Origin of the sequence: Rhodococcus sp. Chr-9 (assembly GCF_000801125.1) — a bacterium.
Taxonomy (GTDB): Bacteria; Actinomycetota; Actinomycetes; order Mycobacteriales; family Mycobacteriaceae; genus Rhodococcus; species Rhodococcus pyridinivorans.
Window position 1 is genome coordinate 1 of the sequence record NZ_JTIZ01000012.1, and the last position, 52,428, is coordinate 52,428.

At 66.4% G+C, this 52,428-nt stretch carries 52 protein-coding genes and 2 pseudogenes; 26 read left to right on the forward strand and 28 right to left on the reverse strand.

Annotated features, from left to right (window positions below; all coding sequences use genetic code 11):
* Positions 1-227 (reverse strand): hypothetical protein (locus QR64_RS27430; protein ID WP_039583699.1); only part of this gene is annotated, 227 nt, incomplete at its 3' end.
* A gap of 81 nt (positions 228-308) precedes the next feature.
* Positions 309-1,889 carry a long-chain-fatty-acid--CoA ligase gene (locus tag QR64_RS01415; protein ID WP_006554680.1) on the reverse strand — a complete coding sequence of 527 codons (1,581 nt, stop codon included), beginning with the start codon at positions 1,887-1,889 and terminating at the stop codon, positions 309-311.
* A 232-nt stretch (positions 1,890-2,121) separates the two neighbouring features.
* Here QR64_RS01415 and QR64_RS01420 point away from each other — a divergent pair, with 232 nt between their 5' ends.
* The 4 genes and pseudogenes from QR64_RS01420 to QR64_RS26385 form a co-directional block, all read left to right on the forward strand.
* Entirely contained in the window at positions 2,122-3,021 is a 900-nt protein-coding gene (locus QR64_RS01420) for an SMP-30/gluconolactonase/LRE family protein (RefSeq protein ID WP_039583700.1), read from the forward strand.
* A 2-nt stretch (positions 3,022-3,023) separates the two neighbouring features.
* On the forward strand, positions 3,024-3,998 hold the full coding sequence (locus tag QR64_RS01425) for an NAD(P)H-dependent flavin oxidoreductase (RefSeq protein ID WP_170318582.1): 975 nt from the start codon (positions 3,024-3,026) through the stop codon (positions 3,996-3,998).
* A 19-nt stretch (positions 3,999-4,017) separates the two neighbouring features.
* Positions 4,018-4,902 carry a crotonase/enoyl-CoA hydratase family protein gene (locus QR64_RS01430; RefSeq protein ID WP_039583701.1) on the forward strand — a complete coding sequence of 295 codons (885 nt, stop codon included), beginning with the start codon at positions 4,018-4,020 and terminating at the stop codon, positions 4,900-4,902.
* A 632-nt stretch (positions 4,903-5,534) separates the two neighbouring features.
* Positions 5,535-5,750: pseudogene (locus tag QR64_RS26385) on the forward strand (IS3 family transposase); the annotation flags it as partial.
* 217 nt (positions 5,751-5,967) lie between these two features.
* On the opposite strand, the gene QR64_RS01435 reads toward QR64_RS26385, so the two are convergent.
* A complete protein-coding gene (locus QR64_RS01435; protein ID WP_006554675.1) occupies positions 5,968-6,603 on the reverse strand; it encodes an RES family NAD+ phosphorylase in 636 nt (211 codons plus the stop codon).
* Between the two features lie 9 nt (positions 6,604-6,612).
* Positions 6,613-7,230: a hypothetical protein gene (locus QR64_RS01440; protein WP_230826474.1), complete on the reverse strand. Its 618-nt coding sequence runs from the start codon at positions 7,228-7,230 to the stop codon at positions 6,613-6,615.
* Between the two features lie 1,370 nt (positions 7,231-8,600).
* On the opposite strand from QR64_RS01440, the gene QR64_RS01445 reads away from it, so the two are divergent.
* Entirely contained in the window at positions 8,601-9,329 is a 729-nt protein-coding gene (locus QR64_RS01445) for an MOSC domain-containing protein (protein ID WP_006554673.1), read from the forward strand.
* A gap of 6 nt (positions 9,330-9,335) precedes the next feature.
* Here QR64_RS01445 and QR64_RS01450 read toward each other — a convergent pair whose 3' ends face one another.
* A complete protein-coding gene (locus QR64_RS01450) occupies positions 9,336-10,769 on the reverse strand; it encodes an acyl-CoA synthetase (protein WP_200886448.1) in 1,434 nt (477 codons plus the stop codon).
* Between the two features lie 141 nt (positions 10,770-10,910).
* Here QR64_RS01450 and QR64_RS01455 point away from each other — a divergent pair, with 141 nt between their 5' ends.
* The 3 genes from QR64_RS01455 (at position 10,911) to QR64_RS01465 (ending at position 12,664) form a co-directional block, all read left to right on the forward strand.
* Positions 10,911-11,648 (forward strand): IclR family transcriptional regulator, encoded by a 738-nt coding sequence (locus tag QR64_RS01455; RefSeq protein ID WP_039583705.1) that lies wholly within the window; start codon positions 10,911-10,913, stop codon positions 11,646-11,648.
* A gap of 123 nt (positions 11,649-11,771) precedes the next feature.
* Positions 11,772-12,446, forward strand: coding sequence for a hypothetical protein (locus tag QR64_RS01460; protein ID WP_039583707.1), 675 nt, complete (start codon positions 11,772-11,774; stop codon positions 12,444-12,446).
* Positions 12,446-12,664: a helix-turn-helix domain-containing protein gene (locus QR64_RS01465; RefSeq protein ID WP_039583709.1), complete on the forward strand. Its 219-nt coding sequence runs from the start codon at positions 12,446-12,448 to the stop codon at positions 12,662-12,664. The genes QR64_RS01460 and QR64_RS01465 overlap by 1 nt, the downstream gene beginning before the upstream one ends.
* Positions 12,665-12,764: 100 nt before the next feature.
* Here the strand turns inward: QR64_RS01465 and fahA are convergent, their stop codons facing one another.
* From fahA to QR64_RS01485, 4 genes are all read right to left on the reverse strand, one after another.
* Positions 12,765-13,949 (reverse strand): fumarylacetoacetase, encoded by a 1,185-nt coding sequence (gene fahA, locus QR64_RS01470; protein ID WP_039583711.1) that lies wholly within the window; start codon positions 13,947-13,949, stop codon positions 12,765-12,767.
* Positions 13,946-14,827: a hypothetical protein gene (locus tag QR64_RS01475; protein ID WP_039583712.1), complete on the reverse strand. Its 882-nt coding sequence runs from the start codon at positions 14,825-14,827 to the stop codon at positions 13,946-13,948. The genes fahA and QR64_RS01475 overlap by 4 nt, the downstream gene beginning before the upstream one ends.
* Positions 14,824-16,026 carry a homogentisate 1,2-dioxygenase gene (locus QR64_RS01480; protein WP_039583714.1) on the reverse strand — a complete coding sequence of 401 codons (1,203 nt, stop codon included), beginning with the start codon at positions 16,024-16,026 and terminating at the stop codon, positions 14,824-14,826. Before QR64_RS01480 ends, QR64_RS01475 begins: the two co-directional genes overlap by 4 nt.
* 116 nt (positions 16,027-16,142) lie before the next feature.
* Positions 16,143-16,670 carry a MarR family winged helix-turn-helix transcriptional regulator gene (locus QR64_RS01485; RefSeq protein WP_039583716.1) on the reverse strand — a complete coding sequence of 176 codons (528 nt, stop codon included), beginning with the start codon at positions 16,668-16,670 and terminating at the stop codon, positions 16,143-16,145.
* A 157-nt stretch (positions 16,671-16,827) separates the two neighbouring features.
* On the opposite strand from QR64_RS01485, the gene QR64_RS01490 reads away from it, so the two are divergent.
* The 3 genes from QR64_RS01490 to QR64_RS01500 are packed head-to-tail and all read left to right on the forward strand — an operon-like array spanning position 16,828 to position 19,241.
* Positions 16,828-17,478 (forward strand): DedA family protein, encoded by a 651-nt coding sequence (locus QR64_RS01490; RefSeq protein ID WP_006554664.1) that lies wholly within the window; start codon positions 16,828-16,830, stop codon positions 17,476-17,478.
* A 9-nt stretch (positions 17,479-17,487) separates the two neighbouring features.
* Entirely contained in the window at positions 17,488-18,579 is a 1,092-nt protein-coding gene (locus QR64_RS01495; RefSeq protein WP_039583718.1) for a sensor histidine kinase, read from the forward strand.
* Positions 18,567-19,241, forward strand: coding sequence for a response regulator transcription factor (locus tag QR64_RS01500; protein ID WP_039583719.1), 675 nt, complete (start codon positions 18,567-18,569; stop codon positions 19,239-19,241). Before QR64_RS01495 ends, QR64_RS01500 begins: the two co-directional genes overlap by 13 nt.
* Before the next feature lie 13 nt (positions 19,242-19,254).
* On the opposite strand, the gene QR64_RS01505 is transcribed toward QR64_RS01500, so the two are convergent.
* Positions 19,255-19,659, reverse strand: coding sequence for a hypothetical protein (locus tag QR64_RS01505; RefSeq protein ID WP_039583720.1), 405 nt, complete (start codon positions 19,657-19,659; stop codon positions 19,255-19,257).
* 216 nt (positions 19,660-19,875) lie between these two features.
* Between QR64_RS01505 and QR64_RS01510 the strand changes: the two genes are divergently transcribed.
* Entirely contained in the window at positions 19,876-21,381 is a 1,506-nt protein-coding gene (locus tag QR64_RS01510; protein WP_006554660.1) for a YhgE/Pip domain-containing protein, read from the forward strand.
* A 132-nt stretch (positions 21,382-21,513) separates the two neighbouring features.
* On the forward strand, positions 21,514-23,079 hold the full coding sequence (locus QR64_RS01515; protein WP_170318580.1) for a bifunctional 3'-5' exonuclease/DNA polymerase: 1,566 nt from the start codon (positions 21,514-21,516) through the stop codon (positions 23,077-23,079).
* Here QR64_RS01515 and QR64_RS01520 read toward each other — a convergent pair.
* The 4 genes from QR64_RS01520 to QR64_RS01535 are packed head-to-tail and all read right to left on the reverse strand — an operon-like array spanning position 23,052 to position 25,561.
* Positions 23,052-23,948, reverse strand: coding sequence for a DNA-3-methyladenine glycosylase family protein (locus QR64_RS01520; RefSeq protein WP_039583723.1), 897 nt, complete (start codon positions 23,946-23,948; stop codon positions 23,052-23,054). The genes QR64_RS01515 and QR64_RS01520 overlap by 28 nt on opposite strands.
* On the reverse strand, positions 23,945-24,541 hold the full coding sequence (locus tag QR64_RS01525) for a methylated-DNA--[protein]-cysteine S-methyltransferase (RefSeq protein WP_006554657.1): 597 nt from the start codon (positions 24,539-24,541) through the stop codon (positions 23,945-23,947). Before QR64_RS01525 ends, QR64_RS01520 begins: the two co-directional genes overlap by 4 nt.
* Positions 24,529-25,044: an RNA polymerase sigma factor gene (locus QR64_RS01530; RefSeq protein ID WP_033097440.1), complete on the reverse strand. Its 516-nt coding sequence runs from the start codon at positions 25,042-25,044 to the stop codon at positions 24,529-24,531. Before QR64_RS01530 ends, QR64_RS01525 begins: the two co-directional genes overlap by 13 nt.
* Entirely contained in the window at positions 25,031-25,561 is a 531-nt protein-coding gene (locus QR64_RS01535) for a methylated-DNA--[protein]-cysteine S-methyltransferase (RefSeq protein ID WP_039583724.1), read from the reverse strand. The genes QR64_RS01530 and QR64_RS01535 overlap by 14 nt, the downstream gene beginning before the upstream one ends.
* A 108-nt stretch (positions 25,562-25,669) precedes the next feature.
* Between QR64_RS01535 and QR64_RS01540 the strand changes: the two genes are divergently transcribed.
* Positions 25,670-26,392, forward strand: coding sequence for a hypothetical protein (locus QR64_RS01540; protein ID WP_039583725.1), 723 nt, complete (start codon positions 25,670-25,672; stop codon positions 26,390-26,392).
* Positions 26,393-26,433: 41 nt separating this feature from the next.
* On the opposite strand, the gene QR64_RS01545 is transcribed toward QR64_RS01540, so the two are convergent.
* Positions 26,434-27,054, reverse strand: coding sequence for a TetR/AcrR family transcriptional regulator (locus QR64_RS01545; RefSeq protein WP_006554893.1), 621 nt, complete (start codon positions 27,052-27,054; stop codon positions 26,434-26,436).
* A gap of 95 nt (positions 27,055-27,149) precedes the next feature.
* Between QR64_RS01545 and QR64_RS01550 the strand changes: the two genes are divergently transcribed.
* The gene (locus tag QR64_RS01550; RefSeq protein ID WP_039583729.1) at positions 27,150-28,529 is read left to right on the forward strand and encodes a cytochrome P450; all 1,380 of its coding nucleotides are present in this window, start codon (positions 27,150-27,152) and stop codon (positions 28,527-28,529) included.
* A 4-nt stretch (positions 28,530-28,533) separates the two neighbouring features.
* Here QR64_RS01550 and QR64_RS01555 read toward each other — a convergent pair whose 3' ends face one another.
* The 5 genes from QR64_RS01555 to QR64_RS01575 all read right to left on the reverse strand — a co-directional run bounded on the left by QR64_RS01555 (position 28,534) and on the right by QR64_RS01575 (position 33,395).
* On the reverse strand, positions 28,534-29,268 hold the full coding sequence (locus QR64_RS01555) for an SDR family NAD(P)-dependent oxidoreductase (protein WP_039583730.1): 735 nt from the start codon (positions 29,266-29,268) through the stop codon (positions 28,534-28,536).
* Positions 29,265-30,293, reverse strand: coding sequence for a phosphotransferase family protein (locus QR64_RS01560; protein WP_039583732.1), 1,029 nt, complete (start codon positions 30,291-30,293; stop codon positions 29,265-29,267). The genes QR64_RS01555 and QR64_RS01560 overlap by 4 nt, the downstream gene beginning before the upstream one ends.
* Positions 30,290-31,501: an acyl-CoA dehydrogenase family protein gene (locus QR64_RS01565; protein WP_006554684.1), complete on the reverse strand. Its 1,212-nt coding sequence runs from the start codon at positions 31,499-31,501 to the stop codon at positions 30,290-30,292. The genes QR64_RS01560 and QR64_RS01565 overlap by 4 nt, the downstream gene beginning before the upstream one ends.
* A 92-nt stretch (positions 31,502-31,593) precedes the next feature.
* A complete protein-coding gene (locus tag QR64_RS01570) occupies positions 31,594-32,220 on the reverse strand; it encodes a TetR/AcrR family transcriptional regulator (protein WP_019288267.1) in 627 nt (208 codons plus the stop codon).
* Positions 32,221-32,267: 47 nt separating this feature from the next.
* On the reverse strand, positions 32,268-33,395 hold the full coding sequence (locus QR64_RS01575; protein ID WP_006554686.1) for an NDMA-dependent alcohol dehydrogenase: 1,128 nt from the start codon (positions 33,393-33,395) through the stop codon (positions 32,268-32,270).
* 150 nt (positions 33,396-33,545) lie between these two features.
* On the opposite strand from QR64_RS01575, the gene QR64_RS01580 reads away from it, so the two are divergent.
* Positions 33,546-33,986, forward strand: a complete 441-nt coding sequence (locus QR64_RS01580; protein WP_019288265.1) for an SRPBCC family protein — start codon at positions 33,546-33,548, stop codon at positions 33,984-33,986.
* A gap of 8 nt (positions 33,987-33,994) precedes the next feature.
* On the opposite strand, the gene hppD is transcribed toward QR64_RS01580, so the two are convergent.
* On the reverse strand, positions 33,995-35,200 hold the full coding sequence (hppD, locus tag QR64_RS01585; RefSeq protein ID WP_039583747.1) for a 4-hydroxyphenylpyruvate dioxygenase: 1,206 nt from the start codon (positions 35,198-35,200) through the stop codon (positions 33,995-33,997).
* Between the two features lie 186 nt (positions 35,201-35,386).
* Here hppD and QR64_RS01590 point away from each other — a divergent pair, with 186 nt between their 5' ends.
* The 3 genes from QR64_RS01590 (at position 35,387) to QR64_RS01600 (ending at position 38,777) form a co-directional block, all read left to right on the forward strand.
* Positions 35,387-35,896 (forward strand): Lrp/AsnC family transcriptional regulator, encoded by a 510-nt coding sequence (locus QR64_RS01590; protein ID WP_039583748.1) that lies wholly within the window; start codon positions 35,387-35,389, stop codon positions 35,894-35,896.
* 141 nt (positions 35,897-36,037) lie between these two features.
* On the forward strand, positions 36,038-37,291 hold the full coding sequence (locus QR64_RS01595) for a Glu/Leu/Phe/Val dehydrogenase dimerization domain-containing protein (protein WP_033097445.1): 1,254 nt from the start codon (positions 36,038-36,040) through the stop codon (positions 37,289-37,291).
* Complete coding sequence (locus QR64_RS01600; protein WP_039583750.1) at positions 37,284-38,777, forward strand: amino acid permease; 1,494 nt, start codon at positions 37,284-37,286, stop codon at positions 38,775-38,777. The genes QR64_RS01595 and QR64_RS01600 overlap by 8 nt, the downstream gene beginning before the upstream one ends.
* Here QR64_RS01600 and QR64_RS01605 read toward each other — a convergent pair.
* Positions 38,759-39,175: a VOC family protein gene (locus QR64_RS01605; RefSeq protein WP_039583752.1), complete on the reverse strand. Its 417-nt coding sequence runs from the start codon at positions 39,173-39,175 to the stop codon at positions 38,759-38,761. The genes QR64_RS01600 and QR64_RS01605 overlap by 19 nt on opposite strands.
* 131 nt (positions 39,176-39,306) lie before the next feature.
* Between QR64_RS01605 and QR64_RS01610 the strand changes: the two genes are divergently transcribed.
* Complete coding sequence (locus QR64_RS01610) at positions 39,307-39,921, forward strand: dihydrofolate reductase family protein (RefSeq protein WP_033097447.1); 615 nt, start codon at positions 39,307-39,309, stop codon at positions 39,919-39,921.
* A 160-nt stretch (positions 39,922-40,081) separates the two neighbouring features.
* The gene (locus QR64_RS01615; RefSeq protein WP_039583753.1) at positions 40,082-40,642 is read left to right on the forward strand and encodes a TetR/AcrR family transcriptional regulator; all 561 of its coding nucleotides are present in this window, start codon (positions 40,082-40,084) and stop codon (positions 40,640-40,642) included.
* Between the two features lie 35 nt (positions 40,643-40,677).
* Here QR64_RS01615 and QR64_RS01620 read toward each other — a convergent pair whose 3' ends face one another.
* The 3 genes from QR64_RS01620 to QR64_RS01630 form a co-directional block, all read right to left on the reverse strand.
* Entirely contained in the window at positions 40,678-41,790 is a 1,113-nt protein-coding gene (locus tag QR64_RS01620) for an alpha/beta hydrolase (protein WP_052227162.1), read from the reverse strand.
* Between the two features lie 220 nt (positions 41,791-42,010).
* Complete coding sequence (locus QR64_RS01625; RefSeq protein WP_006554696.1) at positions 42,011-42,208, reverse strand: helix-turn-helix transcriptional regulator; 198 nt, start codon at positions 42,206-42,208, stop codon at positions 42,011-42,013.
* Between the two features lie 2 nt (positions 42,209-42,210).
* Complete coding sequence (locus QR64_RS01630) at positions 42,211-42,687, reverse strand: hypothetical protein (RefSeq protein ID WP_006554697.1); 477 nt, start codon at positions 42,685-42,687, stop codon at positions 42,211-42,213.
* A gap of 148 nt (positions 42,688-42,835) precedes the next feature.
* Between QR64_RS01630 and QR64_RS01635 the strand changes: the two genes are divergently transcribed.
* Both QR64_RS01635 and QR64_RS01640 read left to right on the forward strand, forming a co-directional pair.
* Positions 42,836-43,456 carry a class I SAM-dependent methyltransferase gene (locus tag QR64_RS01635; RefSeq protein WP_039583754.1) on the forward strand — a complete coding sequence of 207 codons (621 nt, stop codon included), beginning with the start codon at positions 42,836-42,838 and terminating at the stop codon, positions 43,454-43,456.
* Positions 43,457-43,554: 98 nt separating this feature from the next.
* A complete protein-coding gene (locus QR64_RS01640; RefSeq protein ID WP_039583767.1) occupies positions 43,555-44,067 on the forward strand; it encodes a DinB family protein in 513 nt (170 codons plus the stop codon).
* Positions 44,068-44,079: 12 nt separating this feature from the next.
* Here QR64_RS01640 and QR64_RS01645 read toward each other — a convergent pair whose 3' ends face one another.
* Entirely contained in the window at positions 44,080-44,694 is a 615-nt protein-coding gene (locus tag QR64_RS01645) for a YdcF family protein (protein WP_039583755.1), read from the reverse strand.
* Between the two features lie 1,005 nt (positions 44,695-45,699).
* Between QR64_RS01645 and QR64_RS01650 the strand changes: the two genes are divergently transcribed.
* Together QR64_RS01650 and QR64_RS01655 are read left to right on the forward strand one after the other, a co-directional pair.
* Complete coding sequence (locus tag QR64_RS01650; RefSeq protein WP_039583757.1) at positions 45,700-46,617, forward strand: RNA polymerase sigma-70 factor; 918 nt, start codon at positions 45,700-45,702, stop codon at positions 46,615-46,617.
* Between the two features lie 101 nt (positions 46,618-46,718).
* Positions 46,719-47,900 carry an NAD(P)/FAD-dependent oxidoreductase gene (locus QR64_RS01655; RefSeq protein ID WP_039583758.1) on the forward strand — a complete coding sequence of 394 codons (1,182 nt, stop codon included), beginning with the start codon at positions 46,719-46,721 and terminating at the stop codon, positions 47,898-47,900.
* Here the strand turns inward: QR64_RS01655 and QR64_RS01660 are convergent.
* Both QR64_RS01660 and QR64_RS01665 read right to left on the reverse strand, forming a co-directional pair.
* Positions 47,897-48,670: a PASTA domain-containing protein gene (locus tag QR64_RS01660; protein WP_039583759.1), complete on the reverse strand. Its 774-nt coding sequence runs from the start codon at positions 48,668-48,670 to the stop codon at positions 47,897-47,899. The genes QR64_RS01655 and QR64_RS01660 overlap by 4 nt on opposite strands.
* 127 nt (positions 48,671-48,797) lie before the next feature.
* On the reverse strand, positions 48,798-51,992 hold the full coding sequence (locus tag QR64_RS01665; protein ID WP_039583761.1) for a type I restriction endonuclease subunit R: 3,195 nt from the start codon (positions 51,990-51,992) through the stop codon (positions 48,798-48,800).
* Positions 51,993-52,127: 135 nt separating this feature from the next.
* Between QR64_RS01665 and QR64_RS25105 the strand changes: the two are divergent.
* A pseudogene (locus QR64_RS25105) lies at positions 52,128-52,428 on the forward strand (hypothetical protein); the annotation flags it as partial.

The following is a 52,428-nucleotide window of genomic DNA, read 5'->3' on the forward strand; positions in this document are numbered from 1 at the left end:
TCGGCCAACCGATCCAGGACCGGCCGCGCCGCACGCACAAGCTTCGAGTCTGTGGGGGTATCGATGTAGCGCAGACGAGAACCGTCCGAAGCCGCCCCGATGGCACGGCAGCGGCGCCAGGACTGCTCGATCTCCGGCCGCACTCGTGGCGAAGCACTGTCATACCTGTCGGAGTCGTACCTGTCGGAACTGCGATCGTCTACGTGCATGCGAAGCCGCTCGGTCACGTCGTCACCACCTCCAACACCTCACGATCAGTACGAACATTATGTAATAGAGGTCACATGAGCCATGGGTGTCCCAGAACGCTACACCGCAGACTTCTGAGCCCACATCCGGCGTATGCGCACCTTGTCCAATTTGCCCACTGACGTCTTGGGGACCTCGTCTACCCGCACGAACGTGTCGGGGTGCCAGAACTTCGGCAGGGTGACCGCCAAGTGGGCCCGAAGCTGATCATCGGAGACCTCCGCCGTTGTCCGAACCCACGCCACGGGGCGCTCTTGCCAGGTTTCGTGCGGCACCGCGATGACAGCGGCTTCCACCACCGCCGGATGCAGGAGCAGCTGGTTCTCGACCTCGACGGAAGAGATCCATTCTCCTCCGCTCTTGATGAGGTCTTTGACCCGGTCGCGGATCTCCAGCCGGCCGTCCGGGTGGATCACCGCGACGTCGCCGCTGCGCAGCCAGCCGGCGTCGAACGCCTCGGCGGCGCGGTCGTCGTCGAGGTACGTCCCGGTCACCCACGGCGAACGAACCTCCAGCTCGCCGGTGGTGAAGCCATTCCACGGCAGTTCCCGACCCTCTTCGTCGACGACACGCACCTGGAACAACGGCAAGGGTCTGCCTTGGCAATCGGCCGAGTTGCTGAAAGTTCCCATAGGGGAGGTTTCGGTCATCCCCCACCCGTTGACGGTCGCCACTCCCCGCTCCGCCCACCACCTCACCAGCACTGGTGGCAGCACCTGCCCGCCCAACCACATGGTCTGCACACTTCCGAGGTCGTAACGCTCGGGATCGGCATCGAACTGTGCACGCATGAGCGCCGCCACGGCCGGGGCGCCGACGAAGACATCGGGTGTCTGATCTGTGATGATGCGCAGCAACTCCGCGGGCGAGGGGTGCGGCCCGGGGAGGACGAGACGTGCGCCCTGCAGCACCCCCGCGTACGGAACACCCCAACTGTGTACGTGGGACATCTGCGTGGCAAGGAGGTACGAGTGCCGACCGTCGATCGCGACGCCCCCGGAAGCACTGATCGCCATCGCGTGCAGCACCGTACTTCGATGGCTGTACACGACCCCCTTGGGCAGCCCGGTGGTACCCGAGGTGAAACAAATCGACGATGCGGTCGTCTCGTCGAACTCCGGGAATTCCTCGATCGGCACGGCATCGAGCAACAATCCGTCGAACGACCACCAGGTCACCTCTGCAGGTACCGAACACTCGGCCTGCTCGAGATCACCGATGACCACCACATGCCGGATCCGCGGGAGGCGCGGGAGAATCTCGAAGAGAACGGACAACAGATCAGCGTCGATCAGCACAACCTCGTCCTCGGCCTTGTCCATTGTGTAGGCGATGTGCTCGGGTGACATCCGATGGTTGACCGTGTGCAGCACTGCCCCGCACGCAGGAACTGCGTAGTAGGCGACAAGATGCTCGAAGGTGTTCCAGGCCAACGTGGCAACCCTGGTTCCGAACCCGATGCCCAAGTTCTCGAAGGAGCCAGCAAACCGGCGTGCGGTCGCGCCGAGATCACGGTAGGTGAACTCTCGGTCTCCGCGGGTTGCGTCGCACGAGACGCCGACCCGGTCGGCGAAGACGTTCTCAGCACGCCACAGCAGCGAGCTGATCAGCAGTGGACGATCCATCATCGTGGTGAGCATGGCGCATTCCTCCGGATCAGGTGAGCGAGGGTACGACCAGCCTGCACACCAACCCTGGCACCGAACCGTCCGAATTTGCGACAGCGCCCGATGAACTCGTCCGCACTGTTGCGTTGTGGGACACCTCGACCGCCGTGAGGATCCCGAGACTGGAGCCACCTCACCCGCATAGGCGCCCGGCCGACACCGGCCGAGCCCAGCGGGCAACGAGCGCCGGAAGAAAGGTACTCCCATGACAAGTCGTCCAATGACGGAAGTCGCAACAGGATTCACCTACACCGAGGGACCTCGGTGGCACGAGGGCCGACTGTGGTTCGTGGATTTCTACACCCACTCGGTCAATGCCGTGAACGCCGACGGATCCATCGAACAGGTCTGCACCGTCGAACACCAGCCGTCCGGACTCGGATGGCTTCCCGACGGGCGCATGCTCGTCGTCTCGATGAAAGACCGCAAAGTCCTGCGCCGCGAACCCGACGGCTCACTCGTCGAGCACGCCGACATCTCCGAACACTGCCACGGTCACGCCAACGACATGGTGGTCGCCGCGAACGGGCAGGCATACGTCGGCGAGTTCGGATTCGATCTCATGGGAGGAGCCGACCACGAGCACGGCGTTGTCGTCCTCGTCGACACCGACGGCACTTCCCGAGTCGCAGCCGAAGGATTGTCCTTCCCGAACGGCATGTGCATCTCCCCGGACGGAAGAACGCTGTACGTCAACGAACTGTTCGGCAACCGCGTCTCCCGATTCGATATCGAACCGGACGGCACACTCGGCCCCCGTCAGGACTTCGCCTCGTTCGGCGATCTCGGCGACGAGCCGAGCGTGGAGAAGCGGCTTGCAGCGTGCACGATTGCACCTGATGGTCAGGCCCTCGACGCTGAAGGTGCCATCTGGATTGCCGACTGCGTCAACCAACGTGCCGTACGCCTGGCCGAAGGCGGAACCATCCTGGACGAGGTGAGTACGGCTCCGCTGGGAGTGTTCGCGGTCGCGCTCGGTGGCGATGACGGTCGCACACTATTTCTCTCGGTCGCACCGGATTTCGACGAAGCCAAGCGCAGCGCTGCGCGTGAAGCCAAGGTCCTCTCGACGAGAGTCGACGTTCCGCACGCAGGGAGGCCGTGATCGTGCTGCGCACACGTTTCACCGACACTTTCGGGATCGAGCACCCGGTGGTGTGCGGTGGCATGACCGGGGTCGGCACCGCGGAGCTGATCTCCGCGGTGGCCAATGCCGGGGGTTTGGGTTTTCTCACCGCGCTGACGCAACCCACCCCCGAAGCTCTCGTCGCTGAGATCGCCCGGTGCCGGGAAATGACCGATAAGCCGTTCGGTGTCAATCTCACCCTGCTGCCCACCGTCACTCCCGTGCCGTACGACGACTACCGGGCCGCGATCATCGACAGCGGTATCACCATCGTGGAAACCGCCGGCAGCAACCCCCAAGAACATGTGGCGGCGTTCAAAGCCGCCGGGATCAAGGTCATCCACAAAGCGGTAGCGGTCCGGCACGCGATCAAAGCACAGTCCATGGGTGTCGACGCCGTCAGTATCGACGGGTTCGAGTGCGCCGGCCATCCCGGCAACGAGGACATCCCCGGCCTGATCCTCATCCCCGCCGCAGCGCGCGTGCTCGACATCCCGATCATCGCCAGTGGCGGATTCGCCACCGGCGACGGATTGGCCGCAGCACTGGCCCTCGGCGCATCCGCAATCAACATGGGCACCCGGTTCGTGGCCAGCGACGAAGCTCCCGTGCATCCGAACGTCAAGGCCCAGATCGTTGCCAACGACGAACGCCAGACCATCCTCGTGTTCCGAGAGTTCCGTAATACCGCACGTGTGGCCCGCAACTCCATCTCCGAGACGATCGCAGCCCTCTCCGCCCGCCCTGACGCCACGTTCTCCGACGTCGCACACCTCGCCTCCGGGGTACGCGGCCGAACGGAAGTGCTGGAGAAGGGGAACATGGAAGACGGCATGTGGTGGGCAGGTCAATCCCAAGGTCTCATCGATGCCGTGCTTCCCTGCAAGACGATCATCTCGGACATCGTGAGCGATGCCGAAGCCGCCATCCGCAGGATTGCCGCCGACCTCGCCTGACAGGCAGACGGGAGAAGTCATGGAATACACCACCCTTCGCCACGAAGTCGAGGACGGCATCCTCACCGTGGTCCTCAACCGCCCCGACCGTCTCAATGCGTTCACCGTCGAGATGGCCGACGAACTCGAGCACACCTTCGTGTCGGTGAACGACGACGACACGGTCCGGGCCGTGATCGTCACCGGAGCAGGGCGCGCTTTCTGCGCCGGCATGGACCTGTCGAGTGAAGGGAATGTGTTCGGGCTCGACGAGTCGAAACGCCCCACTCTTGCCGACATGAAGAATCTCGACGACCCCGAATTGCGCCGGATCCGCGACACAGGCGGCCGCGTCACCCTCGCAATCCATGCCTGCCGTAAACCGGTGATCGCCGCAATCAACGGCGCGGCCGTCGGAATCGGTGCAACCATGACGCTGGCGATGGACGCGCGCCTGATGTCGACCCGAGCGCGGTTCGGCCTGGTGTTCGGCAAACTCGGAATAGTGCCCGAAGCGTGCTCGACATGGTTCCTTCCTCGGCTCGTCGGCATGCCCACTGCGCTGAATCTGGTCTATAGGGCAGAGATCCTCAACGCCGAGGTCGCATACATCGACGGGTTGGCGCAGGCGCTCCATGAACCCGAGATGTTGCTCAGCGAAGCGCGCGCGTTGGCGAATGCCTGGACCCGCGACCGCTCACCGGTCTCGGTGGCCCTGATGCGCCAGATGCTGCTGCGAAACGCGGCCGCTGCTCACCCCGCAGATGCCCACCGCGTCGATTCGCTGGCCATGTTCTACACCAGCATCGGCGACGGCGCCGAGGGAGTGCAGGCATTCCGCGACAAACGCCCACCCGAGTTCCACGACAAGGCCTCAGCCATGCCGCCATTCTACGAAGAGTGGATCGAGACAACGACGCCGTGAACACCTACTGCATCCCCGCTCCAATCAACCGAACAAAGAAAGTCTCATGAAGCCCACTGTCCTTATGCATGAACTCCGCCAGGAAATCGGACTACCGCTCGGCGACGGCATCCCCGCTGATTCGTCCACATCTCTGATGGTCTCAGCCGATGCTCTGAGCGCGTGGGGCGCAGAGACCGAAGCGGCCGCAACACGCGAGTTGGCAGCGATGCTCCATCAGTGTCGCTGAATACCGAACCTTCCACTTCACCACCTCAGTTCGTGATGATCGGCTCGTGCAGGGCATCGAACTCTCAACGGATCAGGACTGGAGAAGCCCCGCGCCCGGTTGGAGCCACCTTCCCGACCACGGGGAAGGTGACCCGCCGCACTTCGCACGGAATGCGCCCGTGTGCGAGTGTTCGACGTCCCCTACCCGAAACGCGTACTTACATCGGGGCTACTGTCCGTCGGCCGAGGAATCCGTTGAGCCCTTTCCTCACGCTCGCGGTGGGAATGGCGGTTGCGAACCATGCAGCCTCGACAGCGAGTCCTTCGTCGATGGGCACGTTGAGGCCGCGTGCGACTGAGGCTGCCCCCTGGGAGTGGACACCCTGACAGTGGTTCGTAGAAGAACCAGGAGGGATGTTCACATGGGACGTCAGTCTCAGTACACGGAGGAGTTCCGCCGGGACGCCATCGCGTTGTATCGCGCGGGCGGCGGCACCCGCACCTACGCCGCGGTGGCCTCGGACCGGGGCTCAGCGGCCGCATCGGGCGGCGGCAGTGAGACTGCGGCGGACGAGTTGGCGCCTGCGGGCAGAGAACGCCCGGCTGCGCAACTCGGAGAAGGAATGGCAGCTCGAACATGAGATTCTGCGCCGGGCAGCTGCCTATTTCGCGCAGGAGATCTGGCGACGGTGATCGACATCTGTTCGCGTCGAGTGGTGGGGTGGTCGATCGCCGACCGCTCAACATCGGAACCGAGACCAGTCCGCCTCCCTCTACAGCCGGCACGCCACTCGTCATCGGCAGTCTCCCCGCGTTCAGCAGGCGTGTCGGTGATGGCCATGTCTCGCAACCGGATCAGATAACGACATAGCCGAGTTCGTGCGCCGCGGTATCAACGGCATCAGCCAGACCAGGATGCGACAAGGGAAGCGACAGCACAGGACGCTGCGGAAACGCATCGGCAGCACGTTCGACGACCGCCACGGATGTGCTGCCGGCGAACCGGCCACGATAGATGACCCCGTCGAGTCCGGTGTGAGCGCGATGGATCGTGCGGGCCCAATGCTGCGAAAGACGGTGCGGCGCGGAATCGAGAGCATCGTTGCCTCCCACCCGAGTGGCCCATGCACCTCCACCGACACCGGACACGTCGAGCAACCGCAGCACGCGGGTGAAGCGCACACCGGTCAGATAAGGGTCACCGCGATGGCGATCGATCACCCGCGCCGATCGAAACGCTTCCGCCAATGCACCTCGGGGGCTGGACGCGCCGTACCACACGCCGTAGCCGGGATGATCCCCACGCGGGAGCGGATGCTGATCGAACCGCAGGATCGGCCCGAACTCACGCAACGCATTCCACGGGAGAACATGTGAACCGGTCGTACGGTGCACGCGCCACATGATCTCGCTCGGCTGCCACTCGAGTACTTCCTTCGGCAGCAGACCTGCCGCACGAAGCTGCGCGATGGAGGGCGGTGTCGGAAGCATCGCCCCCATCTACGCCGATTCCCACTCGACGGCGGCAAGCACGTCGACCACAATCTCGATCTCTTCAGGTGTGCCTGCGCTGCCGGTCAACCACGCGACGATCGAGACCGGCCGGCCATCGACGACCAATGACGACTGCGGCTGCGTGAGCAATGTCTGCACCGTCAGCGGGTGCAGGTCCTTCGGGATGTGGGGCATGACTTTGTCGAGGTGAGGCACGGCCCCGCTGTCGGTGAACTGCGCCGGAGGCAACAAGCGGTTACGACCGGAGTCGAATGCCCACAGGGTGCCGTCGGCGATTCGTTGCCTGATGCGAGCCGGCGTGACGCCGAGGCGGACTGCAGCGTCTGCAATGGACAACGAGGTCGCGACGAGGTTGGCCATCCGAATATCGCGATCGACTCGCGCAGCCGTGGCAGCGGCGGGACTCGCGGTGAATCCGGCATCGGTGAGCACGCGTGCGTCGTGCTCGGACAGTGCGGGCCCGGCTGGATTCGCCGTATGGAGACTCTTGAGGATCTGCACGAGTTGATCACGGCCGATGTCGACTCCGGTCACTTCACGCAAGGCATCTTCGAAATTGAGGTCGCCTCGCAGATAGCGACTCTCCGTCGTTGCTTCACTCACCACGACCTCCTGATTTGCGATCATTTACGCCCGCAAATACATGCTAGCGAACTCGGCCGGGCAGCTACACCCTGACGAATCCTGTCGATGTAGCACCATCCCGGCAGCCACAAGGACTCTGCACAACGCGTCCCAGCAACCACGGGCCCCCTCCAGCGAGAAACCACGACACCCTGGACCGGGGACGGCGTCGCCAACACCTTCTCGTAGTCGGCCAGCGAAGATCGATCCCTACCTCGATAGGACTGTCGACCAGGGTGATCGCCTCCGCAATGATCCCCCTCGCCGACTCGAGCAGACGGTCGATCAGCCCATAGTGATGCACAGCGTTCGCTCCTCGAGTCGCCGTGCCCCGGAATCGAAGAACTCCGGGGCACAGGGCGAGCAGCTTCGAGGGGTGAGCGGCCTGCCAGGACTCGATCACTCCAGAAACGGAGTTGAATATTCGTCACCGCAGCCCGGTCGAAGGAGCCACAGCCAGACCGCAACATGCGTGTGGGACGTTGGGGACTGCTGCACGATTCGGCGACAGTTTCGGTCACGCAGCCTGTGCGACTGGTGTGGTCATGATGGTTTCGAACTCGACCGGCGTCGATCGGGGGAGAGGCAGGTCCGGGACACCAGCAGGTCGACGGTCACGCCGAGAGGCCGTAATGCTTCGGCGATCTCTTCGAAGTGTTGCGCCGAGCGAGAATATCGGTCGGGGCCATGAGGACCGCCTGAAAGCCGCCTTCGATTACCAGTAACGCAAACGCAGTGGCTGCCAGGACGGGGGCCTTTCCGGCGCCGACGTCTCCCTGCAGCAACCGATTCGTCGGCCGGAGGCGGTCATGTCGGTGTGGATATCGGCTATCACCCGCAGCTGTGCACCTGTGGGTGTACGGCAGGCCGGCCAACCATGCATCGAGCAGTCGCCCGGTGGGCTTGTGGGCGATGCCGACTTCTGCGGCTTGTGCGTTTCGAAGCACTCCGAGGGCAAGCTGCGACCGCAGGAGTTCGTCATAGGCCTGTCGGTCCCGTCCCTTTTCTGCGTGCTGTTTGGATGCGGGGACATGGACAGCGCGTAGCGCGGTCAGCCGCGACGGCAGCTTCCGTTGAGCCAGCAAGGTCGAGGGATTCGGGTCATCCAGCTTCGGGAGTCGGCGGCGTGCATCGACCGCGGCACGGCGCAGCATCCACGTGTCCACCTCATGTTTCTGCGATTGGGGTAGATCGCGAGCAGTGGTGCGGTGGATTCGCTCATCGGTTCCAACAGTGGTGAGGTCATCTGCAATGCGCCGTTGAAGAACATGGCGGAGACTCGGGTGTTTTCGTCCGCGAGTTGGAATCGCACGTAACATTCTCCCCAGTTCCCCGTATGCTCACGAGTCGTGCGTATCGATCAGGTGTGGCGTTATCCGGTGAAATCGTTCGGAGGAGAACGGATCGACGCCGCAGCGATCGAAGCGGACGGTGTGCGCGGCGACCACCTGTGGGCGCTGGTCGACGCCGAAACCGGAAACATCGCGAGTGCGAAGCGTTTCCGACGCTACGGACTGCTGTTGACCTGCTCCGCAAGACTTCTGAACGACGACGACCCCCGCGATCCGGCGGCACTCGAACTCACGCTCGCCGACGGCACGGTGGTGCGCGGCGACGATCCCGAGGTCGACGACCTGCTGTCGAAGCTGCTCGGTCACGACGTGCGGCTCGAACCGCGCGACCGCACCTACGACGAGGCGCCGGTGCATCTCGTCTCCCGCTCCGCGGTCGAAGCGCTCGGCACCGGCGACCCCACCGATGTCGCGTTGCGGCGGTTCCGGCCGCAGTTGGTCGTCGACACTCCGGACACGACCGGTTTCGTGGAGGACGAATGGATCGGCCGACGGGTGTCGGTGGGCTCGGCAGTCCTCGAACCGCACAAGCGCACCGCGCGGTGCGTCATGGTGACGCTCCCCCATCAGGAGGTTCCCGCGCGGCGCGACATGCTGCGTGAGGTGATGACCGCGCATCAGGTGCCCAATGTGCCGGAGGGCAAGCCGATGCCGTGCATCGGTGTCTACGCGACCGTCCCGACTCCCGGCGACATCACCGTCGGCGACGAAGTCCGGATCGGGTAGACCGGGTCACTTCCCGGCGAGGTAGTCCTCGACGAGAAGCTTCTTCTGCACCTTGCCCATGGCGTTGCGCGGAAGAGCGTCGGCGGTACGGATCTCGCGGGGGCGCTTGTGGATCGACAGGGTCTGCGCGACGAAGTCCGAGAGTTCGCCCGGATCACGGAGATCCCCGACGACGTAGGCGACGATCCGCTGTCCGAGATCGTCGTCCGGCACACCCACCACCGCGGCCTCCTGCACGCCGGGATGGTTCAGCAGCGCGTGCTCCACCTCGCCGGCGCCGATCCGGTAGCCGCCGGACTTGATCATGTCGACCGATTCGCGGCCGACGATGCGGTGGAAACCCTGGTCGTCGATCACGGCGATGTCGCCGGTCTTGAACCAGCCGTCCTCGGTCATCGACTCGGCGGTCTTCTCGGGGTTGTTCAGGTAGCCGTCGAACAGGGTCGCGCCGGACACCTCCAACTGGCCGAGGGTTTCGCCGTCGTGCGGCACGAGGTTGCCGGCCTGGTCGCGCAGTCGGGTGGAGACCCCGTCGATCGGCAGACCCACCCAGCCGGGCCGACGCTCACCGTCGTGGCGGGTGCTGATCGTGATGATCGTTTCGCTCATTCCGTACCGCTCGATCGGCGCGGAGCCGGTGAGGGCGAGCATGCGCTCGAAGACCGGCACGGGCAGGGGTGCGCTGCCCGAGACCAGGAGTCGTGCGGACGACAGTGCGCGAGCGGACGATTCGTCGGCGGCGACCCGCGACCACACGGTGGGAACACCGAAGTAGAGCGAACCACCCGCCGCTGCATAGGCTTCGGGCTTCGGTCGCACCGTGTGCACGAGCGACGAGCCCTGCCGGAGCGCACCGACGACGCCGAGGATGAGTCCGTGGACGTGGAACAGCGGAAGTCCGTGGACGAGAGTGTCGTCGGACGTCCAGTTCCACGCCTCGGCGAGGCCGTCGAGGCCGGCCGCCACGGCGGACCGCGAGAGCACGACTCCCTTGGGGGCACCGGTGGTTCCGGAGGTGTACATGATCATTGCGGCGCTGCCCGGGTCCGCCTCGGCGTGCGAGGACGACGAGCGCGCGTTCGCGTCGACCGGGATCGCGGGCAGGGTGACGTCCTCGGGGGCAGTGCCGAGCCACACCTGCGCACCCGAGTCCTTCAGGATGTGCGCGCGTTCGGCCGGACCGGAATCCGGCGGCACCGGCACGGCGGCCACACCGGCCATGAGGCATCCGGTCGTGGCGATCACCGTCTCGATGCTCGCGGTGGCGTCGACAGCGACCCGCGAGGAGCCTGCGACCTCGTCGGCCACCGCGGCGGCAGCCGCGATCAGTTCGGATCGGGTGAGCGAGACGTCTCCGACGCGGACAGCGCTGCGGTCGTCACTGCCTGCTCCGGACTCGGTGAGCGAGGTCAGCAACGGCACGGGCGTGGTGGTGGTCATCGGTGGTGGTCCCTTCTCGACGTCCTGCCGGACGGTGTCGCGCGGTGCACGGTCCATATTGTGGACCAGCGTGCTACGATGCGGTCCGGCTCAACCTATAGCCCGTGCCGCCTGCCGTCAACGACCGCGCGAAAGGTTCCGATGAACAGCGTTCTCACCGCACTCCGCGTGTTCGAGGAGGTCGCGACCACGCAACCGGTCGGGCTGTCGGACCTGAGCAAGCGACTCGACGTCCCCAAGAGCACCGTTCAGCGATGCCTCAAGACCCTCGCCGAAGCCGGCTGGCTGCGCCCCTCGACGACGAACGCCGGGCAGTGGGTCATCACCGGCCGCGCATTCAGCCTGGGCAGCGCGATGTCGTCCGGCGACGACCTGCGCGAGGTCGCACTCCCGGAGCTGAACCGGCTGCAGACCGAGACGGGCGAGACCGTCCATCTCGCCGTGCCGGACGGGAACGAGCTGGTCCTGATCGAGCGACTCGACAGCGCCCATCAGCTGCGCGCCTTCCTCGCCCTCGGCACGCGCCTTCCCCTCCACGCCGCGTCGACCGGCAAGGCCTATCTCGCGTCGCTGCCCGACGAACGGATCGAAGACTTCCTCGCGACCGAACTCCCATCACTGACCGAGCGCACCGTCACCGAACCGGCAGCGCTGCGCGAGGAGATCGCCGAGATCCGCGCCCGCGGGTATGCCGTGACCGAACAAGGGCTGCACGACGGCATCGCCGCCGTCGCCGTCGCGCTGCGTGGGCGCGGTGGCACCGTGCGCGGTTGCTTCAGCATCTCCGGTCCGGCTTCGCGGCTGACACCCGACCTCTTCGCCGACTACGGCGCGAAGGCGCTGGCAGCGCGGGACGCGATCGAGCGTCGCCTACCCTGATCCGCTCCGAGCAGGACTGGCGGGCGCCCCCACCTCTGGACATATCGTTTATCGATAGGTATAACGATTATCGATGATATCGACAATCGATAGCCCCGCCGTCCGGCGAGTTCGGAGACGACCATGAATTCCACCCACGGCACCGACCGCCCCCAGGGCCCGGGCGGCGAACCCGACACGCTCTCCCCCACCGAGACGTCGAAGAAGGACCGCACCGATCTGCGGGCGTCCCTCACCGTCTTCGCGCTGACCTCACTGATCGTGCTCTTCACCTATGTCCGCGACCTCGCGAGCTCCCTCGGCGACGGCATCGTGACCGCGCGGGTCCGGTTCGACGACGCGGCAGCGGCGCCGGTGCTGTCCACCCCGAACGGCGCCGACCTCCAGACCACCTCGACCACGGTGATCGACGTTCCGACCGACACCCTCTCACCCGTCAGCGTCGGCCTCCTCCGCGCCGGGGAGGCGGTACAGACGTTCGGTTACCTGACAGCCCTGGCCCTGCTGAGCTGGATCGTCGTGCGATTCGTCCGGGGCCGATTGTTCGACCGGGGTGTCATCCGGCTCGTGTGGGTCACGTCGATGGTGGCGATCGCGACCATCATCGTCCCGATGATTCCCCGCACGCTGGGCACCAACATGTTGATCCGTGACGTGGACATGAACGAGGTCCTCTCGAACGCGCCTCTCGGACCGGAGTTCTGGTACGCCTACGTCTTCTGCATGGTGATCTCGGCCGTGGGCGTGGTACTGCGGATCGGCAGCCGCATGGCGCGCGACAACGAAGGACTCGTCTGATGCCTCCGGAAACCGAGCATGCCGTCCGGTGTCATCTCGACGAGCTGCTGGCCGATCGGGGCATGACCCTCACCGAATTGGCCGACAAGGTCGGCGTCAGCGTGGTGAACCTGTCGGTACTCAAGAACGGACGCGCCCGCGCGATCCGCTTCTCGACCCTCACCGCCCTGTGCCGCGTACTGGATTGCGCTGTGGGCGAAATTCTTTCGGTCGACTGACCGACCCCGGAAAACAGCGATACCCGGAACCTCGTGGGTTCCGGGCATCGCCGATCGGCCCGGCCGGTGGCGCTCCGGCTGACGCACGGACCTGTTTCCTCTATTCCCCGATCGCGGGAAGAATGCGGGTGCGGACCTCACCGAAGCCGATGCGGGTCCCGTTCGGGCCGGGCGCGGTGGCAGAGATGGCGATCTCGTCGCCGTCCTCGATGAAAGTGCGGGTCTCGTCGCCGACCTGCACGGGTTCTGCTCCGCCCCAGGTGAGTTCGATGAAGGCACCGCGCTGGTCCTTCTCCGGGCCCGAAATGGTGCCGGAGCCGAACAGATCACCGGTGCGAGTCGCGGCACCGTTGACCGAGGTGTGGGCGAGCATCTGCGCCGGCGACCAGTACATCTGCGCGTACGGCGGGCGCGACACGACGTGCCCGTTCCACTCGACCTCGAGATCGATGTCCAGGCCCCACTTCTCGGTGCCCTTCAGGTACGGCAGCGGTTCCGGGTCCTGCACCGGGGTGTCGATGCGGGCCGCCTCGAGCGCGGCGAGCGGAACGACCCACGGCGAGATCGACGTCGCGAAGGACTTGCCGAGGTTCGGGCCCAGCGGCACGTACTCCCACGCCTGGATGTCGCGGGCCGACCAGTCGTTGAGGATGACCGCGCCGAAGCAGTGGTCGGCGAACTCGTCGGGGGTGATCCGCGAACCCATCGGGGAGCCGACACCGACAATGAAGCCCATCTCGGCCTCGATGTCGAGGCGGATCGACGGACCGAAGACCGGCCCAGGATCGTTGGGGCCCTTGCGCTGCCCACACGGCCGCACGATGTCGACGCCCGAGGTCACGACGGTGCTCGACCGGCCGTGGTAGCCGACGGGCAGGTGCTTCCAGTTCGGCATCAGCGGGTCGGGGTTCTGCGGGCGGAACAACCGGCCGAGGTTCGACGCGTGGTTCTCCGACGCATAGAAGTCGACGTAGTCGGCCACCTCGATCGGCAGGTGCATCGTCACGTCGGTGACGGCGAAGACGGCCTCGTCGGCGACGTCACCGGCGACGAGTTCCTTGATCGCAGCGCGGACTTCGTCCCACCGGGCGCGGCCCCGGGCCATGAACGCGTTGAGCGACGGCTCGGCGAAGACGATGTCGTCCTCGAAGACACGGCTCAGGTCGAGGACCGAATCTCCGACGCGGACACCGACGCGGGGTTCGCTGTCGGCCGTGGAGAAGATGCCGTACGGCAGGTTGTCGAGGCCGAAGAGCGAGCCCTCCGGAATGGCGATGGTGGTCATGCGTTCGTTCCTTCGGTGATCGGGGAAACGGTCGAGGGTGCCAGACCGAGGCCGAGCAGATCGTCGAGCGGTTCGGCGATGCTGCAGGTGCCGTACGACAGGAAACGGCGCCGGACCTCTGCGGCCCGGTCGTCGGAGAGGGCGCCGAGGCGGGCGGAGAGCACTGCCCCGTCGCGTTCGGCGAGCACGGAGGCGACCTCGTCGGTGTCGGCTCCGGACAGCACCGCGTCCACTGCGGCCAGCAGGTTCACGAACCCGTGCTGCTCGAAGCCCGTCTTCGGGTCGGTGTTGCGCACCGCGTGGTGCAGACCGGCGGTCGCCTTGAACGGCACACCCGTAGTGACGACCGTGCCGACAGCTGCGGCGAGTTCGGCTTCGTCGGGATACGCCTCCGCGACGATGCCGCCGGTGCGGAACTTGGCCGCGTAGGGCGTGCCGACCATACGGGCGAGGATCTCGGCGCGGCGCTCGTCGCGCGGAACCTCCACGAAGACATCGACATCCGGGCGGCCCACGGAGATCTCGGCGAGTGCCGCGAACAGTTCGTCGACGGATTGCTCTGCGGGGACCGCGATCTCGAGCGCCACCACGGACACCGAGTCCATCGCGTCGACCTGCTCGAGTGCGGGTCGGACGGCGGCGGTGCCGGTCGGTGCGGTCAGGCTCAGGCCCAGCTCGCCGGGATACGGGTGCTGCGTGAGGTGATCTGCGAGTTCACCGAGGCGACCGGCCGGGAAGACGAACGCTCCGACGAGGGGTGCGTGCGCGGACGAGCGGTGTCCGGCGTGGGCGGGGACGGCGACGGGCAGCGGGGCGTTGCCCGGAGGGAACAGCGCCGCGTCGTCGCACAGTCCCGTCAGGAGAGGTCCGAAAGTCATTTCGTCGCTCCTGCATTGCGGTTCCAGCTGCCGGCGTAGGCGGCGTCCTCGCACGCGAGCGCACCCTCACCGAGTTCGAGGGGGCGGAAGGTATCGACCATGACGGCGAGTTCGTCGAAGAACTCCACACCGATGCTGCGCTCGTAGGCGCCCGGCTGCGGGCCGTGCGCGTGACCACCGGGGTGCACCGAGATCGAACCCTGGCCGATACCCGATCCCTTGCGGGCCTCGTAGTCGCCGCCGCAGTAAAACATGACCTCGTCGGAGTCGACATTCGAGTGGTAGTACGGCACCGGCACGGCCAGCGGGTGGTAGTCCACCTTGCGGGGCACGAAGTTGCAGATGACGAAGTTGTTGCCCTCGAACGCCTGGTGCGCCGGCGGCGGCTGGTGGACACGGCCGGTGATCGGCTCGTAGTCGTGGATCGAGAAGGTGTAGGGGTACAGGCAGCCGTCCCAGCCGACCACGTCGAAGGGGTGGTGCGGCATCAGGTAGCGGGTGCCGACGACGCCGTGCGAGGTGCGGTGCTTGACGAGCACCTCGACGTTCTCCTCCTCGACCTGCATCAGTTCGGTCGGGCCGTGCAGGTCGCGCTCGCAGAACGGCGCGTGCTCGAGGAACTGCCCGAACTTCGACAGGTAACGCTTCGGCGGGACGATGTGACTGTTGGCCTCGATGGTGTAGGCGCGCAGCGGTGCGTCGCCCTGGGGCACCCAGCGGTGGGTGGTGGCCATCGGCAGCAGCACGTAGTCGCCGGCCTTCGCCTCGAGCGGGCCGAAGACCGTCTCGACGGTGGCCTCACCGGACTCGACGTAGACCATCTCGTCGCCGACGACGTTGCGGTACAGCGGCGAAGGCTTGGACGACACGACGTACGAGATGCGCACGTCGGCGTTGCCCAGGACCAGACGACGACCGGTCACGACATCCGTCTCGGCCCAGATCGTCTCGGGGAACAGATCGTGCAGCTTCAGGTGCCGCGGCTTGAGCGGGTGATTCGGCGTGGTGGTCTGATCGGGCAGCTTCCACTCGGTGGCGTCGACGATCGCCGAGGGGATGTACCGGTGGTAGAGCAGCGCCGAGTCGGACGAGAAGCCCTCCTCGCCCATGAGCTCTTCGTAGTACAGGTCGCCGTTCTCGTCACGGTGCTGGGTGTGACGCTTCGGCGGGATGACGCCGAGCTGTCGGTAGAACGCCATGATCTGACTCCTCGCGGATCTCGGGCGTGCGAGGGAAGGTCGCTCGCCTGGAAGTAGTAAATACGTTAACTAAACGGAGGGCGTGAGCGCAACCACAGAGAGGTCACGAGGCTGCGTCAGTTGCGTCCGCGCACGTCGAACTGGCTGCGGTTGGTGATCAGCTTGTTCAGGAGCATCACGAGAATCTGCTGCTCGGTGGGGGTGAGCACCTCCACCCAGGCCTCCTCGCGCTCGTTCTGGGCGCGGAAGCTGTCGCGGATCTCCTTCTCCCCCGCCTCGGTGAGCGACAACTGCACCGAACGCGCGTCGTGGCTGACCGGTGTCTTCTCCAAGATTCCCGCTTCGACCAGCGGTTTCGCGAGGTTCGACACCGCGGCGCGGCTCATCCCGGTGAGTCGCGCGGCGACGTTCGGCTCGATCGGGCCGGCAAGCCAGATGACGAACATGAGCCGATAGGCCGACCACGACCGGCCGCGCGGACGGTGAACGGCGGCCTCGAGGTCGTAGGTGACGATGTCCGAGGCCCGGTTGAGCGTGAGCAGAACTTCGGTCGCGCTGCGGTGATGTTGGCCGAACTTGCTGTTCAGACGCTCCTGCGCGAGTTCGACGAAGGACCAGTAGTCGAGGTCGCGGGGTCCGGACATGCGGTCACAGTACCGCAGATCCGGGATAATTCATCCATTTACTATCCGGTGGATAGACCGGAATTCGGCAGGACTGCGGAAAACCACACCCCGAACGCCGCGAAGTCGGCGGAAAACCGCAGCGACCTGCACGTTCGCCGCTCATAGCGTTCCGGACATGAACCTCGCACACACCCTCACGCAGTCCCCCACGGACGAACTCCACGGCCTCGCGGGTCTGTCGCTACAGCTGATGGAGATGCTCGGAGCACCCGGTGCCGGTGTCGCGGTCGCCGCGGAGAACCTCTTCCCGCCGATCCCGAGCGAGGTGATCCTTCCCCTCGCCGGCTTCGCGGCCTCCCGCGGGGAGATCTCCCTCGTCTCGGCCGTCGCGTGGACCACCCTCGGCTCCCTCGTCGGCGCACTGCTGCTCTACCTCGCCGGACGCGCCTTCGGCCGTCAGCGGATGTATGCCGTTGTCGAGCGACTCCCCCTGGTGAACACCTCCGATCTGCGGCGCGGCGAAGAGTGGTTCGCCCGGCACGGCGAGAAGTCGGTGCTCCTCGGCCGGATGGTGCCGCTCGTGCGGAGCGTGATCTCGGTTCCCGCCGGGGTGGAGGCCATGCCCGTCGGTCGGTTCGTCGTCCTGACCGCCCTCGGTAGCGCCCTGTGGAACTCGATCTTCGTACTCGCCGGATACCTCCTCGGTGAGAACTGGGGAGTCGTCGAACCGTATGCCGATGTGCTGCAGAAACTCGTGATCGTCGCGGTGGTCGCAGCAGTGGCGGTGTTCGTCGTCCGCCGTGTCCGATCGATTCGCGCCCGTTAGGGTCGGTCCGTGATCGATCACCTTCGGCGCTCACTCGGGACCTCGGTCCGCGCCGTCGTCGGGCTTCTGCTCGGGATCGTCACCGCGGTGACGGGTGTGGCGGCATCGGCTCGCCGTACCACCGACGGACCGGGTCGCGCGGCCGAACGCGACCGTATTCGTCTCGTGCGATGGTTCGACGCCGAGGCGGTCCGGGATCTTCCGGATCGCGAGCCGACCGGATATTTCCTCGTCCGCCTGGCCTACGGTCCGCTCGTCGGCCTCGTCGTCCTGCTCGTCCTGATCTCCGCGACCGGCTACGGGGGCTGGGCGTTCGTCCTGCTGGCAGGCGGTCGCATCTCCGTCGCCGACGGTCTCGTCTCGCTCCTCGTCGCCGCCGTGATGATCTATCTCTCCGTCCGGATGGCGATGATCGTGGGCCAGTGGGACGTCCGCACAGCCCTGCGGTTGCTCGGCGACGATGCCACGCAGCATCGCCTCCGCGACCTGCAGCGCACCCGCGCCGACGTCGTCACCGCCATCGACGACGAACGCCGGCGGATCGAACGCGCCCTGCACGACGACGTCCAGCAGCGGGCCGTCGCGCTCGCACTCGACGTCGGTCGCGCGCGTCGCACCGCCGAACGCGGCGGCGGGAACCTCGTCGCCGACCTCGACAACGCCGTCGCCCAGGCGCAGGCGTTGCTCACCGAACTGCGCGACGTGGCGTGGCGGATATACCCGGCCGCGCTCGACAAGCACGGAATCGCCGCGGCGCTGGAAGGGTTGTCCGCGCACACCTTCCTCCCCGTCGACCTGGATCTGTCGATCGACCCGGAACCACCACACGATGTCGCGGCAGCCGCGTACTACGTTGCCGCGGAAGGGGTCACGAACTCGACGAAGCACTCCGGCGCCGACAACGTGTCGGTGACCGTCGCGGCGGACGGTCACGTCGTCACGGTCACGGTCGTCGACGACGGATGTGGCGGGGCCGAGATGACGGGCTCCGGGCTGACAGGTCTCGCGCGCCGTGTCGCCGCGCTGGACGGGCAGTTCTCCGTACACAGCCCCCGCGGAGGGCCGACCGTCGTGGAAGCGAGGATCCCGTGCGCATCGTGATAGCCGAGGATTCGACCCTTCTTCGCGAGGGCCTGTCCCGGTTGCTCGCGGACGAAGGCCACGAGGTGGTTGCCGGTGTGGGCAACGCCGTCGAGCTGCGTCACGTCGTCGAGCGCGAGGTGCCCGACCTCGTGTTGCTCGACGTGCGTATGCCACCGACCTACTCGACGGAGGGCATCGACGCGGCGCGGTGCATCAAGGAGGAGCACCCGCAGGTCGCTGTGCTCGTGCTGTCGCAGTACGTCGAGCACCGGAACGCGACCAGCCTGCTCACGAACGGCTGGGGTGGCGTGGGCTATCTGCTCAAGGATCGCGTGTCGGACGTGGGGGCGTTCCTCACCGACCTGGAACGTGTGGCCGCGGGCGGGACGGCCTTCGATCCCGAGGTGGTGCGGCAACTGTTCGCGAGCACCCGCCGCACCGACCCTGTCGCCACCCTCACCGAACGCGAACGCGAGGTGCTCGAGGCCCTCGCCCAGGGGCTGACGAACACCGGCATCGCCGATCGTCTGACCATGTCGGTCAGCGCCGTCGAGAAGCACGTCAATTCGATCTTCGTGAAGCTCGACCTGCCGCGCGAGGCCGACCGTAGTCGGCGGGTACGGGCGGTTCTCCTCTATCTCGAGAGCACAGGCACCCCGAGCTCACGGGACGACCGCTGACGCCCCGTACGGATCAGAAGAGCGGATACACGAAGTGCCCGACGCCTCCGCCGGGTGCGCTCGACCCCGTCACATTCGGAAGGTTCGCGGGCAGACGCTGAAGCTTATGTGGACGGCCTTCGAGGTCGGCCTGCCAGCAATCGGTCGTCACGCCGTGGAAGCCCTGACATACGATGCGGGTGTTCGTGCCGAAGGCCGAGGTCAGCCGCGGCTCGTTCACCAGCGGATTCCAGTAGGCAAGCTCGTCCGGCGTGAGCCAGTTGGCGGGGTCCACGTCGTACACGTAGATCGGACTGTTCGGTTGCTGGACCGGCCACTCGTCCTGCGCCGCCGCGATGCCGGCGCCGCCGAGGACGATCCCTCCTGCCACTGCGGCGACCGCTCCCGCTCGCAGTACCCGCCGAAATCCGTTCGCCATCGTTCCCTCCGCCCATTCTGTCGGATCCGTCCGTCGACCACATCGAAACACGGACCGCGGGGTCCGATACGACAAACCGAGATTGTCGATCTCCGACGCTTTCCGGCAATTCGGGCGGGGAGGACGCCTTCGAGTGACAGATCACGCAACCCGACCTCGCGTGCATTCGAGCACTCGAGCCCTCCAAGAGCACACATCTGTGTGCACAATTGATAGGTGAGTTCAACCCAGTCGACCACCGATCCGCACCACGGCACCCTTCGCAGCCCGCGCTTCTGGCTCGCGCCCTTCGCTGTCGTCGCAGCGATGATGAGTGCCCTGGCCTACTTCTATCTCGGCGCACTCCTCGATCCGAGCGAGAACCTGAGACAGTTCCCGATGGCCATCGTCAATCAGGACGTCGGCGATGTGCTGCCCGGATCGGACGAGCGACAGAACTTCGGCGACCAGATCACCGAGGGCATCCTCGACGGCATCGATCCCGAGGAGATCGACCTCCGACGGATGGGAATCTCGGCCGCCAACCAGGGCCTCGACGACGGCAGCCTGTACGGAGCGATCGTCATCCCGAGCGACTTCACCAAACGCATCTCGATCCTCGCGCAGGCCTCGGTCGTTCCCGGTGACATCGAGAAGCCGATCATCACCCTCTACACGAATCCCCGGACGGGCGCGTTCGCGACGGGCATCGTCACGACGATCGGCGACCGCGCGCTGACCCAGGTGAACGACACGGTCGGGCAGCAGCTGACCGAGACCGTCACCGCGACGCTCGCAGAGTCGGCACCCGACCTGCAATTGTCCGGAGCTTCCAGCCTCGTCCTGACCCAGCCGATCGATGCACTCACCGTCGAGCACAAGCCGCTGCCCGACGGGACGGGCGCCGGCCTGTCCGCCTTCTTCTACACCCTGCTGCTGATCCTGGCCGGCTTCACCGGCGCCACGATCATCAACGCGGTCGTCGACAGCGCCCTCGGTTTCGTGCCCACCGAATACGGCCCCCTCTACATCGCGCGGGAGACCACCCGGATGTCGCGCCTGCAGGTGCTGGCACTCAAGTGGGGCATCACGGTGGTCATGTCGTTGATCGTCTCGGCGTTGTATGTGTGGATCGCCACCGCACTCGGCATGCCGGCGCCGCGCGCGCTGCTGCTGTGGGAGTACGGGGCGCTCGCGATCTCGGCCGTGGGCATCACGTCCCTCGCGGTGATGTCGATTTTCGGCGCGGCGGGCCTGCTGGTGAACCTGATCGTGTTCATCGTGCTCGGCCTGCCGTCGTCCGGTGGCACCATTCCGATCGAGGCCACCCCGCGGATGTTCGAATGGTTGTCGACCTTCGAGCCGATGCACCAGATCTATCTCGCGGTGCGGTCCATCCTCTACTTCGACGGACGACCCGACGCCGGGCTCGGCCACGGCGTGACGATGACGATCGTCGGCGTCGTGTTCGGTCTCGTCGTCGGCGCCCTGGTGACGTGGATCTACGACCGTGTCGGTTTCCACCGGGCCGCGGACGCACCCGTGCGTCTGCCCTGGCGGCCGTCGCGACAGCAGGTTCGGGATTCTGCGGTCGCGACCGACACGGTTCGTTCGAACGACAGCGTGGACGCCGGTGAGGACGATCGTGACGATACGGGCGAATCCTCCGGCAGCTCCGAGCATGCAGGCGAAAGCGACGGGCCCACGAACGAAATGGGGGACCCCGCCGCGCGTCGGGGGTAGCGGCGGAGTCCCTCCACTACCACGGTAGTGGCGGTTCTCGCGGGGATCGCTCTCGATACGGGTGAATTCGAGGGTGAATCGGGGGGTCACCGCGCGTCGGGGTCTGTCGCCGTGATGGAGCACACTGTATGGGTGCGCACGGTCGTCGTTCCTCATCCTGCGGACGGCCGGGGCCGTCGCGGTGCAAGCATCGTCGAGGTCGACGCATTCGGTGCGCCGCTCAGCTCGGTGCGGGAGTACCCCGGATTCGCGGATGCAGTCGCTGCGATCGAAGCCGAATCGCGACCGCGTTGGGTGTGGACCTCGACGGCATCGGTCTATCCCGAGCTGCTCCGCGCCGATGTTCGGGTGCAGCGATGCCACGATCTCGCCACCACCGGCGCCATCCTTGCCGTACGCGAGGGCCTACCCCCGCCCACTGCGGAGGAGCCGGTCGACGAGCGGCCCGGCCTCTTCGATGCGGCTCCCGCGATCGACGTCGAGGCGGTGGTCGAGCAGTTCGCCGAGCAACGTCGCCGCATCTCCGGCGACGCCCGCCTCGAGTTGCTCACCGCCGCCGAATCGGCCGGCGCTCTCGCAGCGGCCGAGATGGGTTTCGACGGGTTGCCGTTCTCGGCGCAAGCGCATCGTCGCCTCCTCGAGGACACCCTCGGGCCGCGCCCGACCGGCTACGACCTGCCGAGCCGTATCGCCGAAGTGGTCGAGGAGGTCAGCGCGGTCTTCGGCCGCCCCGTGAATCCCGCCTCCCACAGCGAGGTGCTCGAGGCGTTCCGTCGCGAGGGCATCACCGTCGAGTCGACCCGCAAGCATGTGCTGCAGCGGATCGACCATCCCGCGGTGCCTCTGTTGCTGCGGCACCGCGAGCTGTCGAAGTTGTACAGCACGAACGGCTGGCACTGGCTCGACACCTGGGTCCGCGACGACCGGTTCCGTCCGGTCTATGTTCCCGGCGCGGTCGTATCGGGCCGGTGGGCGAGTCGCGGCGGTGGCGCTCTGCAGATCCCCAAGGCGCTGCGGTCGAGCGTGATCGCCGACCCGGGGCGGTCGTTCGTCGTCGCCGACGCGGGCCAGCTCGAACCGCGCATCCTGGCGGCGATGTCGGGCGATCGGCGCATGGTCGCGGCTGCCGGTTCGGACGATCTGTACGCCCCGGTCGCCGCGGCGTCCTTCGGCGGCGACCGCGCGAAGGCGAAGGTCGCGGTGCTCGGTGTTCTGTACGGCGCCACGTCGGGCGACGCGCGTGCCCTGCTGACGGTGCTGCGTCGCAGCTTCCCGACCGCCGTCGACTTCGTCGAACGTGCCGCCCGTGCGGGTGAACGTGGCGAGGTGGTGCATTCGTGGCTGGGCCGTGCGTGCCCACCCGCTCCGGAAGGCTTCCACTCCCACGGTGATGCGCATGCGCGGGGCCGGTTCACGCGGAACTTCGTCGTGCAGGCCACCGCGGCCGAGTGGGCGCTGTGCGTGCTTGCGGAACTGCGACGGCGGCTGACCACCGATCCCGACCCGACGGCCGGCGATCTCGTGTTCTTCCAGCACGACGAGGTGGTGGTGCACACCGGCAACCCGGAACTCGCGTCGTCGCACATCACGGCGTCGGTCGAGGTGGCGACGCGCCTGATGTTCGGCGACACGCAGGTTCGTTTCCCGATGGACACCGCCGTGCGCAGCGTCTACGCCGAGGATGCGGGCGGCGAGTAGGTGGCGTGTGTCCACAGATGCATGACGGCGTAGGCCCGCCACGGCCGCCATTGTTCGGCGCGCTCGGCGGCTTCGCGCGCACTCTCCACCTGCAGGGCTCGTCGGAGAACGAGGTCGCCGGACGGATACGCGTCGCGGTCGCCGAGTCGTAGAGCGAGATAGTCGACGGTCCACGGTCCGATCCCGGGAAGCGCGAGAAGGTCTGCCGCGAACGACAGATGCTCCGGCGCCACCCCGTCGGCTGCGACCCGGGCCAGTTCGGCGACGGTGCGGGCGCGCGACTGCGTCGTGCCGATGACGGCACGCAGCTCGCTCTGCTCGACCGTCGCGAGTCGGTGCGGCGTAGGGAAGCATCGCAACCCACCGGGTGCACCGTCGCCGAAGGCTGCGACGAGTCGTCCTGCGAATGTGCATGCCGCAGCGACACTCACCTGCTGCCCGAGCACTGTCGACACGGCGGTGGCGAACCAGTCGGTGGTGCCGAGCACGCGCAGACCGGGGTGGGTCTGCACAAGAGGCCCGAGCACGGGATCGGGCTCGAATGCCGCATCCACGACGGACGGGTCGACGCCGAGATCGAGCCACTTCCGGACCCTCTCTTCGATCTCCTCGACATCCGCGCGACCTGCGGTCTCGACATGAACCTCGAGATGTCGCACATCCCCGTGTCTCCCGTCGTCGGGTGTCGCAGGGTCGGCGAAGCGGACGGCGACGTGCGCGGCGCCGCCGTTCGTGCGGATCGCGCGGTGATGGGTGCCGGTAGCGCTGTTGTGGTGTTCGTAGCCGGGGACGGTGTGGCTTCGCAGCGACGCGAGCATCGGCCCCACCGCAACGGGTTCGGCCACCGGGATCCGGAGGGTGGTGATCATGCCACCGACTCGAGTTGCAGCAGCGCCCTCTTCGCCTCGACTCCCCCGACGTACTGCCCCATGCTGCCGTCGCTGCGCACCACCCGATGGCACGGCACCACCACGGGCAGCGGGTTCTTCGCGCACGCCGTACCGACCGCCCGCACCGCGCGCGGGCTCCCGGCCGCGGCGGCGATCTCGGCATAGCTCGCCGTGCGCCCGTATTCGATCTCGGGCAGACGCGTGATCACTTCACGACGGAATCCGTCGGCGAGACGCAGATCGAGCGGAACGTCGAAATGTGTCCTCGTACCGGCGAAGTACTCGTCGAGTTGCCGGACCACCGGGTCGAGTCGCCGCGGCGCGTCGAGCACGCGCGGGCTGATCCGGCGGGAGAGTTCGTCGAGCACGGCGTCGGATCCGTCGGCGACGTAGGCGACCCGCACGAGTCCGACGGGGGTGGTGGCCAGCAGGAGCGGACCGACGGGGGTGTCGACGACGCGGAACGCGACATCGAGCAACCCGGCCGCCTCGGCGTCGAGTACGAGCTTCTCCCGCAACCACGCGAGATCGGCCGATCCGACCGAGGGTTGTGGAAAGTTCATGAGCGACATCCTGTTCCGTGTTCGATCCGACGACGCAACGCAGCCCGACCGTCGGCCGCCGCGCGACGTGCCGCGGCCGGGCTGTTGCCGAGGATCGTGCCTATCTCCGCATAGGGCAGGCCTCCGACGTAGTGGTAGACCAGCGCCGCACGCTGCGTGAAGGGAAGTTCGGCGACCGCGCTCCACAGTTCGTCGTCGCCCTCACCGGGGTTTCCCGTGGCCGACGCGGGTTCGGGGAGGTTCTCGGTGGGCACCGGCGTCCGCCCGCGCACCCGGTGGATGTCGACGGCCTTGCGGTGCGCGATGGTCACGAGCCACGCTTCGATGTTGCTGCCCGGTGGCAGGTCGGGATAGGCGCGCAACGCCGCGAGGAAGGTCTCGGACCAGGCGTCGTCGGCGTCGACCGGTCCGAGCAGTGCGCGGCAGACCCGGAGGACCGTCGCGCCGTGGCGGGTGACCACCTCCTCGAAAGGAGGCAGGCTCGCCCGCGGTAGGTGATCAGGCAGGGACATGGGTATCGCCGGCGACATCGGGCTCGGCGGAACTCAGCACCCGTGCCTCCTGGTCGAGCAGGAAGCGTTTGCGCTCGAGACCACCGGCGTAACCGGTGAGCTTGCCGCTGCTACCGATGACGCGATGGCACGGCACGATGATGCAGAGCGGGTTGCGGGCATTGGCCGCAGCGACCGCCCGTACCGCAGTGAGTCGGCCGAGGGCGAGTGCAATCTCCGAGTAGGTGCGCGTGGTGCCGTACTCGATCGTCATCAGCGCCTCCCACACCTCGCGTTGGAACGGGGTGCCGACGGGAGCGATGGGGACAGTGAACCGGGTACGGCGACCCGCGAAGTACTCATCGAACTGGGTGATCGCCTCGTCGAACCCCCCGGTGACCTGCTCGCCGAAACCGGCGCGGTCGGGCGCGGGGTGATGCTCGGCCATGTACACGCCGCTCAGGACGCCGTCGGTGTTCACCAACGTCAACTCGCCGATCGGTGTGTCGATCACGGTGTGGGTGCGCAATGCGGTCACGGCCTCGATCCTTCCATCCGGTGTGTGCTCTGTACCGGGTAGACGAACGGGACGCCGAAAATGTGAGGTCCGCGATCACGACGATCGGACGTACTGCACTATGACGACATGATCTCGCTGCCTGTGCCCGCGCTCGGAGTCTCGGTCGCCGGTTCCATCGTCGACGTCACCCGGACCGTGCTCGGACGCACCCGCGAGACCGCCGAGTTCGCACTGTCGCTCCCGACGCGGGTGGAAGGCCTGCTCAGGGAGGCCGAATCGCTCATCGACTCGGTCGAATCGCTGATCCGCCGCATCGACAGCGTGGTCACCGACGCCACCGACATCGTCGAGGGAGCGTCGGTGGCCGTCGCGCAGGCCACGCAGGTGATCGCCTCGACCATCGGTGTGGTGGAGGAAGCCGCCGATGCGGTCACGCGCGCCACGGAGATCATCGACTCGACGGGCGGGGTCGTGCGCGATGCGACGGTGGTCGCGGCCGACGCGCGGATCGTCGTCGAGTCCGCCGGCCGCAGCTCCGACGCCGCCGGGGAACTGCTCGAGACCTACAAACCCCTCGCCGAACGTGCCGCTCCCCTCGCCACCCAGTTCGTCGAGGAGTTCTCACCAAAAGAACTGCGCGCCGCGATCAAGCTCATCGACCGGCTCCCCGAGATCACCGAGCGGGTCGACGCGGTCCTGCCCATCATGGCGACACTCGACACCGTCTCCCCCGAGATCCACGAACTGCTCCTCGTCGCCAAGGACGTCCGCCAGGCCATCGTGGGCGTGCCCGGGTTCAACTTCCTGCGCCGACGCGGCGAGGAGAAGGAAACCAACGGTGATGATTGACCGCACCGCGGTCGGTGATGATTGACCGCCCCCGGACGGCTCTACTGATGGGCCGTGGAGAGGAACTGGTGCGTCGCCACGTCGACGATCTCGTCGGGCGAGATGGCGATCTCGTCGTTCAACCACGCGGTGACCAGTTCGGCCAGACCCCCGACGAACAGCAGTCCGTTGATCTCGCCCCGTTCGGGCGGCCACGCCCGGTCGCCGTACATGCGGGTCGCTTCGTCGGCGACCATCTGGGCGAAACTCCGTAGCGACGCTCGTCTGTGGGTGCGCAGGGGTTCGAAGCCGGCGGACTCGATGAGTGAGACCCGGCCCTTGCGCGGGTCGTCGGTGAGGATCGCGACGAACGACGCGATGGCGTTCCGCACGAGGTCTTCGAGTGTGCCCGTGCCGGTGCGGAGCGCGGCGAGTACGGCCTCGCGCACCTCGTCGGCGATCTTGTCGAGGACCTGCTGCAGCAGATCGTCCCTGCTGGTGAAATTCTCGTAGAAATACCGCTCCGTCAGCTTGGCGTGGGCGCACATGGCGGTCATGGTGGCGCCGCTCTTCCCCGAGGCCGCGAACAGTTCCAGTCCTGCTTCGAGCAGGGCTTCGCGCCGCAGCGCGACACGCTGTTCGCCGCTCAGACCGGCATAGCGGCGGGGCGCGGGGGAAGTCATGGGACCGATCTTGACAGACCGGACCGATGTGACGCAGACTACACCCCAATCTGACAGGGTCTCCTGTCAGATATCCGCGGAACTGGAGGTTCGTCGTGACCCGGATCCTGGCGGCTCCCCCCGCCCACTCCCATCTGCGCCCGGTCCCGGGACGATCGGGAATACCCGGTATCGGGCACGTCCTCGAATACATCCGCGATCCACTCGCGATGATGCAGAAGCACTGGGACCGATACGGCGAGGTCTCCTGTTTCTCTGCGGCCGGTCGACGCTGGATCTCGGTTCTCGGACCCGACGCCTGCCAGGAGGTGCTGCAGAACAAGGACCGGGCCTTCGCCAACGGCGACGGCTGGTCGGCACTGATCGGGCCGTTCTTCCACGGTGGCCTCATGCTCCTCGACTCGGAGGAACATCTCCGGCACCGCCGCATCATGCAGCAGGCGTTCACCCGATCACGCCTCGAGAAGACCGTCGATGCCATGAATCCGTCGATCACCCAGAAGCTCGACAGGTGGGTTCCCACCGACGGATTCCGTGCATACACGGCGCTGAAGACACTCACGCTCGATCTCGCCACCGACATCTTCATGGGCGGGGCCGAGGACTCCACACCGGCCGAGATCGAAGCGGTGAAGAAGGCATTCATCGACTGTGTGCAGGCGGCGACCTCGATCGTCCGGTACCCCGTCCCCGGCACCCGGTGGAAGCGCGGACTCGACGGACGCCGAGTGCTCGAGGACTTCTTCCGGCACTATCTCCCGGCGCGACGGTCGCGGGAGACGGACGACCTCTTCTCGGTGCTGTGTCACATCGAATCCGAAGCGGGACAACGGTTCAGCGACGACGAGATCGTCGATCACATGATCTTCCTACTGATGGCCGCGCACGACACGTCGACCATCACGATCTCCACGATGATGCAGTATCTCGGGCAACACCCGCAGTGGCAGGACCGGTGCCGGGCCGAGTCGCTCGCGCTGGGCACCGCCGCACCGAGTCACGCCGATCTCGACGCGCTCGGCAGCCTCGATCTGGTGATGAAGGAATGCCTCCGGCTGGTCTCCCCGGTCCCGGTCCTGGCGCGACGGGCCGTGCGCGACACCGAGGTCCGGGGATATTTCGTGCCGGCCGGCACGTATGCCTCTGTCGCGCCGCACTTCACGCACCACATGCCGGAGTACTGGCCGGAGCCCGAACGTTTCGATCCCGAACGCTTCGCGGACCATCGACGCGAGGACAAGGTGCACCGCTACGCCTGGGAGCCGTTCGGTGGGGGCGTGCACAAATGCCTCGGCATGCACTTCGCCGGGGTCGAGGTCAAAGCGATCGTCCACCAACTGCTGCTGCGCTTCGACTGGCACGTCGACCCCGGCTACGTCGCCCCGCTCGACTTCACGTCGCTGCCGTTCCCGTCCGACGGCCAGCCGGTCGACCTGAAACAGCGGTCGACCGACCCCGAACGTCAGGCCGTGTAGAGAATCAGGCGGTGTAGAGACCTGCGCCCGCGCGGCTGAGCACGAGCTTGGGCACCACTGCCCGCGACGACAGCTCGAGCAGCGCGTCGACGATCTCGACGACGTCGTTCACCTCGATCATGGACTCGGCCGGAATCTTGTCCTTGATCCAGTCGGACATGTCGGTGTCGACGTATGCGGGTGCGAGCGCCGACGCGGAGATGCCGTTGCCGGACTCCTCGGCGTTGAGCGTCTCGACCAGGGAGATCAACGCGGCCTTCGTCGCACCGTAGGCGGCGAGACCGGCCTCGGCGTAGACACCTGTGATCGACGAGAGCGCAACGATCTTCGATCCGCGGGCCGGATCGTTCTCCGCCTCGGCGCGCAGCAACGGCAGCGACGCCTGGATGAGCGCGAACGGAGCGTTGAGGTTCACGGCGACCGTCTTGTCGAACCGTCGGGCCGGGAACTCGGCGATCGAGCCTGCCGTGCCGACACCGGCATTGAGGATCAGCGCCTTCATGGAACCGAACGCCTCGCGATGCGTCTCCACGACGCGGGCGGTGGCTTCCGGATCGGCGAGATCGGCTGCGACGGCGCGTACCTCCTTGGCACCCGCCTCCCGTAGACGCTCGGCGACACTCTCGAGGCGTTCCGCCCCGCGGGCACTGATCGTCAGTGCGTAGCCGCGTTCGGCGAGACGGGTGGCGATTCCGAGGCCGATACCCCTCGAGGCTCCGGTCACGAGCGCGCTGGTCACGCGTGGGCTCCCTTCAGTGCTGCGAGTCCTGCTGCCACCAGGTCGGGCACGGCTTCACCGGCGCGGTCGAAACCGTCGCCGATGGTCGCCCCGGCACGCCACCGATGGTTGATACCCTCCGCGATGACGGCGAGCTTGAGGTAGGCCAGACCCATGTAGAAGTTCCAGTCGGCGATGTCGCGCCCCGACGCCGTGGCGTAGCGCTGCACCAGATCGTCCGCCGCCGGCAGTCGTTCGCTCGACCATGCCGCCGGGAAGCCCAGGATGTCGTCGAGTGCCGGATGCCGGTACACGCACATCATGGCGAGATCGGTGAGCGGGTCGCCGAGGGTGGACAGTTCCCAGTCCACCACGGCGACAACGCGTGCCGGGTCGTTCGGGTCCAGGATGGTGTTGTCGATACGGTAGTCACCGTGGACGATCGACGGAGCGGGCGATTCCGGAATCGACTCGGCGAGCGCGGCGTGCAGCCGTTCGAGATCCGGCAGTTCCCGGGTCTTCACCCGGCCCCACTGGCTCGCCCACAGCTTCACCTGCCGGGTCACGTAGCCGTCCGGCCGGCCCAGTCCCCCGAGGCCGACGGCCTCGAAGTCGACATTGTGCAGTTCGGCGATGATGCGCACGAGTTCACCGACACAGCGGTCGATCTCGTCGTCGCCGAGCGCATCCAGGTCGGCCTTGCTGCGCACCACACGTCCGTCGACGAACTCGACGACGGTGAACGGTGCGCCCATCACCGAATCGTCCTCGCACTGGGCGACGGTGGGCGCGACCGGCACACCGGTGCCCTTGAGCGCCGACGTGATGCGGAACTCGCGGGCGACGTCGTGCGCAGACGGGGTCAGGCCCGTGGTCGGGGGGCGACGCAGCACCCAGTGGGATTTCTCGTCGCGCAACCCGTAGGTGAGATTGGACTTGCCACCCGAGATGAGCTCCGCCCGAAGTTCACCGTGAACGGTCACACCGGAATCGGCGAGGAAACGCTCGAGAACGGCAAGATCGAGTCCCTCGTGTACGGCGGTCATTTCGCGGCCTCGCGGGCCGCCTTGCGAACGGCACCGACGGCGCGCTTGGCGATGGCCCAGCGGTGCACCTCGGACGGACCGTCGTATACGCGGAACGGCCGGACCTCGCGGGTGAGGCGTGCGATCGGAAGATCTTCGGAGACACCGAGACCGCCGCACATCTGAGCGGAACGGTCGACGATGCGGAAGATCGCCTCGGCGGCGAAGGTCTTGGCGATCGACGTGGCGTTCGAGGCGTGCGAACCCTGGTCGAGTTCCCAACACGCCTGCACGAGCAGCGCGCGGGTCGCGGCGATGTCGATCTCGTTGTCGGCGATCATCTTCTGGATCATGCCGAGATCGCCGAGGCGGGAGCCGAATCCTTCACGCTCCGAGACGTAGCGGACGGCGGTGTCGTGACCGCGGCGAGCGGCGCCGAGCCAGCGCATCACGTGCGTCATGCGGGCGGGGCCGAGGCGCACCTGCGCGTAGGCGAAGCCCTGGTCGACCTCGCCGAGCACGGCGGAGTCGGGGACGAACAGGTCCTCGAAGTCGACCTCGCAGTGACCACCGATCATGGAGCGGTCGAGGGTGTTGATGTGGCGACCGACCTTCAGGCCCGCGGTGTCGGCGGGGGCGAGGAACATGGTGGCGCCACCGCGCTGTCCGGGCTCGCCGGACGTGCGGGCCATGATGATGAAGAATCCGGCGCCGTCGGCACCGGTGATGAAGTGCTTACGGCCGTTGATCTTCCAGCCACCGGAGACCTTCTCGGCGCGCGTGTTCAGAGCGTTGGGATCGGCACCGGCACCGGGGGCGGGCTCGGTCATCGCGAAGGCCGAGCGCACGTCGCCGGCGGCGAGGGGCGCGAGGAACTGCTGCTTCTGCTCGTCGCTCGCGATGTGCGCGAGCATGTGCACGTTGCCCTCGTCGGGCGCGGCGATGTTGAGCGCGGTGGGACCGAAGAGCGAGTAGCCGGCCGCCTCGAAGACCGGGGCGCGGTCGGACATGTCCAGGCCGTGGCCGCCGTATTCGACGGGCGCGTGCGGAGCGAAGACACCGGCAGCCTTGGCGGCCTTCTGCAGATCCGCCCGGATCGCGTCGCCACCGGCCGCGGTGATGTCACCACCGTGGGCGTCCTCGACGGGAAGCACCTCGTCGCGGATGAACTGCTCGGTCCGCGCGATGAGGTCCCGGACGTGATCCGAGTAGGACAGGTCGACCGCCATGCTGAGCTCCTTCCGTACCGACCGATCGATCGCTCGGTCGAGTTCACGGTGGCATATCCCCGCCATCGGGTCAAGCCCGGAAGGGGTGTCGGCTACTTCGCTCCGACCGCGTTCCGCGCGACCTGCAGGTAGCGGTGCACGATCTCGTCCGGCGACAACGAACCGTCCGGCCGGTACCAGCTCGCCACCGCGACGCACATCGTCGTCACGGCGCGACTGGCGTCCTTCGGATAGGGCGTGGAGAAGGTGCCGTCGGCGACACCGGCCTCGACGATCTCGTCGATCATGCACTGCTGCTCGTCGCGCAGGGCGACGAATGCACGGCGGGCCTCGGGTTCCATGCTGCGCATCTCGGTCGACGCCACGAACGCCTGATCGCGGCGGAACATATGGAAGCGCAGCAGCGACTCGACGACGGCGTCGAACTTCTCGGAGGGGGTGGGTCCGGCTTCATCGATCGCCTGCCGGCTGCGGGCGAGCAGGTCGTGCAGCACGGTGGTCGTGAGCGAGACGAGCAGCGCCTGCTTCGAGGGGTAGTGGTGGTACAGACCCGGAACCGACAGACCGGACCGCGACGCAACCTCGCGGATGGACGTGCCGTCGTAACCGCGTTCGGCGAACGCCTCGAGTGCAGCGGCGAGCGGCTTCGGCAGGTCGGTCGGGCCGTAGTCCCGCCAAGAGCCGACGTCGCCGGAAACCGAATCCTCACGCGTGTCCATGCTCAACACCGTAAGGGACGGCTCCGGCGACGTCGGCGCTCACAGGATCAGTAGTCGTCCTCGCCGTAGAGGACGAGACCGCGGAGGTTCTTGCCGGCGTGCATGTCGGCGTAGCCCTCGTTGATGTCCTCGAGCTTGTAGGTCTTGGTGACGAGGTTGTCGAGGTCGAGCTGCCCGTTCCGGTACAGCTCGAGCAACTTGGGGATCTGCGAGCGCGGGCCGGTGCCACCGAAGATGGCCCCCTGCAGACGCTTCTGCAGCAGCGTCAGCTCGAACAGGCTCATCGTCACCTGCGAGTCGGTGGCGTGACCCATGCCGACGACCACGACCTGGCCACCCTTGGCGGTGAGACCCAGTGCGGGGCCGATGATGTCGCCGGTGATCTCGCCGACGGTGATGACGGTGACGTTGGCCATCTGACCCCACGTGATCTCACCGATCACCGGTGCGGCCTCCTCGATCGACGCGAAGACATGCGTCGCGCCGAACTCCTTGGCCTTCTGCCGCTTGAACTCGACCGGGTCGATCGCGACGACGAACCGCGCCCCGGCGTGCGCCGCTCCCTGGACGGAGTTGATGCCGACACCGCCGACACCGATGACGACCACGGTGTCGCCGAGCTTGGTGCCGCCGATCTCGGTGGCCGAACCCCAGCCGGTCGCGACACCGCACCCGAGCAGGGCCGCCTTCTCGAGCGGGATGTCCTTCTCGATCTTGATGACCGACGCCTCGTTGACCGTGACGTACGGCGCGAACGTGCCGAGCAGGCACATCTGCAGCACCGGGTCGCCGTTCAGCGTCGCGCGGTAGGTCTTGTCGGAGATCGCCTGACCGGTGAGCAGGCCGGCACCCTCGTCGCAGATGTTCTGCATGCCCTTGGCGCAGGCCCGACAGCGGCCGCAGGCGGGGATGAACGCGAGGACGACGTGGTCGCCCTCCTCGAGACCCCGCACTCCCGGACCCACCTTGGTGACCACGCCCGCGCCCTCGTGACCACCGAGGACCGGGAAGGACGGAAGCGGTGTCGCCCCCGAGCGCAGATGCTCGTCGGAATGGCACAGACCCGAGGCCGCGAGGCGGATCTGCACCTCACCTGCGACGGGATCGCCGAGATCGATCTCCTCGATCTCCCACGGCTGGTTGATTCCCTTGACGACTGCTGCCTTCGTCTTCACCCGAGCCTCCTGAACCGAAAGTGTGTGTGATGTGCGTCACGGCATTCAAACACTTATCGGACGTTAGAGCAACGGGTTCTGACCCCTTCCACAGCGGGCAGTTACCCGCTACATTCAGTAACAGACAACTTCTCGTGAAGGGCTCCAGCCATGATTCACGTCCGCCACAGCGCCGTCGCAGACATCCCTATCGACCTCGCGTTCACCTACGTCGACGACTACCGGAACGTCCCCGACTGGATGTTCGGGGTGGCCCGCTTCCAACCCGTGAGCGAGCAGGTCTCCGGCCTCGGTGCCATCTACGACTCGACCATGCGGATCGGCCCCAAGGATCTCGGCTCGCGCGTGGAAGTCGTCGAATGGGAACGCAATCGCGTGATCGTCCTCGACTCGATCGCCGGATTCCGCGCCGCGTCGTCATGGACCTTCACGGACCTCGGCGACGCGACGCGGCTCGACGTCGACTTCGGCTACCGACTGCCCGGCGGGATCGCCGGCCGCACACTCGGCATGCTTATCGAACCGATTGTGGGAACGGCGATCCGGCAGACCGAGCACGCGTTGCGCACGCGGCTCGGTCAGCTCGTCTAGGACCGGACTCAGAAATTGCCGCGCGCGGCCTGCTCCCGCTCGATCGCCTCGAACAGCGCCTTGAAGTTGCCCTTGCCGAAGCCGAGCGAGCCGTGGCGCTCGATCAGCTCGAAGAACACGGTCGGGCGGTCGCCGACGGGCTTGGTGAAGATCTGCAGCAGGTAGCCGTCCTCGTCGCGGTCGACCAGGATGCCCCGCTTCTTCAGCTCCTCGATCGGCACCCGGACCTCACCGATACGGGCGCGCAGCTCCGGATCGTCGTAGTACGCATCGGGAGTCGCGAGGAACTCGACACCCTCCTCGCGCAACTGGTCGACCGCCGTGAGGATGTCGTTGGTGGCCAGCGCGAGGTGCTGTGCACCCGGTCCGCGGTAGAAGTCGAGGTACTCGTCGATCTGCGAACGCTTCTTCGCGATGGCGGGCTCGTTGAGCGGGAACTTCACGCGGTGGTTGCCGTTGCACACCACCTTGCTCATGAGCGCCGAATAGTCGGTGGCGATGTCGTCGCCGATGAACTCCGCCATGTTCGTGAAACCCATGACGCGGTTGTAGAAGTCGACCCACTCGTCCATGCGCCCGAGTTCGACGTTGCCGACGACGTGGTCGAGCGCCTGGAAGATGCGCTTGGGCGCACCCTCACGCTTGCGGTAGGTCGAGGTGCGCTCGATGTAGCCGGGCAGGTACGGGCCGTTGTAGCGCGACCGGTCGACGAGCGTGTGCCGCGTGTCGCCGTAGGTCGCGATGGCGCCGATGCGGACGGAGCCGTTCTCGTCGCTGATCTCGTAGGGTTCCTCGAGGACGGTCGCCCCCTGCTTGCGGGCGTGCTCGATGCACTTGTCGACGTCCGGAACCTGGAGCGCGATGTCGACGACGCCGTCACCGTGGAGGCGGTGGTGCTCGATCAGCGGGCTGTCCGGATCCACCGCACCCTTGATCACGAATCGCACGGCGCCGCTGCGCAGTACGTAGGCGTGATGGTCGCGGTTGCCGGTGGTGGGTCCGGAATAGGCGATGAGTTCCATGCCGTAGGCGGACTGGTAGTAGTGCGCCGTCTGCGTGGCGTTTCCGACCACCCACACCACGGCGTCCCAGCCGCTGACGGGGAAGGGATCCCGTTCGCTGTCGTACTCCACGAGACCGACCAGGCGCCGGAGCTCCTCGGCGTCGAGCTGAGCGAGTCGTTCGCTGTCGGTCAGGGTGTATTCCAGAGTCATCGCTGCAACCTCCTGCCGCTCACTGCGGCACAGTCGTTGTGTCGTGTGTCACCAGGAGAAACCCACCCGTCGGTGCGACGCAACGTCGCCTTCGGCAACTGGCCCGACTGACTGGAATTCGCCGGAATCTGCACACTCACCTATACAATCGGACTAGTTTTCGGCGCTCGATGGGAAGGAACCGCGATGCGCGAGCCTGTGCAGCTGGACGAATTGGATTTCGCCCTCCTCGAGGCCCTGCACGCCGACCCGAAGATCGGCGCGCTCGAGTTGTCCCGTCGATTGAAGGTCGCGCGCGCCACCGTCTCGGCCCGCCTGCGACGCCTCGAGGACACCGGGGTCATCGCCGGCTACGAACCCCGGATCAACCTCGCCGCAGCAGGTTTCGAAGTGCAGGCGTTCGTGACGATGGAGATCATGCAGGGCGCGCTCGAAGACGTCACCGAGGTCCTCGAAGGCATCCCCGGTGTCCTCGAGGCGTTCGCCACCACCGGCGCGGGCGACGTCCTGTGCCGCATCGGAGCCGAATCACACCTCGGTCTCCAGCAGACCCTCATCGAGCTGAACCGCTCCTCGATCGTCGCGCGGTCCACGAGTGTGATGGTGCTGTCGGAAGTGGTGCACTACCGGGCGATGCCGCTGCTGCGCACCCTCGAGCCGGAACGATCCGCGAAGGCACCGGCCTACCGCCGCTGAACCGATCACGTCCACAATCCGTCTCCGACTAGCCGGATTGCACAGAAAAAAGCGCTTCGGGCATCCGGACCCTCCGCACGCTGCACAGTTCGATGAAGCACAGTTGCGCAGCATTTGTTACTGCCGTCACAGTCTTTCGCCATGAAGAACCTGCTGACGCGATTCGAAGAAAAAGCCCCCGAGATCGTCTTCGAGTGGCACGACACCGAGACCACCGCCCGGGGCTGGGTCGTCATCAACTCGCTGCGGGGCGGCGCGGCCGGCGGCGGCACCCGCATGCGCCGCGGCCTCGACCGGCGCGAGGTCGAGTCGCTGGCGAAGACCATGGAGATCAAGTTCACCGTCTCCGGACCTGCGATCGGCGGTGCCAAGTCCGGCATCGATTTCGATCCGTCCGACCCCCGCAAGGAAGGCGTGCTGCGCCGCTGGTTCGCGGCCGTCACTCCCCTGCTGCGTGCCTACTACGGCACCGGCGGCGACCTCAACGTCGACGAGATGAACGAGGTCGTTCCCCTCACCGAGTCCAACGGCCTGTGGCACCCGCAGGAAGGTGTCGTCAACGGACACTTCGGCAAGGACGAGCGCCAGCGCATCCAGCGGGTGGGCCAGCTGCGACTCGGCGTCGCGAAGGTTGTCGAGGACGCGCGGTTCACCCCTGCCACCAGCACGAAATACACTGTCGCCGATCTGATCACCGGTTACGGCGTCGCCGAGTCGGTCCGTCACCACCAGCTCGTCTATCGGGGCACCGACCTCGCCGGCAAACGCGTCGTGGTGCAGGGCTGGGGCAACGTCGGCGCCGCTGCTGCCTACTATCTCGCCCAGGCCGGCGCCTCGATCGTGGGCATCATCGACCGCGACGGCGGCATCCTCGCACCCGAGGGTCTCTCCTTCGACGAGGTCCGCACCCTGCTGCTCGAGCGCGACGGTAACGCCCTGCACAGCGACCGCATGATCCCCTTCGACGAGGTGAACGCCCGCATCTGGGATCTCGGAGCCGAGATCTTCCTCCCCTGCGCCGCGAGCCGCCTCGTCACTCGCGAGCAGGTCGACCGCATGGTCGCCGCGGGACTCGAGTCGATCGCTTCCGGCGCCAACGTTCCGTTCGCCGACGACGAGATCTTCTACGGCCCCACCTACGAGCACGCCGACAAGTCCGTTGCCGTGATCCCCGACTTCATCGCCAACTGCGGTATGGCCCGGGCTTTCGCCCAGCTCATGGAGGGCGACGTGGAGGTCTCCGACGCCGCGATCTTCGGCGATGTGTCCACCACCATCGAGACGGCCCTGCGTCGCTGCCACGATCGGTCGACCGAGCTCACCGGGCTCGCCGCGACCGCCTTCGAGATCGCACTGGACCAGCTGGTCCCGGCCGGGGAGCGCATTGATGACTGACACCCTGGCTACGGCGACGACCGGCGCCCAGGGCACCGCCGGGACGACGACCGGCGCCCAGAGCACCGCCGGGACGACGACCGGCGCCCAGAGCACCGCCGGCCTGCATCGTGCCATGCGGCCCCGCCAGCTCGTCATGATGAGCCTCGGCGGCGCCATCGGGGCCGGCCTGTTCGTCGGGTCGGGGGCGGGTATCGCCGTCGCCGGCCCGGCGATCCTGATCTCGTTCCTGGTGGCGGCCGTTCTCGTCGTGTTCGTGATGCGAATGATGGGCGAGATGGCCGCGGCCAACCCCGCCAGCGGTGCGTTCTCCGAGCACACCGAGAAAGCGCTGGGCCCTGTCGCGGGGCGGACCATCGGGTGGTTGTACTGGGTGCAGGTGATCATCGTGATCGCCGCGGAGGCCACCGGCGCCGCCGCGATCACCGCGGTGGCGCTGCCCGGCATCCCCCAGTGGGCGTCCGCGCTGTTCTACATGGTCGTGCTGACGGGCGTGAACCTGGTCGGCGTCCGCCGCTTCGGTGAGGTCGAATTCTGGTTCGCCGCAATCAAGATCGTCGCGATCGTCGGCTTCCTGGTGATCGGCATCGCGATGATCGCCGGGTGGATGCCCACCTTCGAGACGACCGGCTTCTCCAACCTCACGGCGCACGGCGGGTTCGCCCCCACCGGTATCGCCGGTATCGCCGCCGGCCTGCTCATCGTGGTCTTCGCGTTCGGTGGCACCGAGATCATCGCGATCGCCGCCGCGGAGACCGCCGATCCCCGTCGCAACGTGGGCCGCGCGGTGCGCACCCTGGTGTGGCGCATCCTCGTGTTCTACATCGGGTCGGTGCTCGTGATGGTGACGATCCTGCCGTGGACCTCCGAGGATCTCGCGACCGGTCCGTTCGTCGCCGTGCTGCAGGCCGGGGCCGTCCCGGGCGCCGCCGCGGTGATGACCGTGATCGTCGTGGTCGCGCTGCTCTCGTCGCTCAACGCGATGCTGTTCAGCGCTTCCCGGATGATCTTCTCGCTGTCGCACCGCGGATCGGCGCACCCCGTCTTCGGGCGGCTGTCGTCCAACGGCGTTCCCCGCAATGCGGTGCTCGCCTCGGTGGCGTTCGGCTTCGTCACGGTCGGACTGAACTATCTCTACCCCGACCGGGTGCTGCCGCTGCTGCTCAACGCCGTCGGCTCCACGATCCTGGTGCTGTGGACGTTCGTCGCGGTCTCGCACCTCGTGCTCCGTCGTCGCGCACGCCGCAACGGCACCGAGGATGCACTGCCGCTGAAGATGTGGGGCTTCCCGTACCTTTCGTACGCGACGCTCGGTCTGCTGGCCGGCATCGCGGTGCTCGCCCTGTTCGACACCGCTGCCCGCACGCAGCTGCTCGCGACCGGCGCGTTGACCGCAGCGATCGCCGGTACCTGCACGGTGCTGGCACGGCGACGCGCTGCGGCCGGGACGGCTCGGGTCGAGACGGTTCAGGAGCGCCAACCGTAGGGACGCGTGATTATCTCCATGAAGTGACCGGCAGGGTCGAGGAAGTAGGTTCCTCGACCCCCGTCGTTTCTGTTGATGCCGTGCGCCGACTGCCGGGGATCGGCCCAGTGTTCGATCTTCTGCTCGAGGATCCGGGCGTAGATCTCGTCGAACTCCTCCTCCGACACCAGGAATGCGTAGTGCTGCGGCGGATACTCCACATCCGGTGGCGGTTCGGCGAAATCGAGGGTGACGCCGTTGGCGAGTTCGACAGCGAGGAAGTGCCCGGCGGGCACCGGAGCGGGCAGCCCGAACAGGGTGGTGAGGAAGTAGGCCGAATGCTGCTTGTCGTCGGCCGCGACGATGGTGTGGTTGAACGCAATACTCAAGGAGAACTCCTTGTGGTCCCGCGCCTCCATGCCTGACGCAGTCCGTCATCGACACGCGACGCTGCGTCCAGAGATACCTTCCGTGCCGGAGGGATGCAAGCGATGAGTTCTCCCCGCTTCCCGGGTCTGTACTCGGCGACAACCTTCGAAAGGGGACGACGATGAAGCTCACGGTGACGACCTTCGTATCGGCCGACGGTGTGGCCCAGGGACCGGGTGGCCCCGACGAGGACCGCAGCGACGGCTTCGACCGCGGCGGTTGGGTGGTGCCGCTGTTCGACGAGGACACCGGCAAGTTCATCGACGAGGTGTTCTCGAAGGTCGACGCATTCCTGCTGGGCCGGAACACCTACGACGTCTTCGCTGCGTCGTGGCCGAACTCGACCGATCCCGACGACCCGGTCGCCCGTGCACTCAACACCCTCCCGAAGTACGTCGCCTCCACGACGCTCACCGCCCCCGAGTGGCAGAACACGACGGTCCTCGAGGGCGACGTGCCCACCGCGGTCGCGGAACTGAAGAAGCAGCCGGGACGGGAACTGCAGGTGCACGGCAGCATCCGTCTGGTCCACACCCTCTTCGAACACGGTCTCGTCGACGAGTACCGCCTCATCACGTTCCCGGTCGTCCTCGGTCAGGGGCGGCGGCTGTTCCCCGTCGGGGGTCGCGACACGAAGTTCGATCTCGTCGAATCGCGCACCACCTCGACCGGTGTCGTCATCACCGTGTATCGGCCTGCCGGACGACCCGAGTACGGACTCGCCGAAGTCGAGTGACCCGAAGTACGAGCCGGTCTGTATCGAGAGCTGCTCTGGCTCGCCTGCCTCATCATCTGTTCGAGACGGCTACGGACCTCGTTCCGGAACGGTCGGCCGGGGCCCGCTCTTGGGGGCCGGTCAAGATAGCATCGGGGCGGGAACTAGGTCAGGACTGGAGATGCCCCGCAACAGACGTCCGCAGGATCGGGAAGAGAAACGCGCAGAGATCGTGGTAGCCGCCCGGCGGTTGTTCGTCGAGGAAGGATACGACGCGGCATCGATGACGCGGATCGCCCGTGACGCCGGAGTCGTGTCGAACACGCTGTACTGGTACTTCCAGGACAAGGACTCGATACTGATCGCGGTCCTGGATGCGGTTCTGGCCGACTCGATGGCCTCCTACAGCGAGATACTGGGCTCGGGCCTGGCCGATCGACTCTTGTGGTTGGTCGAAGAATTGGAGCAGCTGGGTCGGTTGGTGAGCACGGTGCACACACGCGCCGAGAAGTCCGCGTCCGTTCAGCAATGGCACGAGCAGTTCCACACACTGGCCGAAGGATTGTTCCGGGCAGAGCTGATCGAACTCGGCGTGCCCGCTGACGAAGTCGATCCGCTGGTGGCGATCGGCGTTTTCGTGGTCGAGGGCTTGCTGATGCACCCGACGGATCAGGCTCAGCGGCGCGCGGTGATCGAGACGTTGCTCAACAGCGCTCGCAGTCGTGCCGCAGCCACCGGCTGAGCACCTGATCTGCGCGTACACGAACGCGGAGCGACCTACTGTGCGGTGCGGTCGAATTGCCTTTCCAGGAAATAGAGTTGGTCACGCACGGCGCGTTCGAAGTGGTCACCGACGTAGATGTCGAAGTGGTCACACACGTAGCTCTGAACCTGTACGTGCGCCAGACCCTGTGCGTGACGCTTCGTGGTCTTCGCGGGCGCGGCCGCGTCGTTGTCGCAGACACACAGCAACGTCGGAATGCTGAAGCGGGCCAGCGCACGACCGGGTCGATCGAGCGGAAGACGCAGCGCCAGCCGGGCAGCGAGGGCATTGGCCGCCTCGAATTCGCCGTTCGGACCGCGCAGTACACCCCAGACGCTGTCGCGGCCGACCCCGGTCTCGGGTTCTTCCCTACCGTCGATCTCCGTCGGCTCGATGTTCTTCGACAGCTGAGCCCGCACCGACGGAAGTCGTTTCAACACCGCGCTGGTGCGCCGCGAGAGCCGGGTCCCCGCGGGCAGGAGTGCGGAAGCGCCGGCGAGGGCGTCGGGTGAGGCCACGAACGCGGGCATCCAGGACGTCCCCGCCATCGGCAACAGGATCGGCTTCGCGCCGAACCACGACCCGACCGTGTCGAGAATGCCTGCCGCTGTCAGTGCCACCACGCTCAGCGGGCCGGTTCGTATCCGCGCGCGCAACGACGCCGGACCGTCGGTGAAGGGGCACTGCGCCACGATCGCCGCGATACGGGTGTCCTCGGAGGCGACTCGAAGGACATGACCTCCGCCGAACGAACTGCCCCACAAGGCGATCCGGTTGACGTCGACCTCAGGAAGTGTGCGCGCGAAGGCCAGAGCGGCATGCCAGTCGGCGCGTTGCCGGCCGATGTCGAGGATCTGGCGCGGCGCTCCGCCGCTGGCCCCGAGGTGACGATAGTCGAACACCAGCACCGACCACCCCGCGGCGGCGAACCGTTCCGCGTAGGCATCCAGGCGCATCTCCCGCACCGCTCCGAGCCCGTGCCCCATGATCACCATCGGGCGCGGACCGTTCAGGTCGGGTGCGGTGTACAGCCATGCCGCGCACTCGTCCTGGCCGGAGACGAACGAGACCTCGCGCCGCTGCACCGCTACCACCTCGCGCCGATCGGCAGACTCACCGATGTTCATGACTAGCACCCTCCCGCTTCACCACCACATTTCTTGGACGCCATTCAAGAAGGCGTGACGACTACGGTAAAGGCTTCTTGGATGCCGGTCAAGAAGGGAGGGCGAGGTGTACGTCGACGACATCACCGGACTCACACTCACCGTTGACGCCGGTAGTACGCTCGAGTGATCGGCAAGTGGCCGAGCGGGTTCTGTCGGAGAATCCGCTCGGCCCCTTCGCTTATCCCTCGTCGGGCAGGAATATGTCCTCGATTCGACGTCCGAACAGGTGCGCGATGCGGAACGCCAACGGAAGGGACGGGTCGAATCGCCCCTTCTCGATCGAGATGATCGTCTGGCGCGATACCCCGAGTTCGTCGGCAAGCCTCTGCTGCGACCATCCGTTCTCCGCGCGCAGGGCCGCCAGCGAATTCCGCACCCTCAGCCCTTCCGACGCTGCACGGCGTAGCGCACACCGAACGACGCGAAAGCCACGAGAATGACCGCCATCAGCGCATGCAGGCCCTCGACCTCGATCGGAGCGAACGCCAGAGCGGTGCACCCCAGGCCCGTGACGAGAAGGATGTCGGTGAAAGCGCCCGAGGCGGCTTTCTCGTACCAGGACGACTCGACCGAATCCTCGGGCCGGTCCGTGGCGCCTTCGAGGGTCGACCGATCCACGAGGAGCACCCACGACAGGGCCGACAGTGAGGGTGCGGTCGCCAGCGCGACCGCCACGCCGGCGGCCACGGGATAGCCGGGCACCAGCCCCAGAGCAGCTACCACCGCTGCCAGAACGGCTGTGGCCAGGATTCCGAGGGCGATCGCCGGCGGTACCGCGCCGATCCACCGCGAACCCACCCGCACCTTGCCCCACTTGCTTCGCCCGACCACCGATCCGGCACCCCCGCTGTCCATCGTTTCCCCTTTCGCCGTAAAGCACACTTTACATGTAAAGGTAACTTAACAGTCCGTTCGGTGCGACAGAAACGAGGGGTTCCGTTCGGCCGGGCAGGTGTCATGATGGATCGAGCAGATCGACACGCCACCAGGCGAAGGGACTGCCATGAGCCTCTACAACGATCACGTCGTACCGCGACTGGTGAACATCGCCTGTGCACCGTCGTTCACCGAAGCGAACCGGAAACGAGTGTGCGCCGGCCTGAGCGGCCGCGTCGTCGAGATCGGATTCGGATCCGGCCTCAACGTTCCCTACTACCCCACCACCGTCGAGTCGGTCAGCGCCGTCGAACCCGCGGACCTCGGATGGAAGCTCGCACGTTCGCGCATCGACGACTCCTCCGTGCGCATCGAACGATCCGGCCTGGACGGTCAGTCACTCCCGTTCGAGGACAACACCTTCGACAGCGCACTGTCGACGTGGACGCTGTGCACCATCCCCGATGCCGACGCGGCTCTGCGCGAGATACGTCGTGTCCTCGCACCGGGCGGCACCCTGCATTTCGTCGAACACGGACTCGCGCCGGACGAGAACGTCCGGCGGTGGCAGCACCGGCTCGAACCGATCCAGAAGCGCGTCGCGGGTGGTTGCCATCTGACACGACAAATCGCCGACCTCGTCCGCGGTGCGGGGTTCGAGATCCGCGAACTCGACACCTTCTACGAGGAGAAGACGCCGAAGTTCTTCGGTGCGCTGTCGCTGGGAGTGGCGACACCGACCGCGTGAAGGCGGATAACTGCACAGCAACGTTTGCACACTTCCGGGGACAGATACACGGTGTCGACATCGAGCACATGTCCACTATGTCCGCGATGATTGCATGCATGCCCTCGGACACCCTGCCACTCGCCACGCGCACGCTGCTGAAGCAACTCGACCTGGTCTGGCTCTTCACGGAACAACATGTCCTGCCGCGGATCGACGAGGCTGCCGTGCACTGGGAGCCGTCGTCGAACTCCGTGGGCGTCCGGCGGGTCGACGGGCGTCTCGTCGCCGACTGGCCGGACGAGACGGCCGAGGCCCTCCCCGAGCCCACGATTGCGTGGCTGCTCTGGCACATCGAGTGGTGGTGGACGAACACCGTGGCGGTCTGCGGTGGGGGAACTGCGGTCGGGCCGGACGCCTACGAGTGGTCCGGCTCGACCGACCGCATCCAGGCTCTTCGCACCGAATGGGCCGCACTTCTCGAAACTGCCGACATCGAGACGACGATCGTCGGACTCATGCCCGAACCTTCACCCCTGTGGGAAGTGGCCGGGTGGGTCAACTTCGAACTGGCGAAGAATGCTTCGGAGATCAGTCAGGTACTGACGCGGAAGGCGAACGCTCTGAACTGATACTTCCGGCGCTCACGCTGCGACGATGCCCGCGACCGGAATGCGCGCGTCGACCGCCTGCCGGAAGTTGATCATCGCGCGTTCGAGGTGGTCGCGGTTCGTCACGAGCACAGCGCCCGTGGCTCGCCGTTCGAGCAGAACATCATTGGTGAAGCGTGCGTTCTCGACGGTGGAGGCCGACTGCGATTCCTCGGTGATGCGTTCGGGCGGAATGTCTCGCACGACCAGCCAGTCCTTCATGGCCTGCGCTTCGGTGACGCCGTTGCGCGGCACGCCACCGGTGACGACGATCGGCGACTCCGGATAGCGTTGCGCTGCACGAAGAGCCGCTTCGAGCCGTTCTTCGAGCACCGGCCGGATCTTGCCGTCCTCGGTGAGTCCGGCCCCGAGCACGACGAGATGCGTACCCCTCGGGTTCAGGTCGAGCATCAACGGGAAGTGCGGTGTCAGCTTCTCGAGCTCGGTGCACGCGATGATCAGCGCGTCGATGGTTCCCTGGCACAGCGGGGTGACGGACAGTGCACCGTTCACAACGGTGTCGATTGCAGGAGTCGCGGCTGCCTGCCCCGTCGATACACCTACCGCGGCTGTGGCCGCGACTGCGGTCGCCACCACCGTGCGTCGCACAGCTCCCACTCGAGTCCCCTTTCTTCCCGGATGTCGGCCGTGCCGCACTGTGCCACCTCGAGGCGCACGTGTGGGAAGTTGGGACGCGACGCGAAGAAGTCTCACCATAGGCCGCGCTGGATTCGATGACGGCTGACAATCGGTTTTACATCCGAACCACTGGTCCATCCATGAACAAGCGCGGCAATCGTTGCAAGGAGCGCTATTCGGATGAATCGCTACGCGTCCCATGACCCTGGGCAGGCACGGACAGAACGTGTGTTCGAGTTGACGACTTCGCACACCCGTGCGACCATCCCTCCACCGACCTGAAAACAGGTCGACCCCGGCAGGTGCGCCAACACCGGACCGGGGTCTGGGCACACGACAGAAGGAAGCTGTCATGCACCGTAGGGTGGAGTCTATCCACACGCCCTCGAGAGGCGTATCCCAGCAACGAGCCGCGAGCGCATTCGTCCGCGCCGGCCGACACATACCCGCTCCCCCGGGTTCACATCCGACGTCCTGACTTCTAAGCCCTCCGATCACCGTGATCGGAGGGCTCGAGGCGTTTCACCTGCATCGTCGCGCGCGAGGGCCGTTCCGGTAGCCGAGGTGCGTCGATGCAGCTCGTCGCTCGTCTCCCACAGTCCGACGTCAGCGCGCCGACGCTGCGAGCCGGGACCGTTCCCTGTCTCGAAACCGACTGGGCACCAGTATCCCTCGTCTCCACAGCTGGTGGTGGAGCACCCGATCGTGCGGGTCGACACGAACGACCGGGTCCAGTGCGAGCCGCACGTCCTCCGCGACGTGGGGCTATCCGTGCTGGCCGAGACGGTCTATCGGGGCATGGCGACCGGGCAGCCTTGGGGAAGGGGACGACGACTCAGGGACCCGAAGGGTCTCCGATCGGTCGAGGGCAGCCGCCCGCAGGGCGCCCGGTTCATTCCTGATCGAATTCATCCTCGTTGCGCGAACCCGGGTGGAGTGCTGTGATCGAAGCACGGGTCTACGGGAGGGGCCGACGTGACCGGCGTCGAAGAGTTCGAGAACCTGCGTCCACTGTTGCTCGCCATCGCCTACCGCATCCTCGGCAGCGTGACCGAAGCCGAGGACGCGGTCCAGGAGACCTGGGTGCGATACGAAACTTCCGGCGCCGAACCGGATTCGGCCCGAGCATTCCTGTCCACCGTCGTCACCCGGGTATCGATCAACATGCTCGAATCAGCGCGGGCGCGGCGCGAACGATATGTGGGCGAGTGGCTGCCGGAACCGATACTCGAGGAGCCCTACGACGATCCGGCACGCTCGGCCGAACTGCGGGAATCGATCTCGACGGCAGCGCTCGTGCTGCTCGAACGCCTCAGTCCGCTCGAACGCGCCGTCTTCGTGCTGCGCGAGGCATTCGGATTCGGCTTCTCCGAGATCGCCGAGATCGTCGACCGCTCCGAAGCGGCGTGCCGGCAGCTCGCGGTGCGGGCACGGCGCCACGTCGATCAAGGTTCGGCGCGGTTCGACACCGATCCGCAGGCGCACAAACAGCTCACCGCTCGATTCCTCACGGCGTTCCAAGACGGTGACGTCGACGCCCTGCGCGACCTACTGGCCGCCGATGTGCAACTCGTCGCCGACAGCGGTGGCAAGGCACCCGCCATCCGCAGGGTCGTGGTCGGCGGCGAGAAGGTCATGCGGTTGCTGGCCTCGTTCGTCTCACCCATGGGCCAGCTCGGAATGTCGCTCGAATCCCGCGAGGTCAACAGGCTCCCCGGCCTTATCGTGCGGGACGCCGACGGTGCCATCGTGCAGGTCATGACGTTCGACGTCACGGACGGGAAGATCGGCGCGGTCCGGGTGATGATCAACCCGGACAAGCTCGCCCACCTGGGGCCAGTGGCCGATGTGCGGGTGCTCGCCCATAAGCTCCGCGACCTGCAACGACCCTGAATCCTCCCGATTGTTCGGCGCGGCATGTCACAAACGACGTGGCTGTCCGGTCCTAGATGACGAGGGCTCCCCACAGAGCCAACGAACGGATCGGAGAAGCCATGTTCAACACCCGCCCCCGTGTCGTCGTCATCGGCGGTGGATACGCCGGAACGGTCGCCGCCAACCGCATGAGCAGGAAGGCTGCGGTCACCGTCATCAATCCCCGGCCGCACTTCGTCCAACGAACCCGGTTGCACCAGTTCGCGGTCGGCAATCACCATGCGTCCGGCGACTACCGCAAACTGCTGGCGAAGGGAGTCGACCTTCTGGTCGATACCGTGACCCGCATCGAACCCGGCACGCGCACCGTCCATCTCGCATCCGGCGGAACGGTCGACTACGACTACCTCGTCTACGCCGTCGGAAGTACCGCCACAAGACGGTCCACCGTTCCCGGCGTTGAGGAATTCGCTTTTCCGGTAGCCGAATTCGAGCATGCCGAACGCCTGCAGTACGCGCTGAGCAGCCTCGAACCCGAGGCCGTCATCACAGTCGTCGGTGCCGGTCTCACCGGGCTCGAAACAGCCGGCGAGCTGGCCGAACAGGGACGTCGCGTGCGCCTCGTGTGCAGCGGCATCATCGGTCCGATGCTGTCCGAGAAGGCTCGTGCCGCAACCTACGAACGGCTCGCGGACCTGCAGGTCGAGATCATCGAGAACGCGCGGGTCACCCGCGTCGGACCCGACGGCTTCACGCTCGACGACGACACCGTCCTCGAGAGTGCGATCACCGTGTGGACCGCAGGATTCGGCGTTCCCGAACTGGCTCGGACGAGCGGCTTCAGGACGGATGCACTCGGCCGGATCCTCACCGACGAAACGCTGACCAGCATCGACGACGATCGCGTGATCGCCGCCGGTGACTGCGCGGCGCCGTCGGGAGAGCCGGTGCGGATGGCATGCCAGTCCGCCCTGCCCACCGGCCTGGCTGCGGCCGACACAGTTCTCAGCCGTATCGCCGGAGAGGAGCCCGCGAATCTCGATTTCGGCTTCAACGGCGTCGGTGTGAGCCTGGGCCGACATGTCGGCGTCGTCCAGTTCCACGAACGGGACGACACCCCGAAGGAACAGGCGTATGCCGGTCGAATCGCCTCGACCATCAAGGATCTCGGATTGAAGGCCGCGATGGCCGGTCTTCGGGTCGAGGCCCTACGGCCGGGATCGGTGGGATTCCCCAGGGGCGGCCGACATCCGTCGAAGACCATCGAGTATCTCTCCCGCACGGAGCAACCGATGGCCTAACACCCGCTGAATTCGTCCTCTTTCAGAACCGACAGCACTGGGTCGCCTTCACCGATCGATGCTCCCACCGAGGGAGTCTGGTCGACGACGACCCAGTTCCTGTCCCATACTTGCGCGCGTCCCTGACCGGTTGCGTCGACGCTCGTGGAGTAGAACACGCCGGCGGCCTGGATGGTGTCCTGTGCCGCTTGGAGATCCATGCACACGACATTCGGCATCACCGCGGTGGACGCAGCCACCGCGGCCTGCGTGGTGGAGATCCTCGTCGCGGGAGTGGTTTCCGGAGCGACGGTCCGCGCCTTGGTGGCGGCCGACGTCGTGTACGGCGTGGTGGTCGTCGGTGCGGCAGCGCGAGGCGTGGTACTCACGTCGTCCTTCGTGGGTGAGTCCAGCCCGTCCGAGATGTCGCTGATGATTCCCATGAGGACGAACAGTCCGGCGACGGCAGCGGCGATGATCACTCCGCGGCGGATCCTCGGGGGCTTCGGCGGCTCGGGTGGCGGTGCCATCGCGGCGTGCACATCCCCCGCGAGAAACGCGCGGTGGCCGGCTTCGGCACGTGCGGCGATCGCGTCCTGCTCGGCCTTGATGCGCCTGCGGCGGTCGCGCAGGGGCTTGCCGATCGCGAGATATCCCAGGCCGGCCGCGAATGCCACGAACAGGAGCGCGTCGGCCCCGTTGCCGTTGACTATTTCCACGATCGCCAGCCACAGCGTGATGGCGGCGAACATCCCCGCTACGACGCGCAGGTAGGGGACGACGAACTTCATGTTTCTCCTTCAACCCGACACCAGGCCCCGCGTGCCGCTGCTTTCCCGACCGCACACGCGCTGAGTGCCCTCCTGAACTGGTGTCGGAGCACCGCCCCTCGTCGTTACGGGAGGCCGTTGATGGAGGTCATGCGGCCATGGTGGGTGCGATGGCCTCCATCTGCTCGATAACGAGCTTGGTAGCGCTGGTGCGACGGTCCGGCGGGTACTTGTAGCGCGCCAACAGCCGTTTGACCTGCGACCGCAGCTTCGCCTTGACGTCTTCGCGCACGCTCCAGTCCGTCTTGACGTCGCGTTGCATGATCGCGATCAGCTCGCGCGCGATCTGAGCGAGCACGTCCTCCCCCATTTCGAGGAGGGCCGCCTCGCTCTGCGCGATCGCGTCGTACAGCGACAGCTCGTGATCACCGAGCGGCGGATCGAAACGTTGTCCTCGTTTCGCTTCGTCCTGCACTTCCTTGGCGAGCTCCACCAACGCGGCGATGATCTCCGCCGAGGTCAACTGGCTGTTGGTGTACTTGTTCATGAGCTCACGGAGCTTCTGCGAGAACGCTCGCTGCCGGACCAGATTGTGACGCGAAACCTTTCGCGATTCGGAGGCGACGAGGTTGCGCAACGCTTCGATCGCCAACGACGGATGCTTCGCCTGCACGGTGCGTTCGAGGAAATCACCGTTCAAGTCTGCGAGCGAGGGCTTGGGCATCCCGGCAGCGTCGTAGATGTCGAGCACTTCCTCCGACTCGACGGATGCCGCCATCAAGGCCCGGAGCGCACGCTTGACGTCTTCGGGCACGGCGACGCCGTTCGCACGCCGTTCCTCCGCGTCACGCTTGGCCATCTGCACGCGCACCTCTTCGAAGAAGCGGGCGTCGAGCGCAAGTGGTTGGACGTCTTCGTGGGCGCTACAAATCGCCCATACGCGCGATAATTGCGACGAGTATTCGCGGTACCTGGTGGCGAGCGCCTTCTCGCCTTCGTCCACCTTGTTTCCGGGGGTCTGCTTGTCGCGCAGGTACGCGACGGTGGCGATGACAGCGTCGAGCCACGCGCGATATCCCGGGGCGCGTCGATGTGCACGCCAGTCGAATCCGTGGAGCATATTGTCGAGGATGGTGAGGCAGTTCTTCACGGCATCGACGGCTTCCTCCACGGGCCGACCAAGCGGCTTGGTGTTGCGGTCGGACGCCGTGTACTCGGCCAGCGCTTCGGCGAGGTTGTCGGCGACTGGCGCGTACGCCACCAGCAGTCCGTCTTCCTTACCGCGGAAGGTGCGGTTCACCCGTGCGAGAGTCTGCATCAACAACGCCCCCTTGAGGGGACGGTCGAGGTAGAGCGTGTGCAGCGGCGGGGCGTCGAACCCGGTGAGCATCATGTCCTTGACGATGACGAGTTCGAGCTCGTCATCGATGTCCTTGAGGCGCTTCTTGATTGCGGCGTTCTCAGAATCACGACGGACATGGTCGCTGATCGGCGGTTGGTCGGTGGCGTCGCCGGAGTACACCACTTTGATGCGTCCGCCGGAGAGATCATCGGAGTGCCAGTCCGGGCGCAGTGCGACGATGAGCTGGTAGAGGTTCGCGCAGATCTCACGGGTCGCGCAGACGATGAGAGCTTTGCCAGGTGCGGTCGGGTTGTCGTCCGATCCGACGAACTTCGCCATCTGGCTGCGTCGGTTCTCCCAGTGGGTGACAAGATCCTCCGCGAGCAGCTTCAATCGGGCCGGAGCGCCGTAGACGGCGTTGATGACGGCGACCGACTTCTCGATGCGGGCGCGTTCGGTGTCGTCGAGTCCCGCGGTCACTTCGTCTGCGGACGAATCGATCTGCTCTTCGGACACTTCCTCACCGAAGGAAACCTTCACGAGGCGGCTTTCGAAATGGACCGGCACGGTGGCACCGTCTTCGACCGCGCGCGTGAGGTCGTAGATGTCGATGTAGTCACCGAATACCGCGCGAGTGTTGCGGTCCTCGAATGAGATCGGGGTGCCGGTGAACGCGATGAGCGTCGCGTGCGGCAGTGCGTCCCGCAGGTGCCGGGCGTACCCGTCGAGATTGTCGTAATGGCTGCGGTGCGCTTCGTCGACGATGACGATGATGTTGCGGCGCGCCGACAGCTGGGGGTGGCTCAGGCCGGCTTCGCGTTCTTCCCGGCTCTTGCCGAACTTCTGCAGCGTGGTGAAGTAGATGCCGCCGGTGGTACGACCGGACAGTTCCTTGCGGAGTTCTTCGCGTCGACGAATCTGCTTGGGCTGCTCGGGAAGCAGTTGCGATCGAGCGAACGTCTCGTACAGCTGTCCGTCGAGTTCGTTGCGGTCGGTGATGACGACGATCGTCGGGTTGGCGAGTTTGGGATGGCGGATCACCTGGTTGGCGTAGAGCTCCATCTCCATGGACTTGCCCGAGCCCTGCGTGTGCCAGACGACGCCGGCTTTGCCTTCGGACCCGACAGCTTCGACCGTCGCGCCCACAGCCTTGGCCACCGCGAAGTACTGGTGCGGTTTCGCGATTCGCTTGAGGAGCCCCGCTTCGCTCTCGTCGAACGCGGTGTAGTTGCGGAGCAGCTGGAGGAATCGCTCCTGGTTGAACAGTCCGTAGAGCGCGATGTCGAGTTGATGATGCTCGCCGGTGGGGGTGACCGGTTCACCGTCGTCGTCCACGTTCCACGGCGAGAAGTGTTCGAAGGGCGTGAAAGGCGTGCCGTAGGAGGCGCCGACCCCGTCCGAAACGAGGCTGAGCACAGCGAAGCGGAAGGCGAGCGGAAATTCGCGGAGGTAGGTCCGCAGCTGCGCGTGTGCATCCGTCAATCCGGCATACGGATTGCCGGCATTCTTCAACTCCACGACAGCGACCGGCATGCCGTTCAGATACAGGACGAGGTCGAAACGTCGTTCATGGTCTCCACGGATCACGGTCACCTGGCTGGCGACGAACCAATCGTTGGCGTCGGGATCGACGGACACCAGACGGATGGTGGGAGTCACCTGGACCCCGTTGTCGTCCGCGTACGAGACCTTCCGCAGACCTTCGGTGAGGTACTGGTGGATCTGCCGGTTCTCAGTGATGGCGTCGCTCGAACCGGCCGTGGCGACAACGGTCACGGCGTCGTCCACCGCGCTCCGAGGCAGAGCAGGGTTGAGGGTGGCTATGGCAGACCGCAGGCGCGCCGGCACGAGCAGTTCGTCCCAGGTAGCGCGTTCACCCGTGCCGGGAGCGATCTCGCTGCCCGGGATGTGACGCCATCCGAGTTCGCCGAGGGTTTCGAGCGCCATCTGTTCCCAGACGGATTCGGTGAGTCGACCCGGGAAGTCCAGTACATCTGCCATGCACACAACTTAGAAGCTGAGCAACCAGGTAGCGAGACACCGAATCGATAAAGGGGGTTATCAAGCGGAAAATCTGCTGCGCAGCGGGCACGGCCCACGATCGCATCGTCCACTTCGAACGATCAGGAGATCGCCGTGACCACTCAGTTCGCTCCTGCGCCGACCGAGTCCGAAGAGCGTGCCATGTCCCGCTTCTGGCCGGGCGTTGCGGTCGGCGTGTGCACCGCGACGGTCGTCGGCGCGCTGACCGCGACCGGTTTCCTCGTGAACGCTGGGATCTCCGCTCCACCGCTCTTCACCATCGACGGCACGATCACCCTGGTCGACGGTTCTACCTACAGCAGCACCCCCGGCTTCGAATGCGAAGGTGATCGTGGCTACGACGATATTTGGCTCTTCGCAGTTAGCAGTGGTACTGGTGCCGGCTGGGTGCGAC

Coding starts and splice junctions, on each gene's coding strand:
- QR64_RS01415 (WP_006554680.1), bottom strand. CDS start 1,889: ATGCTCACCACGATGATGGATCGTCCACTGCTGATCAGCTCGCTGCTG.
- QR64_RS01420 (WP_039583700.1), top strand. CDS start 2,122: ATGACAAGTCGTCCAATGACGGAAGTCGCAACAGGATTCACCTACACC.
- QR64_RS01430 (WP_039583701.1), top strand. CDS start 4,018: ATGGAATACACCACCCTTCGCCACGAAGTCGAGGACGGCATCCTCACC.
- QR64_RS01435 (WP_006554675.1), bottom strand. CDS start 6,603: ATGCTTCCGACACCGCCCTCCATCGCGCAGCTTCGTGCGGCAGGTCTG.
- QR64_RS01450 (WP_200886448.1), bottom strand. CDS start 10,769: ATGACCACCACCACGCCCGTGCCGTTGCTGACCTCGCTCACCGAGTCC.
- QR64_RS01455 (WP_039583705.1), top strand. CDS start 10,911: ATGAACAGCGTTCTCACCGCACTCCGCGTGTTCGAGGAGGTCGCGACC.
- QR64_RS01460 (WP_039583707.1), top strand. CDS start 11,772: ATGAATTCCACCCACGGCACCGACCGCCCCCAGGGCCCGGGCGGCGAA.
- QR64_RS01465 (WP_039583709.1), top strand. CDS start 12,446: ATGCCTCCGGAAACCGAGCATGCCGTCCGGTGTCATCTCGACGAGCTG.
- fahA (WP_039583711.1), bottom strand. CDS start 13,949: ATGACCACCATCGCCATTCCGGAGGGCTCGCTCTTCGGCCTCGACAAC.
- QR64_RS01475 (WP_039583712.1), bottom strand. CDS start 14,827: ATGACTTTCGGACCTCTCCTGACGGGACTGTGCGACGACGCGGCGCTG.
- QR64_RS01480 (WP_039583714.1), bottom strand. CDS start 16,026: ATGGCGTTCTACCGACAGCTCGGCGTCATCCCGCCGAAGCGTCACACC.
- QR64_RS01485 (WP_039583716.1), bottom strand. CDS start 16,670: ATGTCCGGACCCCGCGACCTCGACTACTGGTCCTTCGTCGAACTCGCG.
- QR64_RS01490 (WP_006554664.1), top strand. CDS start 16,828: ATGAACCTCGCACACACCCTCACGCAGTCCCCCACGGACGAACTCCAC.
- QR64_RS01505 (WP_039583720.1), bottom strand. CDS start 19,659: ATGGCGAACGGATTTCGGCGGGTACTGCGAGCGGGAGCGGTCGCCGCA.
- QR64_RS01520 (WP_039583723.1), bottom strand. CDS start 23,948: ATGATCACCACCCTCCGGATCCCGGTGGCCGAACCCGTTGCGGTGGGG.
- QR64_RS01525 (WP_006554657.1), bottom strand. CDS start 24,541: ATGTCGCTCATGAACTTTCCACAACCCTCGGTCGGATCGGCCGATCTC.
- QR64_RS01530 (WP_033097440.1), bottom strand. CDS start 25,044: ATGTCCCTGCCTGATCACCTACCGCGGGCGAGCCTGCCTCCTTTCGAG.
- QR64_RS01540 (WP_039583725.1), top strand. CDS start 25,670: ATGATCTCGCTGCCTGTGCCCGCGCTCGGAGTCTCGGTCGCCGGTTCC.
- QR64_RS01545 (WP_006554893.1), bottom strand. CDS start 27,054: ATGACTTCCCCCGCGCCCCGCCGCTATGCCGGTCTGAGCGGCGAACAG.
- QR64_RS01560 (WP_039583732.1), bottom strand. CDS start 30,293: ATGACCGCCGTACACGAGGGACTCGATCTTGCCGTTCTCGAGCGTTTC.
- QR64_RS01565 (WP_006554684.1), bottom strand. CDS start 31,501: ATGGCGGTCGACCTGTCCTACTCGGATCACGTCCGGGACCTCATCGCG.
- QR64_RS01570 (WP_019288267.1), bottom strand. CDS start 32,220: ATGGACACGCGTGAGGATTCGGTTTCCGGCGACGTCGGCTCTTGGCGG.
- QR64_RS01580 (WP_019288265.1), top strand. CDS start 33,546: ATGATTCACGTCCGCCACAGCGCCGTCGCAGACATCCCTATCGACCTC.
- hppD (WP_039583747.1), bottom strand. CDS start 35,200: ATGACTCTGGAATACACCCTGACCGACAGCGAACGACTCGCTCAGCTC.
- QR64_RS01590 (WP_039583748.1), top strand. CDS start 35,387: ATGCGCGAGCCTGTGCAGCTGGACGAATTGGATTTCGCCCTCCTCGAG.
- QR64_RS01595 (WP_033097445.1), top strand. CDS start 36,038: ATGAAGAACCTGCTGACGCGATTCGAAGAAAAAGCCCCCGAGATCGTC.
- QR64_RS01600 (WP_039583750.1), top strand. CDS start 37,284: ATGACTGACACCCTGGCTACGGCGACGACCGGCGCCCAGGGCACCGCC.
- QR64_RS01605 (WP_039583752.1), bottom strand. CDS start 39,175: ATGGAGGCGCGGGACCACAAGGAGTTCTCCTTGAGTATTGCGTTCAAC.
- QR64_RS01610 (WP_033097447.1), top strand. CDS start 39,307: ATGAAGCTCACGGTGACGACCTTCGTATCGGCCGACGGTGTGGCCCAG.
- QR64_RS01615 (WP_039583753.1), top strand. CDS start 40,082: ATGCCCCGCAACAGACGTCCGCAGGATCGGGAAGAGAAACGCGCAGAG.
- QR64_RS01620 (WP_052227162.1), bottom strand. CDS start 41,790: ATGAACATCGGTGAGTCTGCCGATCGGCGCGAGGTGGTAGCGGTGCAG.
- QR64_RS01630 (WP_006554697.1), bottom strand. CDS start 42,687: ATGGACAGCGGGGGTGCCGGATCGGTGGTCGGGCGAAGCAAGTGGGGC.
- QR64_RS01635 (WP_039583754.1), top strand. CDS start 42,836: ATGAGCCTCTACAACGATCACGTCGTACCGCGACTGGTGAACATCGCC.
- QR64_RS01640 (WP_039583767.1), top strand. CDS start 43,555: ATGCCCTCGGACACCCTGCCACTCGCCACGCGCACGCTGCTGAAGCAA.
- QR64_RS01655 (WP_039583758.1), top strand. CDS start 46,719: ATGTTCAACACCCGCCCCCGTGTCGTCGTCATCGGCGGTGGATACGCC.
- QR64_RS01660 (WP_039583759.1), bottom strand. CDS start 48,670: ATGAAGTTCGTCGTCCCCTACCTGCGCGTCGTAGCGGGGATGTTCGCC.
- QR64_RS01665 (WP_039583761.1), bottom strand. CDS start 51,992: ATGGCAGATGTACTGGACTTCCCGGGTCGACTCACCGAATCCGTCTGG.